35 protein-coding genes and 1 pseudogene are annotated in these 45,922 nt (G+C 45.3%); 13 read left to right on the top strand and 23 right to left on the bottom strand.

Annotated elements, in window-relative coordinates:
• On the top strand, nt 1-406 hold a 406-nt coding region (locus JGK36_RS21755), incomplete at its 5' end, for a DUF4351 domain-containing protein (protein WP_293181163.1).
• A gap of 107 nt (nt 407-513) precedes the next feature.
• On the opposite strand, the gene JGK36_RS21750 is transcribed toward JGK36_RS21755, so the two are convergent.
• The 5 genes from JGK36_RS21750 to JGK36_RS21730 form a co-directional block, all read right to left on the bottom strand.
• Nucleotides 514-1,287, bottom strand: coding sequence for a class II aldolase/adducin family protein (locus tag JGK36_RS21750; RefSeq protein WP_293181160.1), 774 nt, complete (start codon nt 1,285-1,287; stop codon nt 514-516).
• Between the two features lie 67 nt (nt 1,288-1,354).
• Nucleotides 1,355-2,074 (bottom strand): hypothetical protein, encoded by a 720-nt coding sequence (locus tag JGK36_RS21745; protein ID WP_293181157.1) that lies wholly within the window; start codon nt 2,072-2,074, stop codon nt 1,355-1,357.
• A gap of 165 nt (nt 2,075-2,239) precedes the next feature.
• Entirely contained in the window at nt 2,240-3,487 is a 1,248-nt protein-coding gene (locus JGK36_RS21740) for an NAD(P)/FAD-dependent oxidoreductase (protein ID WP_293181154.1), read from the bottom strand.
• A 24-nt stretch (nt 3,488-3,511) separates the two neighbouring features.
• On the bottom strand, nt 3,512-3,673 hold the full coding sequence (gene rd, locus JGK36_RS21735; RefSeq protein ID WP_293181151.1) for a rubredoxin: 162 nt from the start codon (nt 3,671-3,673) through the stop codon (nt 3,512-3,514).
• A 258-nt stretch (nt 3,674-3,931) separates the two neighbouring features.
• Nucleotides 3,932-4,243 (bottom strand): DUF433 domain-containing protein, encoded by a 312-nt coding sequence (locus tag JGK36_RS21730; protein ID WP_293181148.1) that lies wholly within the window; start codon nt 4,241-4,243, stop codon nt 3,932-3,934.
• 80 nt (nt 4,244-4,323) lie between these two features.
• Here JGK36_RS21730 and JGK36_RS21725 point away from each other — a divergent pair, with 80 nt between their 5' ends.
• The 3 genes from JGK36_RS21725 to JGK36_RS21715 all read left to right on the top strand — a co-directional run bounded on the left by JGK36_RS21725 (nt 4,324) and on the right by JGK36_RS21715 (nt 8,917).
• Nucleotides 4,324-4,998: a polysaccharide deacetylase family protein gene (locus tag JGK36_RS21725; RefSeq protein WP_293181145.1), complete on the top strand. Its 675-nt coding sequence runs from the start codon at nt 4,324-4,326 to the stop codon at nt 4,996-4,998.
• 131 nt (nt 4,999-5,129) lie between these two features.
• Nucleotides 5,130-7,250, top strand: a complete 2,121-nt coding sequence (locus JGK36_RS21720) for a hypothetical protein (protein WP_293181142.1) — start codon at nt 5,130-5,132, stop codon at nt 7,248-7,250.
• Nucleotides 7,251-7,435: 185 nt separating this feature from the next.
• Nucleotides 7,436-8,917 carry an S-layer homology domain-containing protein gene (locus tag JGK36_RS21715; RefSeq protein ID WP_293196848.1) on the top strand — a complete coding sequence of 494 codons (1,482 nt, stop codon included), beginning with the start codon at nt 7,436-7,438 and terminating at the stop codon, nt 8,915-8,917.
• A 243-nt stretch (nt 8,918-9,160) separates the two neighbouring features.
• On the opposite strand, the gene JGK36_RS21710 is transcribed toward JGK36_RS21715, so the two are convergent.
• From JGK36_RS21710 to JGK36_RS21700, 3 genes are all read right to left on the bottom strand, one after another.
• Nucleotides 9,161-10,357, bottom strand: coding sequence for a tetratricopeptide repeat protein (locus JGK36_RS21710; RefSeq protein WP_293181136.1), 1,197 nt, complete (start codon nt 10,355-10,357; stop codon nt 9,161-9,163).
• Nucleotides 10,354-11,205 (bottom strand): hypothetical protein, encoded by an 852-nt coding sequence (locus JGK36_RS21705; RefSeq protein ID WP_293196847.1) that lies wholly within the window; start codon nt 11,203-11,205, stop codon nt 10,354-10,356. Before JGK36_RS21705 ends, JGK36_RS21710 begins: the two co-directional genes overlap by 4 nt.
• Nucleotides 11,206-11,546: 341 nt before the next feature.
• A complete protein-coding gene (locus JGK36_RS21700; RefSeq protein ID WP_293181130.1) occupies nt 11,547-12,209 on the bottom strand; it encodes a glycerol-3-phosphate ABC transporter substrate-binding protein in 663 nt (220 codons plus the stop codon).
• 202 nt (nt 12,210-12,411) lie between these two features.
• Between JGK36_RS21700 and JGK36_RS21695 the strand changes: the two genes are divergently transcribed.
• On the top strand, nt 12,412-13,086 hold the full coding sequence (locus tag JGK36_RS21695; protein ID WP_293181127.1) for an acetoacetate decarboxylase family protein: 675 nt from the start codon (nt 12,412-12,414) through the stop codon (nt 13,084-13,086).
• 386 nt (nt 13,087-13,472) lie between these two features.
• Here JGK36_RS21695 and JGK36_RS21690 read toward each other — a convergent pair whose 3' ends face one another.
• From JGK36_RS21690 to JGK36_RS21675, 4 genes and pseudogenes are all read right to left on the bottom strand, one after another.
• Nucleotides 13,473-13,640, bottom strand: a complete 168-nt coding sequence (locus JGK36_RS21690; RefSeq protein WP_293181124.1) for an orange carotenoid protein N-terminal domain-containing protein — start codon at nt 13,638-13,640, stop codon at nt 13,473-13,475.
• Nucleotides 13,641-13,894: 254 nt separating this feature from the next.
• A complete protein-coding gene (locus tag JGK36_RS21685) occupies nt 13,895-17,023 on the bottom strand; it encodes an MFS transporter (RefSeq protein WP_293196846.1) in 3,129 nt (1,042 codons plus the stop codon).
• 458 nt (nt 17,024-17,481) lie between these two features.
• A pseudogene (locus tag JGK36_RS21680) lies at nt 17,482-18,411 on the bottom strand (hypothetical protein).
• Between the two features lie 197 nt (nt 18,412-18,608).
• A complete protein-coding gene (locus tag JGK36_RS21675) occupies nt 18,609-18,923 on the bottom strand; it encodes a hypothetical protein (protein ID WP_293181117.1) in 315 nt (104 codons plus the stop codon).
• Between the two features lie 86 nt (nt 18,924-19,009).
• On the opposite strand from JGK36_RS21675, the gene proS reads away from it, so the two are divergent.
• From proS to JGK36_RS21660, 3 genes are all read left to right on the top strand, one after another.
• Complete coding sequence (proS, locus tag JGK36_RS21670) at nt 19,010-20,815, top strand: proline--tRNA ligase (protein WP_293181113.1); 1,806 nt, start codon at nt 19,010-19,012, stop codon at nt 20,813-20,815.
• 247 nt (nt 20,816-21,062) lie between these two features.
• Nucleotides 21,063-24,035 carry an adenylate/guanylate cyclase domain-containing protein gene (locus JGK36_RS21665; RefSeq protein ID WP_293181110.1) on the top strand — a complete coding sequence of 991 codons (2,973 nt, stop codon included), beginning with the start codon at nt 21,063-21,065 and terminating at the stop codon, nt 24,033-24,035.
• A gap of 212 nt (nt 24,036-24,247) precedes the next feature.
• Nucleotides 24,248-26,311: an adenylate/guanylate cyclase domain-containing protein gene (locus JGK36_RS21660; RefSeq protein WP_293191023.1), complete on the top strand. Its 2,064-nt coding sequence runs from the start codon at nt 24,248-24,250 to the stop codon at nt 26,309-26,311.
• Nucleotides 26,312-26,510: 199 nt separating this feature from the next.
• Here JGK36_RS21660 and rpmB read toward each other — a convergent pair whose 3' ends face one another.
• The 10 genes from rpmB to JGK36_RS21610 all read right to left on the bottom strand — a co-directional run bounded on the left by rpmB (nt 26,511) and on the right by JGK36_RS21610 (nt 40,447).
• Entirely contained in the window at nt 26,511-26,747 is a 237-nt protein-coding gene (gene rpmB / locus JGK36_RS21655; RefSeq protein ID WP_293196845.1) for a 50S ribosomal protein L28, read from the bottom strand.
• A 277-nt stretch (nt 26,748-27,024) separates the two neighbouring features.
• On the bottom strand, nt 27,025-29,013 hold the full coding sequence (gene htpG / locus JGK36_RS21650) for a molecular chaperone HtpG (RefSeq protein ID WP_293196844.1): 1,989 nt from the start codon (nt 29,011-29,013) through the stop codon (nt 27,025-27,027).
• Nucleotides 29,014-29,355: 342 nt separating this feature from the next.
• Complete coding sequence (gene rppB, locus JGK36_RS21645; protein ID WP_293196843.1) at nt 29,356-30,687, bottom strand: two-component system sensor histidine kinase RppB; 1,332 nt, start codon at nt 30,685-30,687, stop codon at nt 29,356-29,358.
• 269 nt (nt 30,688-30,956) lie between these two features.
• Nucleotides 30,957-31,646 (bottom strand): two-component system response regulator RppA, encoded by a 690-nt coding sequence (rppA, locus tag JGK36_RS21640; protein ID WP_293181098.1) that lies wholly within the window; start codon nt 31,644-31,646, stop codon nt 30,957-30,959.
• A 171-nt stretch (nt 31,647-31,817) separates the two neighbouring features.
• On the bottom strand, nt 31,818-32,303 hold the full coding sequence (locus JGK36_RS21635; RefSeq protein ID WP_293196842.1) for a hypothetical protein: 486 nt from the start codon (nt 32,301-32,303) through the stop codon (nt 31,818-31,820).
• 236 nt (nt 32,304-32,539) lie between these two features.
• Entirely contained in the window at nt 32,540-35,692 is a 3,153-nt protein-coding gene (locus JGK36_RS21630; protein WP_293196841.1) for an efflux RND transporter permease subunit, read from the bottom strand.
• A 527-nt stretch (nt 35,693-36,219) separates the two neighbouring features.
• Nucleotides 36,220-38,169: an efflux RND transporter periplasmic adaptor subunit gene (locus JGK36_RS21625; protein ID WP_293196840.1), complete on the bottom strand. Its 1,950-nt coding sequence runs from the start codon at nt 38,167-38,169 to the stop codon at nt 36,220-36,222.
• A gap of 202 nt (nt 38,170-38,371) precedes the next feature.
• Entirely contained in the window at nt 38,372-38,503 is a 132-nt protein-coding gene (locus tag JGK36_RS21620) for a hypothetical protein (RefSeq protein WP_293191029.1), read from the bottom strand.
• A 412-nt stretch (nt 38,504-38,915) separates the two neighbouring features.
• A complete protein-coding gene (locus tag JGK36_RS21615) occupies nt 38,916-39,095 on the bottom strand; it encodes a hypothetical protein (protein WP_293181086.1) in 180 nt (59 codons plus the stop codon).
• A 389-nt stretch (nt 39,096-39,484) separates the two neighbouring features.
• Nucleotides 39,485-40,447 (bottom strand): glycosyltransferase family 9 protein, encoded by a 963-nt coding sequence (locus JGK36_RS21610; protein ID WP_293181175.1) that lies wholly within the window; start codon nt 40,445-40,447, stop codon nt 39,485-39,487.
• Between the two features lie 170 nt (nt 40,448-40,617).
• Between JGK36_RS21610 and ispD the strand changes: the two genes are divergently transcribed.
• Both ispD and JGK36_RS21600 read left to right on the top strand, forming a co-directional pair.
• On the top strand, nt 40,618-41,310 hold the full coding sequence (ispD, locus tag JGK36_RS21605; RefSeq protein WP_293181083.1) for a 2-C-methyl-D-erythritol 4-phosphate cytidylyltransferase: 693 nt from the start codon (nt 40,618-40,620) through the stop codon (nt 41,308-41,310).
• Between the two features lie 132 nt (nt 41,311-41,442).
• Nucleotides 41,443-42,090 (top strand): Uma2 family endonuclease, encoded by a 648-nt coding sequence (locus JGK36_RS21600; protein WP_293196839.1) that lies wholly within the window; start codon nt 41,443-41,445, stop codon nt 42,088-42,090.
• 164 nt (nt 42,091-42,254) lie between these two features.
• Here JGK36_RS21600 and JGK36_RS21595 read toward each other — a convergent pair whose 3' ends face one another.
• Complete coding sequence (locus JGK36_RS21595; RefSeq protein ID WP_293196838.1) at nt 42,255-43,187, bottom strand: LysR family transcriptional regulator; 933 nt, start codon at nt 43,185-43,187, stop codon at nt 42,255-42,257.
• Nucleotides 43,188-43,662: 475 nt separating this feature from the next.
• Here JGK36_RS21595 and JGK36_RS21590 point away from each other — a divergent pair, with 475 nt between their 5' ends.
• The 3 genes from JGK36_RS21590 (at nt 43,663) to JGK36_RS21580 (ending at nt 45,743) form a co-directional block, all read left to right on the top strand.
• Complete coding sequence (locus tag JGK36_RS21590; protein WP_293191035.1) at nt 43,663-43,956, top strand: hypothetical protein; 294 nt, start codon at nt 43,663-43,665, stop codon at nt 43,954-43,956.
• Between the two features lie 123 nt (nt 43,957-44,079).
• Nucleotides 44,080-44,334, top strand: a complete 255-nt coding sequence (locus JGK36_RS21585; protein WP_293181071.1) for a hypothetical protein — start codon at nt 44,080-44,082, stop codon at nt 44,332-44,334.
• A gap of 320 nt (nt 44,335-44,654) precedes the next feature.
• A complete protein-coding gene (locus tag JGK36_RS21580) occupies nt 44,655-45,743 on the top strand; it encodes a tetratricopeptide repeat protein (RefSeq protein ID WP_293181068.1) in 1,089 nt (362 codons plus the stop codon).
• Nucleotides 45,744-45,922: the final 179 nt, after the last annotated feature.

Genomic DNA, 45,922 nt, shown 5'->3' with positions numbered 1-45,922 from the left:
TTGGACTTATTTTATCAAAAATGCTCCCGAACTGGAGGAAATACCGGAAAAATTTGCATCAGTACCCGAAATGCAAACAGCTTTTAATATCGCCAACAGGTCAAGTTTAAACCTTGAGGAATTACAAGCATTAGAAAAACGGGAAATGTTTTTTGAAGACCAACGCGGTGCTGTTATCAAAGGGATGCAAGAAGGTCGCCAAGAAGGCCGTCAAGAAGGTCTAATTGAGGGACAAATAGCATTAATTTTGCGTCAAATCACGCGACGTACTGGTGAAATACCAGCAACAATCCAAACTCGCATCCAGCAGTTATCTTCCCAACAATTAGATGATTTAGGAGAAATTTTGCTAGATTTTACCAGTCAACAGGATTTGATAACTTGGTTGGAATCGATGTCAGCATAAAAGTATGACCCACCCTACAAGTCTAGAGTAGGGTGGGGATCCATCTATAATCTACAAGTTTGTTGAATATCTGGTAGCGACGCACCCTACCAATTATCACCACATAGCTAATCTAACAAGTCTGGTTCTCGGCGCACAATCATGTCATAAAGTGGTTGAAAGCTAAACCATCCCATGCGGTGAGAGCCTACTTGCTGCTGTGTCAAACGAGCACATTCTGGCTTGATGAGAATGGGTTTTCCGGCTGCTTCGGCCATTAACTGCGCCTGACAAGAACGTTCCATTGCAATAAACCACCAAGCTGCTTCATCTACTGTTTCACCTACTGTTAACAGTCCGTGATTTTGTAAAATAATTGCTTTTTTATCTCCTAAAGTTTTGGCGATGCGTTTAGCTTCTTCGATTTCCAAAACAACTCCGGTGTAATCGTCAAATAAAGCGTGATCCTCATAAAAAGAACAAGCATCTTGAGTCAGCGGGTCAAGCAACTTGCCCAAACTCGACCAACTTTTGCCGTAGGGTGAATGGGCGTGGGCTGCTGCGATTACGTCGGGCCGGGCTGCGTGAACTTGCGAATGAATGGCAAATGCTGCTTCGTTTACGGGTTTATTTCCTTCAACAACTTCGCCTTTGTGGTTGACTAAAATTAGGTCGCTGACTCCAATTAAACTAAAGTGCATTCCAAAGGAATTTACCCAGAAATAATCTAGGTGTTCGGGGTCGCGGACGGTGATGTGTCCGGCAATTCCTTCGCTGAATCCGAAACGACCAAATAATCTGAGTGCGGCGGCTAAACGCTGTTTGCGGTGGCGGCGTTCTTCTTCAATTGAGTTGAATGTGGGCGGTTGAAAAGTGACTTTTGGAACTTTTACTGCAATCATATATTTGGGAATTGGGAATTGGGAATTGGGAATTGGGAATTGGGCATTGGTTGTTATTTGTTATTTGTTATTTGAGCCGCGTTTCCTCAGACTTTTGACTGACATCCGTTACCTCCGCTACAGAATCCGTTGCCGAACTTCCTTCGCTCAAGCGCAAACCTACTATGTTTTTGCAGTCGAAAGTGGCGTTATTGCCGGGGCGCCGTTCGATTAATTCGATGATTTGTCCGGCGGGGTTTTGCAGAAACCACTGGGTTAATGAACCGTAGTTTAAAGGTTGATCTGACAGGGGCTTGAAGTTTTTATTTTGCCATATTGTAGCAGCATTCTGCACGTTTTCCACTCGAATCGCGACGTGGTGAACTGCTGCTAATCCTCTTTCTTGCTGGAAGCGGTTTTTTTGGTCGCCGGCTGCGTGGGGCGCATCCAATACTACTAAGCCTCCGGCTGGCATTAATAATGTCATTAAATGCAGCCATAAATCGGAGGGAATGTTAATGTTTTCCGAACAAAAGTTGATTGGGAATAAGTCGGGGCCTTCAACTGTTTTGGCGCCGAAGGGGCGAAAAGATTCGGCGTAGTTTTCGAGTTGAGTGCGACTGGGAAATGTGATGACAAAGTGGTCGATCGCAACTTTTTCGTCGTACAGGTGTGTTTCAAACGTCCAGGTTGTTAAAAATTCGGGAGTGATAAATTTGGGGTTGAATTCCAGTAAGCCGTTGTTTTCGAGGAAAGGTGAGTCAAGGTGGCGATCGAACTTTAGGGTTTGTAGATTCAAGTTTTTCATGTCTCTCACCCGATGTTAAGTACGCAAAACTGCGAATTTTGTCTGCATTCTGAAGTTGACGCACAGTTGATGCGCCTTGATTCAAAAATAACACAAAATTTAATACTGGCAAGCCGATCGCAAGTCCCAAACCTCGATCGACCAATCTCAAAGCCTAAAATAGTATCATTTGCCGATCGCGATTCCAGCCAACCACGCCGTAGTCCACGCACTTTGGAAGTTGAAACCGCCCGTCACGCCGTCGATATCCAAGATTTCGCCAGCAAAGAAAAGTCCGGGACAGCGGCGACTTTCCATTGTCTTGAAATCCACTTCCTTGAGGTTGACACCGCCGCAGGTGACGAATTCTTCCTTAAATGCGCCTTTTCCTGCGATTTGATATTCGCCTTGGACGAGTTCGAGGAGGAGTTTATCGATCGCCTTATTGGATAAGTCAGCCCAGCGTTTTTGTTCGTCAATGCCGATCGAACTTGTCAAACGTTCCCAGAGGCGGCGCGGCATCGGAAACGGACAGCTAGAGACGATTAATCGGTGCGACAACTGCGATTTGACTCCCAGCAGTTGCTGCCGCAAAACCTCTGCATTGTACTGGGGAAGCCAATTAATCAGCACAGATGTTCGATAATGGCGATCGTGCAAAAATCTCGCACCCCAAGCCGAAAGTTTGAGTACAGCAGGGCCACTGACACCCCAGTGAGTGATTAACAAAGGCCCGCTTTGTTCTAATTTTGCTCCCGGCAATTTCACCTTAGCATTCGGAACCGAAACTCCGGCTAAATCTTTGATTCTGTTATCAGCAATATTAAAAGTAAATAGAGAAGGGACTGGCACTTCTACAGTATTACCTAACTCTTTTGCCCATTTGAAACCCGACGGATTGCTACCTGTAGCGAGTAAAATGCGATCGCACTTAAAACTCTCCCCCGACTTCAACTCAACTTCAAATGTAGAGGCAATATCCCCGTGACCGTCTTCTGCGCCATTCCCCATTAACTTCTTTACATAAACGACTGCATCGCCCGTGCGAATTCTCACGCCTGCATCCTCAGCAGCGCGGATCAAACAGTTAACAATTGTCGCCGAATCGTCTGTAATCGGAAACATTCGCCCATCTTCTTCTGTTTTCAATTTCACACCGTGACTGGCGAACCAATCAACAGTATCGCGGGGTTGAAATCGAGTAAAAGCACCGCGCAGAGCTTTTCCACCTCTGGGGTAATTCTGCACTAAAACACCGGGGTCAAAACAAGCATGAGTGACATTGCAGCGTCCGCCGCCAGAAATGCGAACTTTTGCCAGGACTTGGCGGCCTGCTTCTAGTAAAGTGACGCGGGCTTGCGGGTAGGTTTTAGCGCAGGTAATTGCACTAAAAAAACCCGCAGCGCCACCGCCTATGACTGTAATTTTTAACATTCGATCGGACAATTTTTTTCTCGCTTATTCTTCTGGTTCAAAATCGGATTTTGTCACCCCGCAAGTGGGACAAACCCAATCGTCTGGGATATCTTCAAAGGCTGTACCGGGCGCTATGTCTCCGTCGGGGTCGCCTACTTCTGGATCGTAGACATAATTGCAAGTTGTACAAACGTATTTTTGCATTTGCTTCGCTCAATTTTATATTGTTAGCTAGTAAATTGTACATTACAGATCAACTTTGTGCAATACCAGAAAAATTAAATCTTTCACAAGTTACAATTCACAATTATCAAATAGACCTCGGGCAAAAATAAATAGGATGCTGCTCAGAGCATCGTCCCACATTTTTTTGGGTGCAGCGGCTTGTGCAAGCAAATATGTTTGTAGGGGCGAAGCATGACCTCGGTAAATATGGGATTATAACTAATAATTTATATGCGGTCATGCGAGAGTCCTCTTCAAAAACCAGATGCACCCCATAGATTCTGCTTCCAAGCACTCCCACTCAGCATTTTCTGCTGCTATATCCGTGTCGATTTGGTCTTTATTCGCAAAATAGTAGGCTAATGCCCCATGAATTTGTGCTAAAGTCAAGTGCGGTATTTCATCAATGATTTGTTGTGGAGTCATCCCGGCATTAAAATCAATAGCAATGTTTTCTACTGTAATTCTAGTTCCTGCAATTCGCGGGTGGCCGCCGCAAGTTCCCGGCGTGCACATAATTAGCGTTCCAATATCAACGGCAGTTGTCATATTTACCTCGATTGAGTTAAGTTTAATTTATTGTAATGCAGCTTCATTTCTACCCGATCGCACTTTCGCAACATTAACCAATGCCCTTAGCACCTTTGTTTCCTGTCGTTCATCCCATTCTCAAATCGGCTTTTCCCAAATGTCTGTGGACGGGAGATATCAACAGCCGAGAAATTGCCCTAACATTTGACGACGGGCCGCACCGGCTGCACACACCTCAATTGCTAAAAGTTTTAGATAAATACGACATCAAAGCGAGTTTTTTCTGGCTGGGTTTTTGCGTGGACAGGCATCCAGAAACGGCTAAAGAAGTATACGATCGCGGACACTGGATCGGCCTCCACGGCTACCAGCACGTATCGTTTGCCAAACTCAAAACTCACGAACTCAAACTAAGTTTAGCAGACACGCAAAAAGCAATTAGCAAAGCTTGCGATTTAGACCCAAAATTAATCCGCGACGTGCGGCCGCCAAACGGCATTTTTACGCCGCGAACATTAGAGTTATTGCAACAGTGGGAATATCGCCCGGTAATGTGGAGTGTTGTCCCGGAAGATTGGGTGCGGCCGGGGGTGATGAAAGTTACGAGTCGCGTCGTGCAGCAAACAGAAAATGGTTCAATAATTGTACTGCACGACGGTTATTGCGGCGGCGAAGATGTGGCGACTTCTGCTGATAAAATTATTCCATTGCTGTTGTATAAAGGTTACAAGTTTGTAACAATCGATCGCCTTTGGCAACAAATTTCTGCCTGATGGCGTCAGTGCGATCGCTCCTGGAAACTCAAAAATCTGGTTTTAAACGGATATTAAGGGTTTCAGCAAGTATTGCGATCGAAAAACCCGGTTTATGTTCAAAAGTTCAATTTAGGAAAGAGGACGCGAAGATGGCACTAAAAGCAGACACTTTTTATAACCCGCCGCGCTTGGTAGGAGACGACACATCGAAAAATGTTACGCTTTTCGTGGGACAACTTGTTAATTTTTCTGGGGGAGGCTGGTTGTTGGGCGGAGAGGATACTGTAACGGGTTCCTCAGATGCAGAATTGATTCTAGGGAATGCTGGTGACGATCACATTTTTGGCAATGATGGCAACGATTCACTTTATGGCGGCAAAGGCGAGGATTTGCTGGTAGGAGAAAATGGCAACGACTTACTCAAAGGCGAAGTAGGCAACGATTCTCTCATCGGTTTGACAGGCGACGACATTTTGCGGGGAGGAAAAGGTAATGATGCACTGTTTGGCGGCTTCGGCAACGATACTCTCAACGGCGATATTGGTGTAGATACTCTCACCGGAGACGAAGGCAATGACGTATTTGTACTCACAAATAAACTCGGCGGTTCTACAGTTGCTCTAGCAGATACTATTACTGATTTTGACAAGGGCGAGGATAAAATTGCCTTAGCAGAAGGGCTTCAGTTTGAAAATCTCAGAATTTTGCCCGACTCTCAAAATCCAAACGATACTGTAATTCAGCAAAATACAGGGGAGTTTTTGGCAGTTTTAAAAGATGTTAGCAGCAGCACTTTAGCTCGATCGGACTTTATTGTTCCCGGCACGTTAGCCTTTAGCACCAATGATTTCATCACCAATGAAAGCAGTGTTTCCAAAACTGTCACCGTGACTCGCACAGACGGCAGTGACGCTGCTGTCAGCGCTACAGTAACGCTGGATTATCCCAATCCATTTGTTGGGGCCAGCCTGCGGCCATCAAACTTAAATGCTGCCTTTTTTCCAGTCAAGTTAGGTACAGTCAATTTTGCCGCTGGAGACACTACACCTAAAACTGTTAATATTCCTTTAGTCGATGATGAAATTCGTCATTATCCTCGATCGGCTTTGCTGACATTGACCGAACCTACGGGCATCACCAATATTAGCACGCAGAATACAGCTACATTAAAAGTTCTAGACGATAGTAACCCACCCTCTCCGATTGAAACCTTCACTTTCGTCAATGCGATCGCAGCCGACGGCGATCGACTGCTCTTCGGAGGCATCGCCCCTTTTGTAAAATCTGCAGGATCTGCTAGCTTGTTGGATACCAATACGGGGAAATACGTGCAGTCTTTTTTTCCGCCGGGGCCGGGATATCCTGTTGTTGTATTTGGCACTCAAGTCGCTCTAGCTAACAACAAAGCCCTGATTGCATCTGACTACAACCAATCATATCTGTTTGATACGAATACAGGTGGCTTACTCCAAAGCTTCAGCACTGACAATACCAAACTTTCTAACTTGGACGCTGCTAGAAAAGTCGCCTTTGTTGGTAACAACGTTCTGATTTCTCCCCCTCCAGACTTACCTTTCAGTTATCAAGAAGTGGCTCCTGCATACGTGTTTGACTCCAATACAGGCGCGCTACTCCAAAGTTTTTTCAGTCCCATCCCGAGAAATCTTTTTCCGATCGAATATGCAAGTGCTGTCGGAAACAAAGTTGCGATCGCAGGCTTAACAGACAAACCGTCCATTAATGCAGCAGTTTATCTGTTCGATAGCATCACCGGTCAACTTCTCCAGACTTTACCAAGCCCAGATCCTGGAGACGGCAGCTTTACTTTCGGCAAGGCGATCGCAGCAGTTGGTAATGATGTTCTCATCGGAGCGCCATTTGCCGATAGCGGTAGGGGTGCAGCGTACCTGTTTGACGGCAATACAGGCTCATTGATCCGAAAATTTTCCAACCCAAACCAACCCGATTTCAACTTATACACAAACGATGGTTTCGGAGGTAGTTTGGCAGTTACAGACAGTGAGATTCTGATTGGAGCCAGCTCTTACGAGTCTCAAGGCGCTGTATATCGCTTTAACAGTACAACAGGGAACTTGATAGAGACTTATTTGGGTACAGTTCCACCAGGAGCAACTTTATCCTTTCCGCCTACAACAGTTCTAAGAGTTAGTTCCTTTGGGGATAACATCGCGATCGCAGGTGACAAAGTTGCTATCACCTATATTATTCCACGCTTCCGTGTATCAGGCGCTACTGCTGCTTTGTTTTAGCAGAGATAGTCAGAAACGAGGGTTTTTTACAATAGGAATTACGCATTCCCACCAAAGAAACCGGGTTTTTCACCTAATTTGAGGGCTACAGCCAAAGATTTTCGTAAAAAAAGCCGGTTTCTTTAATATGAGTGCATAAGTGCTGTAGGTTTTGGTATATTTGCGAATTATGAGGAGGCTGTGGTATGGTTCGATCGCACAAACGTCAAGCTGTCATCGCTTTAGTGGTAGCCTTGGGAATAATCATCGGCAATTTAGTATTTCCAGGGCTGAATGTAGCGCCAGCATTGGCAGAAGCCAAATTTAAAGATGTTAAAGACCATTGGGCTCAAGCCTGCATAGAAGAATTAGCCGAGAAAAAAATCATCAGCGGCTATTACGAAGACGGCACTTTTCGCCCGAACCGCCCCGTCAGCCGCGCTGAGTTTGCAGCGATGCTGCGGAGGGCTTTTTCTGATGCCAAAACCGTCCGGAATCCGATCGACTTTGCAGATATTCCCACGAATTACTGGGGTTATAAAGCAATTCGAGAAGCATATCAAACGGGTTTTATGTCCGGTTCCAGTGGTAGTATTTTTAACGCGACTTTGAACATTCCCCGCTGGCAGGTTTTGGTCGCCTTAAGCAGCGGCTTGAAATATACGCCTGCTGGTTCAGCGCCTGAGATTTTGAATGCGACTTTTGAAGATGCGCGAGACATTCCCGAATTGGCGAGAAATGCGATCGCCGCCGCCGCCGAAAAACAACTTGTGGTCAACTATCCCGCCGTCAAACAGCTAGAACCGACACGCAATGCAACGCGCGCCGAAGTAGCAACTTTTCTGTGTCAGGCGATCGCCAAACCCGGCAAAACAGCCTTAGTTCCCTCGCAATACATCGCGCAAGTTCCGCCGAATATCGGCCCGCCGAGAACCACAGAAATCTCGGAGTTTGGGAAAGTTAGGGCAGAAGTGTCTTTTGTCAAAGAAGCAGAAAATGCTAAAAATATCCGCATCAAAATTATCCGTGACGGTAAAACGTTACTAGAAGAACCAGTGCTGATTCCGACTCGTTCTCTAGCAGACAATCCCGACAAAAAAGCCAGCGACGAAGTATCCGAAGGGCGTTTGTTATCCGTGCGAATCCGCGATTTGGACGGCGACAAGGAACCGGAAGTGCTGGCAGATTTAGTCTCAATTAAAAGCGGCGTCCGCTGCTGCAATTATTCGTTTATTTACCGCTACGACTCAGCCGCGAAGAAATACACTCACATCAAGCATTTTTGGGGCAATGTGAGTTACGAAATTGTCGATTTTGGCAAAAATGATATCCCGGAGTTCAAGAGTCTGGACGGGCGATTTGCTGAGGCTTTTACCAATTATGCGGATTCTCGCTTACCGCTGCAAATTTGGCAGTACCGGCCAGGTAAAATGGAAGATGTTACGAAGCAATATCCGGTGGAAGTATACACCAATGGTGCTGAGTTGTGGCTGGAATCTCGGAAGCGATCGAGCGAAGATGCAGAGGTAAAAGGCGTGTTGGCGGCCTTCATGGCGAGCAAGTATGTCGCGGGCCAGGAGGCGGAAGGTTGGCGGTTGTTGGAGGGAGTTTATCAAGGGCGCGATCGCACTCAATTCTTTGGGAAGTTGCGCGAGTTTTTGGTGAGCACTGGTTATGCGAGTAAGTAGGTTTGGATTTTTTTAACCGCAGATGAACGCGGACAAGCGCGGATAAGATGTAGGGTGCGCTAGGCGCACCTTAACTGGTTAATTATCTCAATCATGGATGCAAATGACACTCTCATGGTGGCTAATTTTTAGGTACGTAGTTGCGCTTCAGCGCTCTTATATATATAAGACAAGAGCGCTGAAGCGCAACTACGTACCTTATATTTAATATGACAGTTGCATCTAGGACTTTATTTATTTTGCTTACCATTCAAAGTCTCTCTGCACATATTCGGCTAATTCTCGATTGTGCGGCTGAAAATATTCGTGCAGTCGCTGACAGACAACATCATTCGCCGGCTGATAATTACCACCGTTATATTGTTTGTAGTCGCGGAGTTGATAATCTGGTAAATCTAAAAAATTAAAGACTTGGCTGAGTGTCGCAGCCGGATTCGCATAAAATTCTTCACTCTGCAATATTAAAAACTGTTCCCTGGGAAAAAGATTCATCCACTGTTTGAGACTGCAAACATAAAGACTCTTATAAATATAATGACAATCTTTCCAATAACTTTTATCTGCTAAACTTGTTTCGGTAGCGTCTGCGAGTAATTGTAACTCGGCATCGATCGCCTTTTCAAACGTCCTGGATTCCGTTCCGCGCCTCACCAGCATTTGATAGTGCGACAAAGCGCGATCGACTGGATTTCGCAAAATCACAATCAGCTTAACTTTTGGCAAACATCCGTGCAATCTTGACGCAGCTAGCGGGTGAGTCAGATAAGTCGGAGTTGCTTCTCCTGTCAAAAAATGATGCGCGTCTATTGGCGGCGGAAAGTGCGCTTGATACCAAGCTAATCCTTTGTTGAAATGTTCTGAGAAGAAACAGATTTCTTTATTGGCAGCAGGTAAAATCTGCGGGTGCGAAGTGATATATTTGTAGAGAGAAGTTGTGCCGCACCTCGGAGAACCGATGATGATGAAATCGGGTTCGCGCAATTGGGTTGAATTCCATTTTACTTGCGACAGTTCCGGGCGAGATGCTACAGTTTGCAAGCGGACTGCGGTTTGGAAAAGGGCGATCGACTCCTGGATTTTTCCCTGCTTGCTCAGCGCCACAGCCAAGTTAATGTAGGCTAAGGGAAAATTTGGCAAAATCTCGATAACTTCGCGGTACAGAGCCACCAAACCGTCAATGAGAGGAGAATCTTTGGGGAGGGGCGCGTACATTAACGGGAAGTAAGCGGCGGTAAAGTTTGGTTGCAGGAGAATGGCTTTTTGGTGACAGGCGACGGCTGCGGCAATTTGGCCGTTTTGTTGCAGGGCTTTTCCTAAATCGTAGTAAGCTGAGGGCGAATTGGGATTTTGGACGATCGCATTTTCGTAAAGCGCGATCGACTGTTGCAATTTCCCCTCTTCCTTTAGTGAATCTGCCACAGAACTGTCATCAAAGTTCATACTGGAATCCTGTAATAACCGCGCATCATCACCTTAATATCTAAATGCTTCATTTGGGCCGTAGAAGCATCGTGAATCATATTTTCAGTCGGTGCAATATAAGCCTCACCCGGTGCAATTCTCAGCTTCACCACCGGATATTCTGGGTAGCGCTGCATAAACTGATAAGTTAACTGTCGCGTCCAAGGTTTCCCAATATCAGCACCAGAACATCCCAGCATTTGAAAAATGTCCATCTCAGTCAAATTCACAAACAAAAAATAACGGCTGTCCCGCCCTAAATTCACACAAATCCGATTAGTAGCCTCCTGCTTTTTATCCAGCGGCAGATTGTCCCAACTATCAGTATGCAAACCGTTGCGACAACCGCGTTTGTTATCAATTGTCGCCGTACTCAATCCCGGCTGTCGGCCTCCCATACCGCTGATAACTGGCGACGAATCCGACAGACAAAAAGGCTTAAAATAGTCAATTAGTCGATCGAGTATCTGTCCGCATTTTTTCTGAGACTTAAACTCAGCCACCTGTAGGGGAGTGGTTAGCGAAGCGATAGCAGCATCAGCCAACAAAGCCAAAACATCCGCAGGTAAACGCACAATTCCGACACCCGCATAGTGGGGCGGCGGTTCGTCTGTCCAAAGCAGTGCCGACTCTGCGGGCGTCGGTTCCCTCCAAGGTTCTTTGGGCATAAAAGCACCTTCACAATACTGAAGGCTATCGGGCGAAGTGTCAACAGCTAGCTGCGTACCCGAACTCAGCCACACTCGGGGAATTGTGCACTCTTTTGTAGTTTCTAACTCCAGATTTTGACAGCGATAAATTACTATACTTTGACGGAGATTGCACATTATTTAATATTGCTCAATCGCACTTACTAAAAACCTGTTTGCAGCATCGAACTTTAGTCATATATTCCCTATTTGAAGTTCGTAGTAAGGACTTTAGTCCTATCTTCTAAGTTTCAGGTTCGTAGTAAGGACGGGAGCATCTCACTTTTGCAAAAAAGCAATTTCTTTACAGTGCGAGCGTCCCCGCTCGCGATCTATACTCGCGAGCGGGGACGCTCGCACTGTAAAATCAAAACATCAAAACTGAGATGCTCCCGTAAGGACTTTAGTCCTATCTTCTAAGTTTGTAAAGCAAGGACTGAAGTCCTGACTGCGAACTTTTTAAAGTTGGGAAATCTTGCTTAATGAGTGCAATGCGTGCAGTGAGTGCAGTGAGAACACATCGCCCCAACCTCAAACCCTTCAGCATTCGGGAACTGCCAGAGAGTTTGTGTTAAAGTTGTGCGATCGACATTCTGGCGAGGAACCGAAGAAAAAGTCAAGACGCGGGCTTCATCGTCTGTGCTTTCCACCAAAATTTCGCCCTCAGCAACCTTAATTGCATCTCGGTGCAAAATGCTGATCCCGAACATTCCAGTCATTCCCAATTCTGACAGTTTACCCGCAATTTCATTCAGGAATTCCGAGTTATTGACAACTGCTGCTGAGCGTTCAACTGCTGCCAAAACAGCTTCAGTAACGCGGACAAATTCTAAGGGAAACCAAACCCATTCGCCTGATGCTTGATTTTGTTCCACCTTCCACATATAAGGAATAGCATCGCCGTATTCTGCGGTTGGCTTGACATAAGCATTGTTGCCATCAAACTCTTCAACCAACCTCTCGTTATCCGAGAGGTCAAAGTGTTTGTGAAGCAAGCAGATGCCCACCTGTTTTTGCAAGCCGTGACTGCGGATGATAGCACCGAGTTCGGTCATGTTGTCTTGGGCTTGTTCCAGCAGGTCTCTTGCCGTGAAAAAATGCTCTAAACTATCGAAAACATCTGGCTTGTAAGATGTCAGCATACAGGTTTAGGTTCCTTCTAAATATTCACTAAGTAGACGATATTTAACTTTTGCTCAAATGTCAACTAATTGCTCGCTATTCGCAGATTAATCTTTCTTATGCGTGAATATACCGGGATTTTATGAAAAATACCAAAACCTGTTGCTGTTTTAGAGCCTAAGCTAAAATAAATATAAAATATCAGATCTAAAATCACTTAAAATGGTATATTCACCTGCTCCTTGGCACCTGCAAGGTTATGCTGTTCAGACTTTGCAATTGGTAGATGTAGCACGAGTGCGCCCCTTGGTTCCCTCTGAGTTAGAAATTGTCTGTTTATTGCCAGGAAAAACGCTAGGTGGCATTTATATATCCTCCTACGGGCTGGGTTCCGTGATGGAGTACAATGAGTTAATTGTAGTTAGCGCGATCGCCAGTTATGCAGGAAAATGGGGCGCTTGGATTTCGCACATCTACGTAGACAACCCTAACTCAGTAGCTGGCGGGCGCGAAATTTGGGGACTTCCTAAAGAATTAGCTCAGTTTAGTTGGGAAGGCAGCGATTCAGTAAAAGCATCACCGCTAGGCTACCGCGTCACAGTTAGCCAAGGAAATCTGCAACTGTGCAGTCTCAATTACAGCAAACAAAGTTTTGGATTTCCCCTACCTTTGAGCGGAAATATTTTTAGCGCCGATCGCACAAATTTGCTAATGTTTAAAGGAGAGTTCCAGTCTCGCATCGGCTTTATCAAAGGCGAAGTAGAAATCTCTGAAGAGAGTCATTTTGCCAATCTAAATTTAGGTCAGCCATTGCTCGCAGTTGGCTGCGAAGAGATGCATTTAATTGCAGGTGCGCCGAAACTTGTAGGGAACATAGCTGCTGAATTCACTTATTAGCTGGAATCGGTAGGTGGGCAATATAAATATATAGCGGCTATCAGAAAGATGAGGTACGTTGTTGGGCTTTAGCCCTCTTTGTCTGGGAGGTTATGTAAGCTGTCAGTCATACCTCATCTTTCTGAGAACCGCTATATAGCCTTTCTTAAAAAGATGAGGTACGTAGTTGGGCTTGGGCCCTCTTCGTTTAGTGGTTATATAAGCTGTCAGTCATACCTCATCTTTCTGAGAACCGCTATATATCTTTTGCAAAATTCCTTTTAATCAAATTTTGGAACGGGCAAGATGCCCGTTCCACAAAAAGAATTTTTTCTGTGGAACGGGCAGAAGAGCCCGTTCCTAGCTATTTTTGCAAAAGGTTTAATGCCCACCTTACTTTACTCAAATTAAATGCCAGCGCCCGGAGCGACTTGGGCACCCATTTCTAAAACTGTACCGCGCAGGAAATCAATTTGCTCTTGAAAGTCCATGCCTTGAATCTTTCCTAATAAAGCTTGTCCAGCTTCGGGAAGTTGATAGTTAGGAGGCACGGGAATAATAGTTCCTTCATCCATTACCACCTTCTAAAGTAGGGTTCGTAGTGAGGACTTCAGTCCTTCTTAATTTTTGCGGACTAAAGTCCTCACTACCAACTTTCTACAGTAAGGTTTGTAGTGAGGACTTCAGTCCTTATTAATTTTTGCGGACTAAAGTCCTCACTACGAACCTTTTTTTACGTAGGAACCGAGATAATAGGATTTCAAAGAAAATAGGCTGGAACACAGCCAGCCTAGAATCAGGAGAACTTTAATGGAAACTTGTGGAAATTCTAGCTAAACAAACCCGAAATACCGCCGACTGCTATTGCTCCAGCCAATGCCGAAACCACCACAGAAGTTAGAGCCGTACCGAACAACCACCAAGCAGCAGTTGCGGCGGCTTCCCGCGCATCTTCTGCTTGCTGTTTGGTCTTGTTCTTGATCTCTTTAATCCGTTTTTTGGCTTCAGTTTGCAGGCGTTCGGCGCGCAATATAACGCTGTCCCGGGCTCCTTCCATTTGGTCAACAATTCGGTGAGCGTCTGTCTCGGAAATATCGGAACGAGAACTCAGTAGCGCTACTAAAGTACCGCGATCGAATTCACCCAAACGCTGTTTAATCGCGTCAAATCCGGCCTGCGGATCGTCAAATACTTTGCGGAAGTCCCGCTTGATTCCTTCGTAATTGAGCTCCGGCCGATCGAGCGAATTGAGGTAATCCCGGATTTTTGAGAAAATACCGTCAATTGTTGACTGGAACTTGTCTTGTACCATTTGAATTTGTTCGACAAACTCGTTGCGGACAGATTCAATACGATCGGCAATTTGGTTCGCTTCCTCTTCGGAAATGTCTTCCCGCTGGGACAGCAAGGCTACCAAAGTACCGCGGTCAAAGTGCTTCAGCCGATCGCCCAAACTTTGCATCCCCGCTCCGGGTTCGTTAAACAGCAACTGCAAATCTCGCTTGATACCGTCAGGATTGAGCTCTTCCTTGTCCGTATTCCGCAAGTAATTTTCCAAACTTCCTTGGAAATCCTTGACAGTTTTTTGAGCGCGAGATGCCAAGCGGCGGGGCGATTTCACGATGCTGCGAATCGAATCTTGCACGCGATCGATCGTCCGATTGATTTGTTCTTCGCTCAAATCTTCGCGCTGCGAAAGCAACTTGACCAAGGTTTCGCGATCGACCTGAGACAGTCTTTCCCGCAGCGCCAAGGCACCTTCTTTCGGATTTTCAAACAATTTGGTCAAATCCCGATTGATGCCTTCAGGATCGAGTTCTTCCAGGTTAGTATGGCGCAGGTACTCGCCAATTTGGGCAGTAACTTCCTCGTACTGCTGCTTAGCTTTATCTGCCACAATTTGCGGTGCGTGGATAATGTTGTCGCGCACGGATTCGATTTTGTCGATCGCCCCATTTACCTGTTCTTCGCTGAGATCTTGGCGCTGCGACAGCAGTTGCACCAGAGTATCGCGATCGAATTGAGACAAGCGTTCTCTCAGCGCTTTCAAACCAGCTTGCGGGTCGCTTAACAGCGTTTGAAACTCGCGCTCGATCGCTTCAGGATTGAGTTCTTCCTTATTAGTATTGCGGAGATACTCTTCTACCTTTTGGCGCACTTCTTGCGCTTTCGATTTCGCTTGCTCTTGCAATTCTTGTGCTTTGGAAATTACGCGATCGCGCGAACTTTCGAGCCGCCCGATTAACTGATCCGCTTCCTCGGGGCTAAAATCTTCCCGCTGGCCGAGCAATTGTACCAGAGTATCGCGATCGAAGTGTGACAGGCGATCGCGCAAAGCCTCAAAACCAGCATCGCGATCTTCCAACAGCGCTTGGAAGTCCTTCTCGATACCTTCAGGATTCAATTCTTCCTTGCCAGTCGATCGCAAATAATTCTCAATCCGACTACGCAAATCTTGAGACTGTTCCTCACCAGCAGCACCTTGCACAATTTCCAGAACTTCTTGGCGCACGCTTTCAAGCTGTTCAGAAATTTCCGCAGCCTGTTCCGGACTGAAGCCCTCACGGCGCCTCAGAATGCCTGCAAAATACTCAGGATTTAACATCTCTAACTGGCCCAAAACAGCTCCCGGAGAAGCTTCGGCATCGTAAATAACATCCCTAAATTCCTGCTTGATAGTTTCTCGGTTGAGATGCCAAGGTTGAGCATTCAGCAAGTAATTTTCCACATCAGCCTTCGCTGTATTGAAAGGCAGCGCAGGCACTTTGTCGCCCACCTTAGAAGCCAAAGATTTAGCTTGTTCCTTGCCTTTTTCAGTCAATTGCTGCAACTGACCAGAGATTTTTTCCACATCCAAATCCGACAAATCCGTCCGCGACAAAACAGTGCCGACAAGAGCTTCCACACCCAACAGCATCGCGCGCTTCATGCCGCTGCTGGATTCTGATTTGTTTTCCCGACTTTCCAGAATTTGAGATAGCTTGGCATTGAGTTCATCAGACTTCAGCAAATCTGGAGCCGCAAACTTGAGAAAATCAACCAACTCTAAATTCGGGTCTTTCTTATCTTGCTGCTTGCCGAAAGTTTGCTTCCAAACACCTTCGAGTTGGTCGGCAACTTGATTGATTTCTTCCTTAGAAAAATCGCTGCGGCTGCTAATTAAATCCACAAAAGTCTGGCGGTTAACATTCTTCAGAACATCGCTTCCCGCCAGAGATTTGATATCAGTATCGCCCAGCAACTTTTCAAATTGACCGCGAATTTCCTTAACATCCAGCTTCGGTAACTGCAAAGAACCGACATAATCTTGGATGGTTTCGCGAATGCTATCCGGGTCTACAGCCGAGCCCAACTCGCGGCGGACAGCAGCCACAGACGCCTCTACAGTGTTTACCATTTGGTCGCTAGCCATCTTGCCGCCGATCGCGGAACCAGCAGTACCCATGACACCTTGAATGCCGGAAAAAGCAGTTTTAATCAAGGAACCAATCATCGAACCGACGGCGCTAGAACCGAGCCATACCAGCGTTAAAAAGTACGCCGACCAAATGACCACACCAATAATTGCCGCTCCATCTACCGAGGCAATTGAAGTTAGTTTGACCGCCAGAAAACAAGCTAAGAATAAAGCTAGGTTAACTGTGACTAAAATCCAACCGCCGACCAAGCCTTCGATCTTGCGAACTTTAGTGCCCAAACTTTCGGACTCATCATCGTCATCGTCGGGTAAAGCCTCATCCCAGTTGGAGATTTTGGCGGCGATCGAGAAATTTGTTAACAGGAATTGGAAGCCAAAAGCCATGATGACTCCGGCGATTAATGCCACAAAAAACTGAGGGCTCAGAAACATCAGCCCTCCGAGATCGGGGTGGTCAAACGGGACATCTATTTCTATTGGCATTTGAGCAATATTGAATTTGGGACTGTACAGCGACATTAATAACTCGCTTTCAAACATAAATTACCTCCTAAAGTTTGATGCCGAATTAGGCATATTGAAATCTGCCCCTAACTTTTAAGTAGGGGATTTGCAACTTTTTAGATGGTGGTTTGTTTCGTCAGGCTTTATCTTACAGAAGCCTTGATTCGTGCAATCCGGATGAGTAGTAAATCAGTTCTCTAGCTATGTCATCCTTACTGCTGATTATGGCTCTTGAAGCTGAAGAATAAATCCCTCTAAAGTCAGAAATGGTTTTTTTTGTGAGTGATAGCAGCAGAGTTCGCCCAAAAAAGGCAAGTGTTTGTAGGGGCGAAGCATGACCGCAGTGAATATAAGATTATAACTAATAACTTATATGCGGTCATGCTTCGCCCTCTTCAAAAACCAGATGCACCCGGCAAGTTTGAAGCGGGGGCGATCTATAGTAGTAAGGTACGATGCGGCGCACCCTACATATCGTAGAGTGCGCTCTATAGTTAGGATTCCGTTTGATTTTCCGGGAGAAAACGAGCTAGTAATTCCGGGCGATCGAGCTGCATAATCAGTCGTATGATTTCAAGAGGTTCAAGTTGAATCAAAGGCTCAATTATTGGGGCTAATTCTTCATCGATTTCGCCAAATCTTACTTGTAATATACTCTCAAGAGTCTCGCGTTTACTTTGCTGAATACCTTGCTGAATACCTTGCTGAATACCTTGCTGAGTTGCTTCTTCAAGCCGTTTTAAATAGAGCGGTGACAGTTCCATAATTAACTCCCGATCTTCTCGATCTATGTCTTGGCGGACTTCTCATATCGTTCGCAAGTTGTACAACAATTCTAACGCGTTCAACCGAAACAAATTATCAGACGGTAATTCTCTCAATTCGGTAATAGCTTGCTTTTGCACGTTTCCCTTCCCCAAAACCCTAAGCCACAGCGTTTCGGGAGTGCGGGGGAGTTGGTGAATAGCAATGATTGCTGCTTTCAGAGACACATTCAAAAAATAAACTCCACTTACCCAATTTTCAGGTTCAGAAGTCGCCCCAAATCCAGCTAGCATCGCATCGGAAACAGTCGGCGACAGTATCCAGAGTTGGGGCAAATCAGCCTCTGCAATCTGGGTATTATCTCTAGTGGCGACTCGTTCATATTCAGCATGGACATCAAAGAGTTTACCCAGACAACTGCGAATTTCTCCGGTTTGCACAGGACTGCGGAATGGTTCAATTACAGCGGGTTTTGCTGCAATTTGACCCAGAATGCCGAGGGCTGTGGGTTCTACATCAGGTTCCGCTTTTGGGGCAAAGAAAACGTCAATCTGCCTCACTTCTCCAGCAATGTCATGGCTGGTTGCGACATTACCGAGAGGGGTTAATAGTTCTTTGAGATATTGTTTTGCGAATTGATCGTGAATGAATCTGGTCATGAAAATTATCAGCTATAAACTGTTTAAAAACCTCGCTATCAACCAATACCGTTGGGTTAAAACCGTCTTGGAGTCAAAACGATCGCAAAAATAGACTCTGCGTTGGCGAAGCCTGCCCGAAGGGCTTATGCTTCGTTCCTCTCTTCGGACAAGCCTAACTGAACCGTATTGAGCTATCAACTGTCAACTGTCAACTGTCAACTGTCAACTGTCAACTGTTTGCAGCATTTCCCCTCACAGTTGCGCCGGCTGCGAATACAGCCGTACTCCTCAAAACGTTCGCTGTGTTTGCGAACAGTAGGATAGGCTACCAGATGTAAAGGAATTCCGATTAATTTGTACAGCAATCGACCAGCAGCATGAAGAATATCCCAAATTTCGCTTAAGTTAGGTTCTCGCACAAATTCTCCAATTTCATCTTGTAATGCAATCCACTGAGATAGGAGAGTAGGATGGTGACAATTATCAAATGCTGCCATACCTTTTTGATAATTTTTCCAAAGTTTATTCATAGATTTCATCAAATCAGGCTGAGTTCTGATAATATCAGAAGTTAATCTGAGATGACAATTATCCGGTATTTTAAGGAAATCAGCCAATGCGACTCTCTCAAATGCTTTTCGTCACCCTGCGGGAAGACCCCGCAGAAGCAGAAATCCCCAGCCACAAACTATTACTCCGTGCTGGATACATCCGACGCATCGGTAGCGGTATTTACGCTTATCTCCCTTTGATGTGGCGAGTTCTTAAAAAAGTATCCCAAATTGTGCGCGAAGAAATGGACGCTACCGGCGCTCAAGAATGTCTCCTCCCGCAACTGCAACCGGCCGATTTGTGGCGGGAATCCGGCCGCTGGGATACCTACACTCAAGCTGAAGGTATTATGTTTGCTATGAAGGATAGGCAGCAGCGAGAAGTTGGACTGGGCCCGACTCACGAAGAGGTAATTACTACAATTGCTAAGGATATGATTCGTTCTTATCGGCAATTACCCGTACATCTCTATCAAATTCAAACTAAGTTTCGTGATGAAATTCGCCCGCGTTTTGGGTTGATGCGTGGCCGCGAATTTATTATGAAAGATGGCTATTCTTTTCACACGAGTGAAGAAAGTTTGAAGAAAACTTATCAGGATATGGCTCAAGCTTACAGCAATATGCTGCGCCGATCGGGCTTGGAATTCCGAGCGGTAGATGCTGATTCTGGTGCGATTGGCGGCTCTGGTTCTCAAGAGTTTATGGTGCTGGCAGAAGCGGGTGAGGATGAAGTTCTATATACTGAAGATGGTCAGTATGCTGCTAATGTGGAGAAGGCTGTGTCGATGCCTGCTGATGCCCAAGCTTCGCCTTTTGCAAGTTTTGAAAAGCGGGAAACGCCGGGAACTGAAACAATTGCTAAACTTTGCAAGTTTTTGAAGTGTTCTCCGACGCAAGTTGTCAAAAATGTGCTTTATCAGGCTGTTTATGATAATGGCATGACTGTCTTGGTGTTGGTAAGCATTCGCGGTGACCAAGATGTGAATCAGGTAAAGTTGCTGAATGAATTGACAAAGTTAGCGGGAAATTATCAAGCTAAAACTGTTTTGTTTTTGACTGTTCCTGATGTGGAAGCTCAGCGGAAATGGGCGGCTAAATCTTTGCCTCTGGGTTATATGGCTCCGGATGTTGCTGATGATTATATCGCTGGAAGTAAGGAGGTAAATTCTAAGTTTTTGCGTTTGATCGATCGCACTGCCGTCGATCTAACAAACTTTGTCACTGGTTCTAACGAGTCAGGATACCACGTGGTCGGCGCCAATTGGGGTAAAGAATTTCCTCTGCCAGCAACGGTTGTGGGCGTCAGAACTGCTAAAAAGGGCGATCGGGCGGTGCACAATCCCGAACAAACTTTGCAAACCGCCAGAGGCATCGAAGTCGGCCACATCTTCCAATTAGGCACCAAATACTCGCAAGCCATGGGCGCCACCTACACCAGCGAACAAGGCGAAGAAATGCCCTTTATCATGGGCTGCTACGGCGTCGGCGTGTCGCGGCTGGCTCAATCTGCGGTAGAACAATCCTACGATAAAGACGGAATAATCTGGCCAGTGGCGATCGCGCCGTATCACGCCATCATTAGCATCCCCAATATTTCCGACGCCCAACAAGTAGAAGTCGCCGAAAAACTCTACAATGAACTCAACCAATCCGGAATTGAAACCTTACTAGATGACCGCGACGAACGAGCAGGAGTTAAATTCAAAGATGCAGATTTAATCGGCATTCCCTATCGCATTGTTCCGGGTCGTTCGGTGAAATTAGGGAAAGTTGAAGTTGTGGAAAGAGCAACTCACAAAGCCCATGAAATTCTGATTGAGGAAGTCAATTCTACTTTAAAACAGTGGATTGATGCTGCCATCAAATAAGTTTTTGTAACGGTAATACCAATTTAATGTGAAGTTGCATATATCTCGATCCCCTAAATTCCCCTGGTGGGAGGGGGGACTTTGACCGGAATCTTGTCCCCCCCTTAATTAAGGGGGGTTAGGGGGGATCGGATTCGGGAGTAGCCTCACAAAAAATTGGTATAAGGTGCTTGCTGCACCTACATTGAGGCTAGCAAGGTGCGCGCAGCGCACCCTACATAAACTTATATAAAACTTAAAACTCGACATGAATCTGAACCTAAATCAGTTTCTTCGATTCCCTCAATCCCGAATAGGGCGCTACTTAGCCCAAGTAACTCTCGTGGCGATCGCTTACGCCGTGGGGGCGAGGCTAGCATTTGCAATTCAAGGTGTCAATCCCTTTGCTTCCTCGGTGTGGCCGCCCGCAGGAATTGCACAAGCCGGACTTTTATTGTTTGGCCCAAAAGCCTGGCCTGCGATTGTTTTGGGTATATTTTTCCTCAATTTAGTTAACCCAAGCGAACAGATATTTGCAATTTGGGTGGGAGGCAACGTAGGAGCAGTTTTGCAAGCTGTTTTTGCAGCCACTGTGCTGCGCTGGCTGGGGTTTCGTCCGTCTCTAGAACGTTTGAAAGATGTAGTTAATTTAATTTTATTGGGCGGTTTAGTTTCTACTCAGATTAGTTGCACTATTGGCGCGTTTTCCATATATTTAGCTGGCAAAGTAGATTGGGCAGAATACTGGTCGCTCCGGTGGAATTGGTGGCTGGGAGATGCAATGGGAGTTTTAATTTTAACTCCTTTGATTTTAATATTTTTGCGTCCTAAGGCAACCGCCGATCGCTTAAAAAGACAAACCGAACTCCCTAAAAATTATTTAATTTGGCGGGGAGTATGGTTAATATTATTAATTGGGGTAAGCTGGCTTGTCTTTGAGTCAAAAAATGAAGCTTCTATTTCTCGCTATCCCCTGGAATATTTGCCGTTTCCTTTGATAATTTGGGCGTCGCTCCAATTCGGTCAGCGGGCCGCTGTCTTAGGATCGTTTCTTGTGTCAAGTATCGCAATTTTTGGCAGTTCTCACGGATCTGGGCCATTTATAGCTAAAGCCGAAAATATTAGTCAGGCTATCTTATTTTTACAAGCTTTTATGGCGGTAGTTACGATTACTTCGTTGTTATTAGCCGCGACGGTAGCCGAACGCGCGGAGGCAGAAAAATCTCTGCGAGTAAGCGAAATTAAATATCGAGAATTGGTGGAAAATGCTAACAGTATTATTGTCAAACTATCTCCCGACGGCACGATTACTTTTTTTAATGAGTTTGCAGAAATATTCTTTGGCTACAATCAGGAAGAAATCCTGGGGAAAAGTGCTGTGGGAACAATCATTCCCATGAGCGACATCGAAGGGAATAACTTAGAGTTGGTTTACAATCAGATTTTACAAAATCCCGATCGCTTTACTAGCTATGAAAATGAAAATATTCGGCGTAACGGATCTCGCGTTTGGGTGTCTTGGGCAAATAAGCCGCTGGTTGATGCAGCAGGAGAACTTTTGGGCATCCTCTGCATCGGGACAGATATCACCGATCGCCGAAAAGCTGAAATAGAGCTGCTTCATCTGAACGAAAAGCTGGAAATCCGAGTTGCAGAGCGGACAAATGCCCTGAAACAAAGCGAACTTCAGCTACAGAAACAGAAATCGGCATTAATTGATTTAGCCAAAAATAAAGCGCTGAATCAAGGCGACTTAACCAAAGCGCTTCAAGAAATCACTGAAACTGCTAGCCGTACTCTGGAAGTTGCGCGATCGAGTATCTGGTTGTACGATCGCCCTAAATCCAAGATGGAGTGCCTGGATTTGTTCGATCGCGCCCTCAACCAGCACTCAGAGGGTATGGAATTAGCAGAAGCAGACTATCCTGTCTATTTTCAAGCACTCCGAGAAGAGCGCGCAATTGCTGCCTTTGACGCCCAAAAAGATTTTAGAACTAGAGAATTTGTGGAAGCTTACCTAATTCCGTTAGGCATCACTTCCATGCTAGATACGCCGATTCAGATAGGCGGAGAAACAGCAGGAGTCCTCTGTTTAGAACACGTAGGAATGCCGCGTTATTGGACTATCGAAGAACAAAGTTTCGCTGTTTCTCTAACAGACTCTGTAACTTTTGCAGTGGAAGCGCGAGAACGCCAGCGCGCTGAAGCAGCCCTGCGACAAGCTGAGGCAAAATACCGCAGCATATTTGAAAATGCGATCGTCGGCATCTTTCAAACTACTCCAGATGGAGAATATCTTAGCGTCAACCCAGCTTTAATTCGCATTTATGGTTACAGTTCCTGTGAGGAAATGCTGGAAAAGTTAACTGATATCAACCGCCAGCTATATGTAGACCCGGAACGCCGCGCCGAAGTCATCCACTTAATGCGAACAAACGGCAAAGTATCGGATTTTGAATCTCAAGTTTACCGCCAAGATGGCAGTATAATTTGGATTTCCGAAAATGCTTATACTGTCTGCGACATACATGGAAATTTGCTTTATTACGAAGGTACTGTCGAAGATATCACAACTCGCAAAGAAGCTGAAGCAGCTTTGCGCTTAGAACAAGAAAAATCTGACCGTCTCCTCCTCAACGTTTTGCCGCAAGCGATCGCCGAAAGACTCAAACAAGACCAAAGCATCATCGCCGATACTTTTGCCGAAGTCACAGTATTGTTTGCAGATATAGTCGGTTTTACTCAAATTAGCTCCCAAATTTCTCCGCCGGAATTAGTTTCCTTGCTTAACGAGATTTTTTCGACATTCGATCGCCTAGCCCAAAAGCACGGATTGGAAAAAATCAAAACCATTGGTGACGCTTATATGGTAGTTGGAGGGCTGCCGATGCCCCGCAGCGATCACGCAGAGGCGATCGCCCAAATGGCCCTGGATATGCAGCAGGCAATTATTGACTTCAGCAATACCAACAATCAAGATTTCAGCATCAGAATCGGCATCAACAGCGGCCCGGTTGTCGCCGGAGTCATCGGCATCAAAAAATTTATCTACGATTTGTGGGGAGACACAGTTAACACCGCTTCCCGTATGGAATCTCACGGCTTACCCGGTCAAATTCAAGTTACATCTGCAACTTACGAGCGATTGCAGGACAAGTATTTATTAGAAAGTCGCGGCACCATTGAAGTCAAAGGCAAAGGCGAGATGAACACTTATTTTCTCACAGGAATCAAGTTATAAAATAAGGAAGATGAAAGAGGCAAAAAGGAAGAAGTAATAGTAGTTGTAGGGTGTGTCGCTAGTGAAAAAACCTCAATTTAAATCAATTTTTTGAGTAGCAACGCACCTGTGCTTAGCCCGTACAAACAAAGCCAACAATTCTATTTAAATAATTAAAAATTCCCTAATAGTTTTGACGGTTGGTATAGTTAGTTAAAAATATAAAAGTCACTATGAACCAAAACAAAAATCAATTTATGCGATTTATTCAATCTATAAATTGGCAATATTTAGGAAAAATAGCTGTCATTGCCTTTGCTTACGCTTTAGGAGCTAAAATAGCATCTTCAATCCCCGGCGTGAATAAATTAGCTACCTGCGTCTGGCCGCCCGCAGGAATTGCCCAAGCAGCAGTTTTATTATTTGGTCGGCGCCTTTGGCCGGGAATAGCTTTAGGCGTATTTTTTTACGAGACTCTCAACCTCAAAATATCCTTAATAAATGCAACAATTAGTGCTTTTTGCGGTTGTTTGCAAGCTTTATGTGCATTTACTTTGCTGCAACAGTTCAAGTTTCGCCCCTCACTGGATCGACTAATTGATGTAGTCAGTTTAATCTTTTGCGGTGCTGTAGTTGCCACTCAAATCAACTGCACTCTCGGCACGCTGCGGCTGTGTTTGACTGGTCTTATTGACTGGAGCGAATATTGGGAAATTCGGTGGAATTGGTATCTTGGAGACACCTTAGGAGTTTTGATTTTTACTCCTATGCTGCTAATCTTTTACCAAAAGATAGCGACACGCAATCAACAAAAAATTAAGATTAAAACACTTGTAAATATAATTTTATGCGCCATATGTTTGCTACTATTAATAATAGTCAGTTGGCTAGTATACACATCAAAAACTGATAGTAATCTATCCGGCTATCCCCTAGAATACTTGCCATTTCCGTTGGTGATTTGGGCAACCATTCAATTCGGTCAGCGCGGAGCTGTTTTAGCATATTTTATTGTATCCAGTATTGCCATTTGGGGAGGCTCTCAGGGATCTGGCCCGTTTATTACCAAAGCCATAAATATTAATCAAGCAATCTTATTTTTGCAGGCTTTCATGAGCGTAATTGTAATTACTTCGCTGCTGTTAGCTGCCACAGTAGCAGAACGCGCATCAGCAGAGGATTTGCTGCGGCAAAGCGAAGTTAAGTATCGGGAATTGGTCGAAAATGCTAACAGCATTATTTTAAAACTAGATACAGAAGGTAATATTACTTTTTTTAACGAGTTTGCACAGAATTTTTTTGGTTACAGAGAAGAAGAAATACTGGGAAAACACGCAGTTGGCACAATTCTACCCCAGACAGATACAGGGGGAAACGACCTGGCCGTGTTATTGAGCAATATTTTAAATAACCCGGAACAGTATACAACAAATGAAAATGAAAGTATGCGGCGCAGTGGATCTCGCGTTTGCGTATCCTGGGCAAATAAACCGCTGTTTGATGCGGCCGGAAAGTTCGCGGGGCTGCTGGCAATCGGTACGGATGTCACAGACCGCAGGCGGGCTGAAATTGCGCTTTGCAAGCTGAATGAAGAGTTAGAATCTAGAGTTGAAGAACGAACTAATGCTCTCAATGAAACTTTAAATGCACTGCGAGTTCAACAAGCACAGTCAGAACGGTTGTTGTTGAATATTTTGCCTGAAGAAATAGCAAATCGGTTGAAGCGGGGAGATAGCACGATCGCAGATACTTTTGCTGATGTTACTGTATTATTTGCGGACATCGTAGGTTTTACTCAATTGAGTGCGCGAGTTTCTCCAACAGAATTAGTTGCGTTGCTGAATGATATTTTTTCGACTTTTGACAACTTAGCAGAAAGGCACGGTTTGGAAAAAATTAAGACGATTGGCGATGCTTACATGGTAGTGGGAGGGCTGCCAATTACTCGCCCAGATCACGCAGAGGCGATCGCAGAAATGGCCCTGGATATGCAGCAGGCAATTATTGAATTCAGCAATACCCACAATCAAGATTTTAGTATCAGAATCGGGATCAATACCGGCCCGGTTGTCGCTGGAGTCATCGGCATTAAAAAATTTATTTACGATTTGTGGGGAGACACCGTTAACACAGCTTCCCGCATGGAATCTCACGGTTCGCCTGGGTGCATTCAGGTGACAGTGGCAACTTATCAGCAATTGCGAGAAAAGTATTTTTTTGAAAGCCGCGGTGCGATCGAAGTTAAAGGTAAGGGGAGGATGACTACTTATTTACTGAAATGCCGAAAATTCCTCTAATACCATTTTTCTCTAAAAGTTAAAATTTCCTGGACGCATCAATGCCCAAGAAACCGGGTTTTTTATCTAAATTTAAGGTTATGATGCAGTGTTTATCTAAAAAAACCCGGTTTCTGCCTCAACTTTTTCAGTATATAAAAGTAAGGGCGATCGCACTTTTAATGTATACGATCGCCCTTTGCTCAACTAACAAGATTATTTAAAGCTTGTAAAGATTAATTCCAGCTTCCTTAGCCATAATTTCCAAACCCTTGTGCTCCAAGGTTTTAATCGCCTTCGTAGAAAGGTGTAACTTGACCCAACGCTTCTCCTGCGGCCACCAAATCCGCTTCCACTGCAAATTTGCTTCTTGCAACTTGTGAGTGCGGTGGTGCGAGTGAGAAACCGCAAAACCGTTGTTCGCCTTCTTGCCCGTTAGCTGACATTTCCGTGACATATTGCCCTCCAGACTACTTTTTTTTGATGCAGCCTTTTATTATATATCAACTGCGTAGAACCCCCCTAGCCCCCCTTGTTAAGGGGGGGACAAGAAAACCTCCGATCGCTCTCTCAGCAAGGGAAATCAACTTTTGCTTCCGCAGTTGGCTTGCGCTTGGGCTAAGGTATGTTGTTGGGCTTTAGCCCTCTTTCCTAATCTTATAAAGAGGGCTGAAGCCCAACAACGTACCTAGTTTGTATAAAACCACTCCCCCTTAGCAAGGGAGGGGGGTTAATTACATTGCACGTTCAGTCAATTTTGTCAAGACGTGGTTCGATCGCTCGACAAACTCCTGCATCCCTTCAGCATCGAAACCCTTCTGGGCCATCAAAGCCAAGTCATAAACGTGGTGACAAATCATGCTGGCCAACTGCGCCGAGGGAGACTCGCCGCCGCCTTGAATAATCGCACCCTGACTCAAATTAGCCAGATTTTGAATCAGCGGGTGAGACGTATTCACCAGCAAAACGTGTTCATCGGGGAATTGCGCTGCTTGCTGCTGCAAAAGCGCCGTCATATCGCGCATCCGGCGCAAAGCTTCTGGTAACAGGACGATCGCAGGTGGCGCCGCCTCAGCAGAGTCAGACTTCAAAGCTTCTGTGCGGATGTTTACTTTTGGCTTGTTGAGAGCATTTTGGAACAGTTCTTTAACTTGTTCGCTGCGAGTTTTATTAGTCGCCGGATCGACAATTTCGGCTTCTTTTTCTTTGTCAATTAGTGTGTCGTCGATGTCGGAATCCACCCGCGAGAATTTAACATCTGAGTATTCGCGTTCCAAGAAACTGATAAAGTGCGTGTCAATGAAAGAATCCATAAACAGCACTTCTAAACCTTGGCTTTTGTGCAGGGCGACGTAAGTTGCTTGTGACGCAGGTTCTGTGCAGTAAAATACGCGGTTTTCGTGGCGTTTTTGATTGCGTTCCAAATACTCTTTCAGCGTCGTGTAAGGTTGCGTCGAACTAGAACTGTCCGATTTGGGAGTGACATCTTGCCACAAATCTCCGTCCTCAGTTTGTACCTGCACTTCTGGCGTTGCAATTTCTGGCTTTTCTGCTGTTGGTTCGTAGGTGCTGCGGTAGATTAAGATATCTTCGACTTGTTTTTTGAACTTATCATCGTTGAGAGATCCAAACTTGACAAAAGTGCCGATATCTTGCCAGCAACGGATGTATTCATCGCGGTCGTCGCGGTAAAGTTCTTTTAGGCGATCGCCCACTTTCTTCGCAATATAATCAGCGATTCTTCTGACTGTGCGATTGCTTTGCAAAGAACTGCGAGAAACGTTCAGCGGAATATCGGTACTGTCAATGACTCCCCGCAGCGGCATCAAGAATTTTGGAATAATTTCTTCGCAGTGATCGCTGACAAAAACTTGGTTGCAAAATAGCTTGATATTACCTTGGGTAACATCGACATCCGGCCGCAATTTGGGAAAGAAAAGAATGCCGTTGACAATGAAAGGATAATCTGTGTTCAGGTGTACCCAAAGTAGCGGCTCGTCTTGAAACGGATAAAGATAGCGGTACAATTCTAAGTAATCTTCTTTCTGCAAATTGCTGGCTGCTTCCCGCCAAATTGCCTTATGCTTGTTGAGTTCCTCTCCCTCAAATTTGATCGGAACTGGCATGAAATCGCAGTAAGTTTTGATTAGCTGCTTAATGCGAGTGGCTTCTACATATTCTAGTTCTTCGTCTTGGAGAGTGAGAGTAATCGTAGTGCCGCGTTCGGTGCGGGCGGATTCTGATAGTTCAAAAGCGGGTGAACCATCGCAATACCAATGTACTGCTTGTGCGCCTTCTTGGTAAGAAAGGGTGTCTATGTCTACTTTCTGAGCGACCATGAAAGAAGAGTAGAAACCAAGTCCAAAGTGGCCGATAATTGCGTCGTCGCCACTGCCTTGATATTTTTGAATAAATTCTTCGGCGCTGGAGAAGGCGACTTGATTGATGTATTTTTTTACTTCGTCGGCTGTCATCCCGATGCCGTTGTCGGTAATTGAGAGTGTTTTGTTTTCTTTGTCGATCGCAATATTGATTTGTGGTTCGCCAATGTCGCCGCTGTATTCGCCGGAACGGGAAACCATTTTGAGTTTGGCTATGGCATCGACGGCGTTAGAAATTAGTTCCCGCAAGAAGACTTCGTGGTCGGTGTATAGCGATTTCTTGATAATCGGGAAAATATTCTCGGTATGGATTGAGATTGTTCCCTGTTCTAAAACTGTCATAGATTTTCTCTCTGCTGACTGATGATTAATCACTATTTATTGATTTTGGGCGATCGCGCTACATATTGCCGAAGGGATTACCACAAAAAGATGATTCGGTTTTCCTCACATCTTGCACAATTCTCAATAAGCCTTTCACGGGCGGGCAGGATGCCCAACCCCTACTCCCCACAACAAGATTTAGTTTTTGTGGAACAGGCATCTTGCCTGTTCTTGAAAATGGTGCAAACTATCATCGGCGGGCAGGATGCCCACCCCACAACAAGATTTAGTCTTTGTGGAACAGGCATCTTGCCTGTTCTTGAAAATGGTGCAAGATGTCAGTTTTCCCCACATCATAGCTCACAAAGGCAACCGCAGGACAAAGGTGCTGCCACAGCCCAATTCGCTACGCGCGCTGAGGCTGCCGCGGTGTGCGCGGGCGATCGCGCGGGCGATCGCCAATCCGAGTCCCGAACCGCCTGTATGGCGCGATCGAGATTTGTTGACTCGGTAAAAGCGATCGAATATCCGCCCTAAATCTGCCGCCGCTATCCCAATCCCGGTATCTTGCACCTGAATTATCGCCTCTTGGTGAGTGCAATCTAAGATTACTGTGACTTTTCCAACCGCCGGAGTGTATTGAATGGCGTTGACAATTAAGTTAGTAACGAGACGGTAAAGTCGATCGGCATCTCCGACAACATTCAATGGATGCTGTACGCGGATTTCGGATGTTAGCGCTACCTGGGAGGATCTCGCCAAAGCCGCCAATTCCTCGACCAAATCGCTCACCAAGTCGTTTAAACAACAAAGCTGAGGGCGATCGGATCTCGCTTGAGAGTCCATCCGCGCCAACAGCAACAAATCAGTCACTAAGTGAGTCAATCGTCGGTTTTGGCGATCGACAGTCTGCAAAATTTCCCGTGCTTCTTTCTCATCCAATTGTGGCATTAACAGCGCCGATTCTACAGTGGCTTGAGATGCCGCTAAAGGCGTTCGCAATTCGTGGGCAGCATCCGCCGTAAACTGTTGGATTTGTCGGTAAGAAGAATAAATCGGTTTCATTGCCAATCCTGCCAGCCACCAACTAGAAAAAACCACCAAAATTAACGCTGTCGGCAATCCTAACTTCAAAATTAATCTCACTGTACTGAGATAACTGTTGAAGTCTTGCAAGCTCCGTCCTACTTGAAAGTATCCCCAATCTTCCAGGGTGTTTGTGTGCAGTGATACAGAAATTTGGTGATAAATATTCCCTTTGCTGTCAGCGATTGTTTGCCAGTGTTGGGAGTTAAATGTCGGCGGCAATGTTTCGGGATAAGCGCCTGCTGTAGCAATCAATTTCCCAGAAGAGTCAAATAAACGAATATAGTAATAGCTTTGGTTGATAGCGCTTAAAATATGGCGATCGGCTAACTGTTCTTTAACGCCGTTAACTCCAATTACGCGGAGGTTTGGCAAAAGTTCATTGACGATTGGTTCTAGGCGTCCGGGTTGCTGTAGCTTGATTTCGAGGCTATCGTGGAGTGTCCCCGCTACCGATTCTAGTTCGCGATCGATCGCAATCCAGTGCGCGTGGGCGATCGCCTTATATACACCAAATCCCAACAAGCTTAAAATCAAACCCATGACTGCGGCGTAGGAAATCGCTAATTGCGATCGAGTGCGGTTAAATAGTTTATTTTGATTCACAATTCATGATTGGGTAATTGGTAATTGGTAATTGGTAATTGATTGGGATGATATTTTTTTATTTACCGCAGAGAACGCAGAGGACGCAGAGAAGGAGAAAAGAGAGAATTAGTAGAAGGGAGGAAAATAAATAGTCTTTTCTGAGTCCGCAAAGGCGGACTTTGTTTGTGTAAATGCGATTTCAACTTTTCTTAGTCCGCGGAGGCGGACATTGTTTGTGTAGACGCGGTTTCAACCGCCGAGTCTAAAAGTAATTTTGAAGGCAGAATTCAACTTTTCATCCGATATCCGACGCCGTGGACAGTTTCAATTAAGTTCGCACAGCCAACGGATTCGAGTTTGCGCCGCAGCAAGCGCACTTGAGCGGCTACTACATTGCTAAAAGTATCTGCGCTGGCTTCCCATATCTGATTCCGAATTTGGTCAGTCGTGACAATTTGGTTCGGATGTTTCATCAAATATTCTAACAATTGAAATTCTTTGTTAGTCAGCGAAATTGTTTGGTTGGTGCCGTTTTGATTGAGATAAAAAGCTGTGCGATTCCCGCAATCTAAGGCGAGATTTCCGATTTGTATCTGTTGGGGCTGTATTTGGGGCGATCGCCTTTGCAGCGCCCGCAACCTTGCTAACAGTTCCGCCATCCCGAAGGGCTTGACTAAATAATCGTCAGCCCCCGCATCCAATCCCGCCACTTTATCTTCCATCCTGTCTTTGGCTGTCAGCATCAAAACTGGCAAAAAACTATGTTTGGCGCGCAATCTTCGCAGCAATTCTATTCCCGACAATCCCGGAAGCAACCAGTCAAAGATGGCTAGGGTGTATTCCGTCCACTGACTATCTAGATATTCCCAAGCTTCATTCCCATCCTGGGCCCAGTCAACTATGTATTTTTCTTGCTTCAAAGTGCGATCGATCGCCTTTCCTAAATCTGGCTCATCTTCAACTAGCAAAATTCTCATAAAAAGTAACCTTATGTCGCGCTAGGTACGTAGTTGCGCTTTAGCGCTAAAGCGCAACTACGTACCTTTTGAAAAGTACCAATTGCGTTAGGATATAATTAATTCTTCAACTCTAAATTAACAAAACCCCGGTCGATCCGACCGGGTTTTTACAACTAAATTCAACTCAAACTATTGAGTGAATGTAAAACGACCGTCTACTTTTTCTCCCTTAATATCCGCATTCACCTTCACAGGATACTGGCCTGGATCTTTGCCGGGAAATACAACAGCGTAATGTTTGCCTTCAGGATCGTATTTGAGAGCTAGGGTTTGTTGCTTTCCACTCGGCAACTGCACTTGTGCTGACACTTTTGCGTCAGGAACCGGTTCCTTTTTATCGCCTTTTTGCAGGTACAAATCTAAGTGAGTTCCAGTAGCTTGTTTTTCAGGTACAAACTCTAAATGGTAAGCTCCAGCATTGACAACTTGACCGCCTTTAGCTCCTTTTGCACCAGCAGGAGCAGCGGCGGGAGCGGAAGAGACAGGTTTTGAGGCAGCAGGAGGGGGTGTTGGAGTGATTTTTGTATCGCTTGCTTCGTCGCCTTTACCGCAAGCTCCCAAAAACAGCAGTCCGATACTGCCGAGAATAATTAAACTTGATTTGATCGTTTTCATGTGCTTGACTCTTTACGGACAATTATTCGTAAATTATGGCATTTTAAAACAGGGCGTCAATCGATTTTAGATTTTAGATTTTAGATTTTAGAGGCGACTCCACGGATAAATTCGGGGGCTTGAGGATTTTCGATTTGGGATTGATTCCACGGATAAATCACGTGGCGGGTACCATGAAGAAATTCGCTTGTCAAGGAAAATCATCAAAAAATCTTCAGCAATAGCCCGAATCGTTGCTAGAAAGCACTTAAACCAGTTTTTTCATCTTCAGCAACAGGCTCAGGTTCTTGAGGCCGTAAAAACTTCCCGAATTGAGCGTACAAAGCTGGCAAAACTAACAGAGTTAACGCCGTAGAAGTAAACAATCCTCCTAAAACTACGATCGACAAAGGTTGTAATATTTCTTTTCCTGGCCCGCCTTCTAAGACTAACGGTGCTAAACCCAAAGCTGAAGTTAAAGCGGTCATTAAAATGGCGTTGAGGCGTTCCATCGAGCCTTTAACAACGGCTTCTTGAAAGGGCATTCCTTCAGCAAATTTAGAGTTATAGTTGTCTACTAACAGCAAGCCGTTGCGGGTAGCTACGCCGAATAATGTGACAAACCCAACCAGGGAAGCGACGGAAATTATACCGCCAGTCAAAGCTACAGCAATTACTCCTCCAACTAAGCCGATCGGCAAATTGATCATAATCATCGCAGTTGAAGCGATCGACTTAACGGACAAGTACATCAAGACGGTAATGACCAAAAAGGCGATCGCGCTAAACACTATAATATTCTGCGAAGCCCTTTGTTCCGCCTCAAATTGACCGCCGTACTGGATAAAATAACCAAACGGTAACTGCACCTCCCGCTTGACTTTAGCTTGAATTTCATTCACAACCGATCGCAAATCCCTACCTTTAGCATTAGCCGCCGCCACAATCAGCCGCGACACATTCTCGCGGTTAATCGTATTTGGGCCCGTACCGTATGTAACAGTCGCAACTTGCGCCAGGGGAATTTTACCCCCCCTTTCATCCCCCCCTTTATAAGGGGGGGAAAGAGGGGGGGTATCAACCAACAAATTTTGAATAGTTTCGAGATTGTTTCTGGCTGACGGCTGCAACCACACAACTAAATCAAAAGTTTGCTGTGCTTCCAACACTTGAGAAACAACTTTGCCATTTAAAGCTATTTCGATGATTTCCGAAAGTTCTCCGATTTTCAAACCATATCTACCCGCAGCTTGGCGGTTAAACTTAATTTGAATCTGCTGCACCGGCACCTGCGGTTCCAGTTGCAAATCCACAATTCCCTTCACAGTTTTCATTTGCGCTTCAACTTGAGCACCGATAGTGCGAAGTTGATTCAAATCCGGGCCAAAGATTTTCACAGCAATTTGACTCCTGACACCGGACAAAACCTCATCCATCCGGTGAGAAATAAAACCGCCGATATTTGGTGCAACTCCCGGCAATTTCGCAAATTCCTGCCGCAAATACTCCAAAGTTTTCGACCGATTTTTCATTCCTTCCTCGCTCAAACCAATATCGATGTGAGCTAAATTGACACCCGCAGCATCAGCATCGCCCGGAGCTCTGCCCGATCGCACTTGCACGTATTCAAATCTGCGATCGTCCTTAAGTGCATCTTCCATCGCAAAAGCCGCGCTATCCGTCGTCTCCAAAGACACCCCCGGATAAAGCAGAATAGTATTCACCAAAGTTTGCTCCTGAAACTCCGGCAAAAACACCCGTCCAAAGGAAGGCAAAACAACTAATGCAGCCACCATGCTAGCAGCAGCTAAAACTAAAACTATCGCCGAATACCGCATTGATAATTGGATGAAAAAGTGATATATTTTTTTGCAAAATCTCGGCAACCAAGGTTCCTTGGCACTCATGCGTTTGTTCGGTAATAAAATAGCACAAAGCGCCGGAGAAACGAACAGCGATTCTAAACTAGAAATCACCACAACCACCAAATAAGTAATTCCCATCGGCGTAAAAATTCGACCTTCTACACCCGGCAAAGTAAAAATCGGCGAAAACACCACAATCCCAATTACCGTTGCTCCAATTAACGAATCGCGCACCTCTTGAGAGCCATCAAAAATCACATCCATCACCGGGCGCGGATGCCCAGAAGCCGTATTTTCTCGTAAATTGCGGTAGGTATTTTCAGCATAAACAATCGCATCGTCGATCGCAGTGCCGATCGCCACCGACAACCCCCCCAAAGTCATCGTATTCAATCCCAGCCCCAGCCAATACATCGCCAGCAGCCCGAACAGCCAAGTTAGGAAGAAATCGAGCAAAACCACCGTCAGAGTGCGCCAATTCATCAAAAACGGGATGAGAATGATGGTGACAATGATACTGCCTTCAACTAAAGCCGATCGCACATTTTCCACCGAAGAGTTGATATACTCTTCCTGCCGGAAAGTCACTGTCACCTTAATATCCTTAGGTAAAGCTTGCTGTACCTCAGCCATTGCCGCCTCAACCGCCTTCGTTACCGTCGGAGTATCGGCAACGGGCTGTCTGTTTACCATCACAATCACAGCTTTTTTGCCGTTAAAACTGCCGTTTCCCCGCTTGATTGCAGCACCAATTTTAACATCAGCGACATCACCAATTCTGACTGGTGTTCCTTGACGAGAGGCGATCGCAGATTGCTGCAAATCTGCCACCGATTCAATCCGCCCCACGCCTCGAATTAACGTTTCTTTATCCGGTGTAATTAAATAGCCTCCCGGCGCATTAACATTCGCAGCCTTCGTCGCTTCCGCAACTTGCTGCAAGGACACATTAAAAGCTTTTAGCTTAGCAGGTTCGACTAATACTTGATACTGCCTTTGTTCGCCGCCGTAAGCCACGATTTGAGCAACACCAGTCACTGCCAAAAGGCGATTTGTGACTTGCCAATCAACCAAACGGCGCACTTCCATCAGCGGAGTAGTTTCTGATGTAAAAGCATAGGTAATTACCAAACCAACCGGAGAAGTTGTCGGAGAAATTTGTGGTGTTTCTACTCCAGCCGGGAGTTTGCTTTGAGCTTGTTGCAATCTTTCTGTAATCAACTGGCGGGCTTGATATATTTCGGTTCCCCAATCAAAGATTACCTTAACAGCAGAAATGCCGACAGCCGAAGACGATCGCACTGCTGTTACTCCCGGAGTTCCGTTAATCGCACTTTCGATCGGGAGTGTTACTAAAGACTCGATTTCTTCCGGTGCGAGGCCCGGTGCTTCTGTCTGAATTTCGACTTGCGGCGGTGCAAAAGGCGGGAAGACATCGAGGGACATTTTGGGGATGATATATAATGTCCAAAGGCTAATAATAATGGTGGCGAGAACGACTAGCCAGCGGCGATTAATTACCCATCTCAGAATAGTGCTGAACATTTAAACAGTTGACAGTTGACAGTTGACAGTTGACAGTTAAATAGCCATTCAATCTAGATTGACACCCAAGAATGAAATTAGGATGAAATCGTTTCTCTTTTAAGTCTGATTTATAAGTTATAGCGGTTCTCAGAAAGATTCGCGGACGTTGTTGGGCTTCAGCCCTCTTGGTTTAAGGGTTATGTAAGCTGTCAGTAGCTGTAGGGTGCGTCGCCATCTACAATCCTCAAAAAAAACGACAATCTCGTAGCGACGCACCTTACAAATCCTTTAAATAACCAATCGAATGTTCATCATAGTTATTATGAAAGCACCCAACAAATACTCACAAACTCTAAAAAACTTTGGCGAAACAGACTACAATCCAGTCCCGCCAAAGCGCTCAAAACGAGTAATCATGCGCGCTCAGTTCAAAGGGCGTAAAAAACCTATGATGTATATTTGTGATCGAGAAGAATCGCACAGATTTCTAGATGCAGATAAATGAATCAACTCTCAGACAAGGTGATTACTTGTAAACAAAAATTTTACTTTAAACTCTGGGTTTCTGCCTCCTGGCTTTTAACACGGTGGTTGTCATCATGCGGCAATTCATCTACTTTACTCGCATTGATTGCCACTGCGGAGGTAGAAAAACCATTTTTGGCATGACTTTGAGATGCTGCTAGTGCTGGAAATTTGCGCCGTTTTCCCAAAAATACCCCGGCTGTGAAAGTCAAGGATGCGATCGCAATTCCTCCCCCAACTCCCGCCCACAATAAAGACACAGGCAAATTATTAAAGTTAACCTCTGTTACCTTAGGACTTACCTCTTTCTTTTCCTCGCTTGTTGATGGCTTACTACCGCCTCGCAGAGATTGTGCGTAAAGTTGAGGCGCCCGCTGGGTTACAATCAAATCTCCATCGAATAAACCGCTCTTAATTTCTACTAAATCCCCCGCAGTTTGACCGACTTCAATGTCAACCGCTTGATAAGCATCGCCATTTTGGACGTAAACGGTTTTTTTACCGCTAACATCTACTACCGCTGTACTCGGAATTGCTAAAACATTAGTAACATTTTTGTTAGTTAAAATTTCCAACTCAGCAAACAATCCCGGCTTTAACTCGCCGTTACTATTATCTAATTCTGCTTTCACTGGGATAACTCGCGTTTCTCCTTGCACGGATGAGCCAATTAAGGTGATTTTTCCCTTGAAAATACGATCGCCCAAATTAGCAACTTTCACCCTGACTTCCTGGCCCTGTTTTACCTGATTCAAGTCTTTTTCGTAGATGTTGGCGGTGGCAAAAACCCGGCTGTCATTTAAGACGCTCATCAACGGTTTTTCAGCGCTTACAGACTCTCCTGGGGTGATGGCGCGATCGGCAATCGTACCAGAAATCGGAGCAATTACGGTGACAAGTCCTCGATCGTTCGCAACAGCACCTAATTGTTGCAGCCGTGCTTGATAAGCCGCATCGGCTAAGCGAATGCGCGACTGAGCGACTTGTACGGCAGTTTTGCCACGTTTGACCTGATTCTCGGCTTCTAAGACTTCCCGGCGGCTCTGAGCCTTGGTGAGTTGAGCTTTTGCCTCTGCCACCTTGCCTTGGGAATCGCGCAATTCCCGCACCGGCAGATCTACTTCGGCTTGTTTAATTTCGGTTTCGGCTTTAATAACTTCGGGACGGCTTTTTGCCTTGGCAACATTGGCTTTGGCTTCGGCGAAGTGAGATTGCGACTCTAGCATTGTACGCCGCGCGATCGCCCCTGACGCAACTAACTCGCGATCGCGATCGAACTGTTCCTTAGCCACAGTCAGTTCAGTTTCCGCCCGCGCTATCTCTGCTTGCGCTATTTCAATCTGACGTTGATAATTTTCCTTAGCAACTTTGACAACTGAACGCTTGTTTACTAATTCTTGCTCTCGTTGGTACTGCTTAGTTACCGCTGTCAGTTGAGTTTGGGCTTGTATTATTTCTGCTTCAGAGATTTGAATTTGGCGATCGTAATTTTCTCGTGCTAGTTTCAAATCGCCTTGTGCTTGCTGCAAATCTGCCTCAGCTTCCGCTCGTTTCGAGAGAGATTCAACGCGCAACTGTCCTAATTCTGAACTCGACAAAACCGCAACCGGTTGACCTTTTGATACCTTGTCTCCAGGCTTAACTAACAACTCTACCACTTTGCCAGCTACCGAAGCCGTTACTTCTACCTTTTGGTTTGGCAAAGTTTCAATTTGTCCTGTGGTTTTGATGCCGATATCTAGTCGCTGTCGGGTAGCCGGAGAGACTTTAATTCCCAACCGTTTTGCTGTTACGGCATCTACAGAAATAGCAGCAGGAGTTTGAGTTGTTTCGCCGCTTTGGTGAAATTCATTTCCGTGTCCCGCGTGGGCGAAAACTGCGGTAGGAGAATTTAGCAAAATTAGGCTTAACAAAGTTATTGAAAAGCTGCTAATAATTGCCGGAGATTGAGAATATTGGTGAAATATCATCGTTGGCATTTTCCTGGAAATGAGGTTGAGTGCCACAGGCTTAGCGGTTGGTATTTTGCCAAAAGAAGTAAGTCAACCGAATTAACCGGAGCTACTTATTAGCATTTTTCAAGAAACGACTGCTAAGCAATGACCAAGAGCTAAAATTTATCTCCTCAACCTAGTCTTTCACTGCCAAATGAAATTAGGATGAAATTTCGGCTCAGCAGCCCAGATACCCTCCAGATTCTAAAATCCGAAGATAAGTTTTACCTAATCCCAAGGAATTGCGCTGTAGATTTTTTGCTCGTTTCTCAAGTTCTTTCGCTTCAATTTCTTTTGTTAAAATGCTCATTAGCTCGTCCCCGGCTGCGTTTGATTGATAAGTTGTGTTTGATTCCAAGCTGTTCAACATCATTGACTACCCTGTATATAGCTTTGTAGTGATTCTCATACTTTAGAGGTAGGGCTTCTGAATTGTCTACAGTATTTTTACGTAAAAAATGAAATGATGTGAATTCAGACAACTGCTGACAGCCCTGTTCGAGCTATATTAATGTTAGCCCAAGGTTTTTGCCACTTTTCAGTAGCAAGATTTCTAGCTTTTGTCAAGCAAGTATTTCATGAAAAATTGACACGCTGTGATTCCTATCACTTGTTTTTTGGCTTTCTGTCACATATTGCTTAGTGGAGCTAAATTACTCCTTGTACTAAGCTTGGTACCAGTCTTTCATTTGCTCAATTTCTGCTTGTTCCGAATTCAAAATTTATTGATCTAATTTCTTTGTTTCCGGCTGTTTCGACTTTTTGAAAGTATCTTCAGCCATCAATAAAGTGGGTGCATCTGGTTTTTGAAGAGGGCGAAGCATGACCGGATATAAGTTATTAGTTATAATCCCATATTGATTGCGGTCATGCTTCGCCCCTACAGATATATTTGCTTGCATTGAGATGCACTCAATAAAGCTTCTTCGCGGTGGAGAATAATCGCAGTTTTTCAGTATATAGTGGAGCGAGCGAAAGATTCGCGGACGATAGGGCATAGGGCATAGGGCATAGGGCATAGGGCATAGGGCATAGGGCATAGGGCATAGGGCATAGGGCATAGGGCATAAGGCATACCTCACTTTTTTGAGAACCGCTGTATAGTGGAGCGAGCTAAAGATGAAGTATTGACCAATCAATCCCTCAATCCCTCAATCCCTCAATCCCTCAATCTAAAATCTAAAATCTAAACTTCTGCCTCATCTTTTTGATAAAGACTATACAAGGGGCGGGTTAAGCAAGCCAACTTCCAGACAACAGATAATTCCCGTACAAAACCCGCCCTCTTAAATTAGCCTCCCCAAACTTTCTTCAAAACCTCTTGAGGAGAAATGTCAGCCATTTTACCAGTAGGAGATTTAATTCCCAAAAAGCGATCGCTCTTGGGCAGCAATTTTGCAGGTTCAGTCGGGCCGAACAAAGCTATTGTATAAGTTTGAACCGCCACAGCTAAGTGCATCGGCGCACTGTCAGTACACATCATCAAATTAGCAGCAGCAATGGTGGCCGCCAACTTGCCGACATCATCCGGCGAGATAACTTTTACACTCGGACAGAGTTCGACTAACTTTTTCACGAAGGCTTCATCTTCGGGCCCTTTCACCACCACAACGGGTAAATTTGGCTGCCGCTGCTGGCAGTCTTTGATGATTTGCTGCCAGTTGTCTATTGGGTAAATTTTGTCAATACCTTTAGACAAAGCTAGCTGACTCGAACCGCCGTGAATTAGAATGTAACCGCTTTCTTTGATTCCCAACCGCTGCTGTTCGGCTTCCGCCCACTGAATATCCTGTTTTGGTACACTAATTGCGATCGCAGGACTTGGATTGTTAATGTTGAATCCTTGGAGCAAATCGTGGTACATTGAAGCCGCGTACTGGTCTGTTTTCAGAGGTACCGAATCGGTGAGAAATCGAGCGCCGTTGGTTCCAGAATACCCAACTCTCTGGGGAATGCCTGTCAGCCACAGCAGAAGTCCTACAGTCCACCGCTGGCCGAGAGAAACAACTGCTTCGTATTCGCGATCGCGAATTACGCCCAGTAAATTTCCCAAATCAGCCATCGCATTGCGATCTTTGAAATTGTACGTCAAGACTTCTTTGACAGACTTGCAGACTCGGTAAGCGCCCTTCGCCCTCGGTTCCACGATGACATCAATCTGAGCCTCTGGATAAGACTGCTTGAGGTCATCAAGGGTAGGGAAAAATAAAATTTGGTCGCCAATCCCGCCTGGGACAAGTGCTAGTATTCGCATCATAAACGATCGGGCTATTATCTATCGAGGTAGCTCTCAGCGATCGGCTTTCAGCTATCAGCTTATAGTATTTTAAGACGTTAAAAGCTACTGGCTGACAGCAAAACAACTGACTGAAAATTACAGGACGCTTTTAATATATACCTAGTTGGGTGAAGAAGGGTTAGTTAATGCACTTATTAATTCCTGCGGCGGGTTCGGGGCGACGGATGGGTAGTCAGCGGAACAAACTGCTGCTGACTTTGCTGGAAAAACCTTTGCTGAGTTGGACTTTGGCCGCCGCTGAAGCTTCGCAGCAGATTAGCTGGATCGGCATTATGGGCCAGCCTGAAGATTTTCCTGATTTTAAGGCAATTCTGGGCGATTTAGCTTTGCTCAAGCCCGTGGAACTGATTCAAGGAGGGGCTACCAGGCAAGAGTCAGTTTACAACGGTTTGCAGGCCTTGCCGCCAAATGCCGATCGCGTGTTGATTCACGACGGCGCCAGGTGTTTAGCAACTCCTGAATTGTTCGATCGATCTTCAGCAGCTCTCTTAAGCTGTCCGGGCTTGATTGTCGCCGTCCCGGTCAAGGATACGATTAAGGTGGTGGATGAGTCTAGAATCGTGCGAGACACACCGGACAGAAGCCATTTGTGGGCTGCCCAGACTCCCCAAGGATTTGAAGTGAAATTGTTAAAGCAGTGTCACCAACAAGGGCGGGAGAAAGGTTGGGAAGTTACAGACGATGCAGCTTTGTTTGAAAAATGCGGTTTACCAGTGCAAATTGTGGAGGGGGAAGAGACAAATTTAAAAGTTACAACGCCCGTTGATTTAGCGCTAGCTGAATTTATTTTGCGGCAGAGAACAGATAAGAGTAAATAAAATTTGTTGACTATTTTTAAGAACGGGCTTTCCGGCCCGTTCCACAATCAATAATTTTATTAATTGTGGAACAGGCCGGAAAGCCTGTTCCTTCTGTTATCCTAGAAATATCATAGCTGGAAGTAAAAAAATATGATTTCTGTTGCGCCGATCGCACCACCGTTACTCCGAGGCGAACAGCGAGTGGTGTTTAGAGATATTACTTGGGAGGGTTATCAACAACTGCTCCAGATTTTGGGCGATAAACGAGCGGCTACATTGACATTCGATCGAGGGACTTTAGAAATTACCATGCCTTTAGAAGAACACGAATTCTCAGCACGCTTAATCGAGTTTTTGATTCGGATTTTGGTGAGAGAACTAGGTTTAAAGATAAAAACAATGGGTTCGACAACCCTCGATCGATCGGATCTAGAGCGCGGTGCAGAACCCGATAATGCCTATTACATCCAAAATCAGCCCCTCGTAGCCGGTCGTACAGTAGATTTAGCAACAGATCCGCCACCCGATTTAGTCGTAGAAATAGATATCACCCATACTGATATTAACAAGCCTGCTCTCTATGCCAGTATGGGAGTACCGGAGTTGTGGCGGTACGATGGTAGAGAATGGCGAATTTATAAGCTGGAGAATGATGAGTATTTGGAAGTATCTGTTAGCCCCACTTTTCCGATTCTCCCCAAGTCCAAGCTCTACGAATTTTTGGCGGCAGCACAGGTAGATGAGGTAGAAGCGGAGGTGAATTTACGCAACTGGGTGAGAGAGAATACTGACGGTTGATTCATATTATTGGTTGTTCGTAATTATGGAGCTATATTTTTTTTAAACCGCAGAGGAACGCAGATAAACGCAGATAAAATCCCATCCGCGTTCATCCTTGTTCATTCGCTGAGATCTGCGGTCAAAAAATCCAAATCTATGCAATAACCAATAACTTAGGTTTATCATGAAGGATTAATCGGAAAATCAGTATCATATTCAATCTCTGTCGCACTTTTAACTAAATCCAAAAACGCAAACACGGCCGGAATTAACAGCGCATCCTTCAAAACAGCCACTCCAATTACCCTTTCAAAAGCCGCTGGTAAACTGCAAACTTTTACCTCAGTAGGTATCGGTTCCGCCGCCAAACGCGGCATAATTGCAGCACCCAAACCGCCCATCACCATACTGACGATAGTTGAATCTTCGCTGAGTTCGTAAGCGATATTTAAGGGAAACTCCGAAGTTGCTAAATATTTGCGTAGCGGTATAGAACAAGCAGTTTCCGGCGGCTGCAAAATCAGCGGATGATTTGCTAATTCTTCCCAAGTAATCTTAGCACTTGATAATTTAGCAGTTGGTGGCAACAACACAACGTATTTATCCCGCAAAATTTCTCTACTTTCAAATTCATCTGAGATGGGAAGAGAAACAAAGCCGATGTCTGCTTTGCCCGATCGCAAAGCTTCCTCCACAGCCTGGGTATAATAGACTTCGGTAATGCTGACAGCAATCTTGGGAAAGCGATCGCGAAATTGAGCAATAATACCCGGTAGGATATGAGTTGCGACGCTGCGAAACGTCACTATCCGCACCTGGCCTCCCTGCAAACCTTTCTCTAAATCCGCTTCTTTTACCATCATTTCTAACGATCGCACAATTTGACGCCCGTGAAGCACCACTCTTTCCCCCACCGGCGTCAGTTGAGCACCGTGTCGCCCCCGATGGAACAATTGCACACCCAATTCTGTTTCTAAAGAGGCGATGGCGTGGCTGACTGCGGATTGTGACAGTTCCATTTGCAAAGCCGCTTCGCTAAAGTTTTCACAGTCGGCTACTGCTATCAAAGCCTGAATCTGAGAGAGTTTCATCCGCCGTGTGTTGATGTCATTCATAGCGTTTCCTAGAAGGAAGAGTTGACAGTTGACAGTTGACAGTTGACAGTTGACAGTTGACAGAGGGAAGAAGGAAAAAAGAAGCATCTCAGTTGTGCATTTACAGTGTTCCGCTCAAAAAAGGTTCGTAGTACGGACTTTAGTCCGCTCTTTAAAAAATGCTTCTTGAAAAACTGAGATGCTCCCAGGAAAAAGGACTCGAAGGCAAGGTTTTCAGCAATTAATAACGTCCTACTAACTGTCGGGTGCGGTTGGTATATTTATCTATCGATTTTATTCATACAACCTATGCAAGTAATGACTTGATTGTTGTTTTGCCCAGAGCTAGGGTGGATTTATCAGGTAAAAGATTTAATTGTACAGGAGTTGCAGAGCTATCAAAAGTGCTGTAATTGCGAGCAAGTTATTGCTTCCTTTTAGCTGCGATTTTTGATTGTGCAATTTTTGTTTAATTAAGAATTTGAAGGTGTTTGTTATGTCAACTTACGAAAAAGTGCGGTATCCCGAAAAAACAAGCGTTGTTTCGATTAACGAGCGAGCTAAATATGCCAAAAAGCCAAAAAGCCGATCGCTCTTTTCAGCTATCAATCAACTTTGGCAAGGTTTGCTCACCGCCGCTGCTGGCGAAAACGAGGTCAGAATTTGGCAAACCTGCGATCGCAATGGTAACACTTGCTGGCACGGTTGCGATCGCGCGACTGGTCGCTCTAAGAGCGCGGCGACAGATGACGAAATACGCGCTTGGATCGATCGGCGTTATTGCCAATAGTAGATTATTGCTTGTGTGGGGGAGTTTCGATTGTTTGCGAGCAGCCAAGATTTTGATAAACCAGCCCGCCAGAAAATTCGGGGAAATTGTTGATTTTGGATAATTAATTCCAAAGGAGATGCTATGCTTCAAAGATATTCCGAATGTGCAGCGCCAGATCGCATAATCCTCATGAAAAACGAGGTGTATAGGTTGCCTCAAAATCATCGAGAAGTTCAAGTCTTGTCAGGAATTGCTTGGATTACAGTTGACAAACAGGACATCATCTTGCACAGTCCAGAAAAAATATCGCTTCCACCGAGCAAAAACTTTGCTGTCATCTCCGCTCTCAACTATATGCCGCTGATTATGGCAGTCTGTTCAACAGTTGACAGTTGACAGTTGACAGTTGACAGTTTGAGAGCTACCTCTACCCTTAAGTCCGAGTATTGGAGTAATGAATAGTCTGATTTTAATTTCTCCCGATCGGGCGGGCTTTCAACCAATTCTTTATGGTAAGACATAAGCCAAGCCAAGCCATTTTCGATTTTGGATTGAAGAAGTGGAATTGACTGCTTGTGCATGAGTTTGCAACTTGCTTAAAGTTGCATTCTTTGTTGAAACTGGTATCAGAGGCTAGCGACACAGAAAAAAACTTGGCAGAAACACCCCAAAGAGGTCTATCTTATTTATAAATGGGCTTTTGGAGGACTCGATCGGTGTATTGCCACTCTTACCGCTTCAGCTATCTCGCAGCTATAAGTATTGTGGTATCGCCCGCACTCAGCTTGCTGGAAATTTCAGACGCTCGGGCATTTGCCCCTATTATAAATGCCAGGCCAGCTCGATCGGGCGATTCCCTACGGGATAGCTTCGCCCCGCGTGCCCAAGCAACAGATCCCAAAACGGAAGCAGACAAACTCTTTGAAACAGGAGTCAAACAGCACCGTGAGGGTTTGTTTCGAGAAGCAATCCAGACTTTTGAGCAAGTTTTGGCAATTCGCAAGCAACTAGCCGACAAACCGGGAATCGGAGAAACCCTCAACAATATCGGGGAAGTTTACACCGAAATGGGTTCGCAGTCCAAAGCTTTGGAAGTTTTGCGACAAGCTTTAGCCATTCACCGAGAAATCGGCGAAGGGCCCCGCATTGCCCACACTCTCAATCTCATCGGTTTCGTCAACCGACTTGCGGACAATTTTGACGAAGCGATGAAACTGCACCAAGAAGCTTTGGAACTTGCAAAAATTGCCAACGACCAAATTCAAATAGCAGAATCTTTTCACAACATCGCGGCAGTGTACGCAGAGCAGGTAAATTACGCAAAGGCGATCGAATTTTACCAGCAAGCGCGGACGATTCGCACCACAGAGGGCGATCGGCGCGATTTAGGCCGTACCCTCAATAACATGGGCGGCGTCTATTACAACATCGGCGACTTTAACAGAGCGATGGAATTTTACCATCAAGCCTTAGCAATTCGCCGGGAAATCGGAGACAGGGCTGGCGTCGCCCGCCTCCTCAACAACATGGCACTTACCTGTCGCAAACAAGGCAAAGATACTCAAGCGTTGATCTATTTTCAGCAAGCAATACCGATGTTTGAAGCTATCGGTGACAAGACAAGTATGGGACGCTTGTTTAACAATATGGGCGCGATTTATGAAAGTCTCCGTCAATATCCTAAAGCTCTCAACTCCTACGAGCGAGCTTTGAAAATTGCCCGCGATGGCGGCGATAAAGCTGGAGAAACTACGGCGATGGAAGGCATTAAACGATTGTCGTCCGGGCAGTCTTTGCCACAATAATCGCAGGATATAATTATCATATTTCTTGGTACGTAGTTGCGCTTAAGCGCTCTTTCTTGGATGAAGAAAGAGCGCTGAAGCGCAACAACATACCTTTCTTGGTACGTAGTTGCGCTTAAGCGCTCTTTCTTGGATGAAGAAACAGCGCTTGCATCGCAACAACATACCTTTCTTGGTAC

Origin of the sequence: Microcoleus sp. PH2017_35_SFW_U_B, from assembly GCF_020737865.1 — a bacterium.
GTDB lineage: Bacteria > Cyanobacteriota > Cyanobacteriia > Cyanobacteriales > Microcoleaceae > Microcoleus.
This window is presented reverse-complemented; position numbering and strand designations above follow the sequence as displayed.

Excerpts from the sequence above, each read along its gene's own strand:
- JGK36_RS21750 (WP_293181160.1), bottom strand. The coding sequence starts at position 1,287 with ATGATTGCAGTAAAAGTTCCAAAAGTCACTTTTCAACCGCCCACATTC.
- JGK36_RS21745 (WP_293181157.1), bottom strand. The coding sequence starts at position 2,074 with ATGAAAAACTTGAATCTACAAACCCTAAAGTTCGATCGCCACCTTGAC.
- JGK36_RS21740 (WP_293181154.1), bottom strand. The coding sequence starts at position 3,487 with ATGTTAAAAATTACAGTCATAGGCGGTGGCGCTGCGGGTTTTTTTAGT.
- rd (WP_293181151.1), bottom strand. The coding sequence starts at position 3,673 with ATGCAAAAATACGTTTGTACAACTTGCAATTATGTCTACGATCCAGAA.
- JGK36_RS21730 (WP_293181148.1), bottom strand. The coding sequence starts at position 4,243 with ATGACAACTGCCGTTGATATTGGAACGCTAATTATGTGCACGCCGGGA.
- JGK36_RS21725 (WP_293181145.1), top strand. The coding sequence starts at position 4,324 with ATGCCCTTAGCACCTTTGTTTCCTGTCGTTCATCCCATTCTCAAATCG.
- JGK36_RS21720 (WP_293181142.1), top strand. The coding sequence starts at position 5,130 with ATGGCACTAAAAGCAGACACTTTTTATAACCCGCCGCGCTTGGTAGGA.
- JGK36_RS21715 (WP_293196848.1), top strand. The coding sequence starts at position 7,436 with ATGGTTCGATCGCACAAACGTCAAGCTGTCATCGCTTTAGTGGTAGCC.
- JGK36_RS21710 (WP_293181136.1), bottom strand. The coding sequence starts at position 10,357 with ATGAACTTTGATGACAGTTCTGTGGCAGATTCACTAAAGGAAGAGGGG.
- JGK36_RS21705 (WP_293196847.1), bottom strand. The coding sequence starts at position 11,205 with ATGTGCAATCTCCGTCAAAGTATAGTAATTTATCGCTGTCAAAATCTG.
- JGK36_RS21700 (WP_293181130.1), bottom strand. The coding sequence starts at position 12,209 with ATGCTGACATCTTACAAGCCAGATGTTTTCGATAGTTTAGAGCATTTT.
- JGK36_RS21695 (WP_293181127.1), top strand. The coding sequence starts at position 12,412 with ATGGTATATTCACCTGCTCCTTGGCACCTGCAAGGTTATGCTGTTCAG.
- JGK36_RS21690 (WP_293181124.1), bottom strand. The coding sequence starts at position 13,640 with ATGGATGAAGGAACTATTATTCCCGTGCCTCCTAACTATCAACTTCCC.
- JGK36_RS21685 (WP_293196846.1), bottom strand. The coding sequence starts at position 17,023 with ATGTTTGAAAGCGAGTTATTAATGTCGCTGTACAGTCCCAAATTCAAT.
- JGK36_RS21675 (WP_293181117.1), bottom strand. The coding sequence starts at position 18,923 with ATGAATAAACTTTGGAAAAATTATCAAAAAGGTATGGCAGCATTTGAT.
- proS (WP_293181113.1), top strand. The coding sequence starts at position 19,010 with ATGCGACTCTCTCAAATGCTTTTCGTCACCCTGCGGGAAGACCCCGCA.
- JGK36_RS21665 (WP_293181110.1), top strand. The coding sequence starts at position 21,063 with ATGAATCTGAACCTAAATCAGTTTCTTCGATTCCCTCAATCCCGAATA.
- JGK36_RS21660 (WP_293191023.1), top strand. The coding sequence starts at position 24,248 with ATGAACCAAAACAAAAATCAATTTATGCGATTTATTCAATCTATAAAT.
- rpmB (WP_293196845.1), bottom strand. The coding sequence starts at position 26,747 with ATGTCACGGAAATGTCAGCTAACGGGCAAGAAGGCGAACAACGGTTTT.
- htpG (WP_293196844.1), bottom strand. The coding sequence starts at position 29,013 with ATGACAGTTTTAGAACAGGGAACAATCTCAATCCATACCGAGAATATT.
- rppA (WP_293181098.1), bottom strand. The coding sequence starts at position 31,646 with ATGAGAATTTTGCTAGTTGAAGATGAGCCAGATTTAGGAAAGGCGATC.
- JGK36_RS21635 (WP_293196842.1), bottom strand. The coding sequence starts at position 32,303 with ATGAAAACGATCAAATCAAGTTTAATTATTCTCGGCAGTATCGGACTG.
- JGK36_RS21630 (WP_293196841.1), bottom strand. The coding sequence starts at position 35,692 with ATGTTCAGCACTATTCTGAGATGGGTAATTAATCGCCGCTGGCTAGTC.
- JGK36_RS21625 (WP_293196840.1), bottom strand. The coding sequence starts at position 38,169 with ATGATATTTCACCAATATTCTCAATCTCCGGCAATTATTAGCAGCTTT.
- JGK36_RS21620 (WP_293191029.1), bottom strand. The coding sequence starts at position 38,503 with ATGAGCATTTTAACAAAAGAAATTGAAGCGAAAGAACTTGAGAAACGA.
- JGK36_RS21615 (WP_293181086.1), bottom strand. The coding sequence starts at position 39,095 with ATGCAAGCAAATATATCTGTAGGGGCGAAGCATGACCGCAATCAATAT.
- JGK36_RS21610 (WP_293181175.1), bottom strand. The coding sequence starts at position 40,447 with ATGCGAATACTAGCACTTGTCCCAGGCGGGATTGGCGACCAAATTTTA.
- ispD (WP_293181083.1), top strand. The coding sequence starts at position 40,618 with ATGCACTTATTAATTCCTGCGGCGGGTTCGGGGCGACGGATGGGTAGT.
- JGK36_RS21600 (WP_293196839.1), top strand. The coding sequence starts at position 41,443 with ATGATTTCTGTTGCGCCGATCGCACCACCGTTACTCCGAGGCGAACAG.
- JGK36_RS21595 (WP_293196838.1), bottom strand. The coding sequence starts at position 43,187 with ATGAATGACATCAACACACGGCGGATGAAACTCTCTCAGATTCAGGCT.
- JGK36_RS21590 (WP_293191035.1), top strand. The coding sequence starts at position 43,663 with ATGTCAACTTACGAAAAAGTGCGGTATCCCGAAAAAACAAGCGTTGTT.
- JGK36_RS21585 (WP_293181071.1), top strand. The coding sequence starts at position 44,080 with ATGCTTCAAAGATATTCCGAATGTGCAGCGCCAGATCGCATAATCCTC.